Source organism: Enterobacter sp. 61D5, from assembly GCF_034107965.1.
GTDB lineage: Bacteria > Pseudomonadota > Gammaproteobacteria > Enterobacterales > Enterobacteriaceae > Enterobacter > Enterobacter cloacae_M.
Genome location: NZ_JAWNFK010000008.1, coordinates 57672 through 114062, shown reverse-complemented (window position 1 = coordinate 114062; position 56391 = coordinate 57672). Strand labels below are relative to the sequence as shown.

Here is a 56391-nt window from a genome sequence, read left to right as displayed (position 1 = left end):
CGCTGGCTGGCGCGGGAAGATCGCGAGACGACAGGCGCGGCGTCGTTCAGCTCCCGCGTGGCGACGCAAAAAGAGTAACTTCCTCCTTCCGGCCGCAGCTTATCTGCGGCCCGTTCATTCTGGCATCGTTCTTGCTGCGCCTTATCACCCCGCTATGCAAACACTAAGGCAGGAACCATGATGGATTACCAGACAGCGATCCGCGGCGCATTTTTTGATATTGCCCAGGCATGCGACAGCGCAGACGCGATTGCCCAACACGCGCGCTATCTTGAGGACGGGGTGCTGTTTATACAGAACGGGAAAATTCTGGCGCACATGCCGTGGCAGGAGGGCGAGCAGTATCTTGACCCTCACAAAGGCTATACCGACCTGCGCGGCAAGCTACTGCTGCCCGGTTTTGTCGATACCCACGTCCATTATCCGCAAACGGAGATGATCGGCGCCTTTGGCGAGCAGCTGCTGGAGTGGCTGACCACCTACACCTTCCCGGTGGAGAGCCAGTTTGCCGATGAAGCCTACGCGAAAGAGATCGCCGAATTTTTCATTCACCAGCTGATAAGCAACGGCACCACCACCGCGCTGGTGTTTTGCACGCTGCATCCGGAATCGGTCGAGGCGCTGTTTACCGAAGCCCTGCGCCTCAACATGCGCCTTATCGCCGGTAAGGTGATGATGGACAGACACGCGCCGGACTATCTGAGCGAAGACGCGAAACAGAGCTACCGGCAGACGCGGGCGCTGATCCAGCGCTGGCACCACCGGGGACGCCTGGGGTATGCCATTACCCCGCGTTTTGCACCGACGTCTTCACCCGAGCTGCTCGCGGCGGTGAGTTTACTCAGAGAGGAGTTTCCGGATACCTGGATGCAGACCCACCTGAGCGAAAACCCCAACGAAGTGGCCTGGGTGAGCGACCTCTGGCCGGAGCACGAGCGCTATCTGGACGTATATCACCACTACGGCCTGACCGGCGAGCGCAGCGTGTTTGCCCACGCGATTCACCTTCACCACAGCGAGTGGCAGTGCCTGCACGACACCGGTTCGGCGGTCGCGTTTTGCCCCACCTCTAACCTGTTTCTCGGCAGCGGGCTGTTTCGCCTGCCCGCCTGCTGGCAGCACAGGGTGCGGATGGGCATCGGCACCGACGTCGGCGCGGGTACCACCTTCAGCATGCTGCGCACGCTGGGGGAGGCCTACAAGGTCGGCCAGCTTCAGAGCTACCGCCTGCGCGCCAGCGAGGCGTTTTATCACGCCACGCTGGGCGGCGCGCACGCCCTCCGGCTGGACGATAAGATTGGCAACTTCACGCCCGGCAAAGAGGCGGATTTCGTGGTTATCGACCCTGACGTAACGCCGCTGCAGCGCCTGCGCAATCGCCGCTGTCAGGATATCTACGAACAGCTTTTTGTGCTGATGACCCTCGGCGACGAGCGCAACATCAGCGAAACCTGGGTCAACGGCGAGCGGGTGTGGTCAACTTCCCCGGTAGGTTGACCATCCGCCGGGCGCAATCACAAACGGCAGATGGAAGTGTTCGTCTGCCGTTTCTCCCGTCACAAAATCAATTTGCGCGCAGGGGTAGAGCGTGTCGCGACCGGTTTCGCTGAACCACGCGCCGATCTCCGCCACCAGCCGATAGCGGCCTTTTGGCAGGAAAGAGACAAATTCGGTGATGCGACCATTAGCATTGGTCACGCCCGTCGCCATGATTTCGCCCTCCCGTTCGAGATGGACCGTCACGCCCTCTGCGGGTTTGCCCGTCGAGATATCGAGAATATGGGTGCTGAGTGTGCTCATTCGCTAATAACTCCTTCCAGCCGAAGCAGCGTAATTTCCCGCAGCTGTTCCAGCGCGGCACGGACTTCCTGCGCGTCGCTGTTCTCCAACCGCGCGTGCAGCGCCTGTAAAATCTCCTCGCCGCTGCGGCCCTTCGCGCGGATCAGAAAGACGCGTCCGAAGCGGGCCTCGTAGCAGGCATTGCCCTCGCGCAGCGCCTGGGCAAGGTCAGCATCGCGATCGTTCACCGCGCCCTGCTCCTGGCGCGACAGCGCCGCCTCCGCCTGTGAACCTGCGGGTTTTTCCCCGATGCGCGGATGGGCGCTCAGGGCCTGCGCCAGCGCCGCTTCGTCCCAGTTTTGCGTCAGCGCGTTTGCCGTACTGAACAATTCGTCCCGGCTGGCGTAGGGCCGTCCGCGAACCAGAGCATCGGCCCACTCGGGGAGCGCCACGCAGGGATGAATCAGCGCTAAAGCCTTTTCGTGGGGAAGATGATTGAAGTCGTGCAGTGCGATCATAGTATCTCCTTTATTGTCTTCCTCCGGGTTATTGCACAAACCACGCCACTCTGAACGCGGGCATGAAACAGTCGATTCCGTATATCTCAACTGGAAATTTTTGATTCAAAAAAAGGCACGTTCACCGCGTTTGCGCACCTTAGCAGTGCAAACGTCCCCCTCACAACGCCGTTTTCATTACTCTGCAGCCTGGTACGCAAATTGCTGAATGTCTTTACACCCTGCAAAAGGAGATAAGCATGAGAGCAATCGTCATTGGCGCGGGTATTGGCGGCCTGAGCGCCGCCGTCGCGCTGAAGAAAGCGGGCATCGACTGTACCGTGTTTGAAGCCGTCAAAGAGATCAGGCCCGTCGGGGCGGCCATCTCCATCTGGCCTAACGGCGTGAAATGCATGCAGCACCTCGGCATGGGCGACATCATCGAGACCTACGGCGGTCCGATGCGTTTTATGGCCTACAAGGATTACCGGCGCGGCGACACCCTGACCCGCTTCAGCCTTGCACCGCTGGTTGAGCGTACCGGCGGGCGTCCCTGCCCCGTCTCGCGCGCTGAACTTCAGCGCGAAATGCTGGACTTCTGGGGGCGCGACAGGGTGCAGTTCGGCAAGCGCGTCGAACGCGTCCATGAAGACGACGCGGGCGTGAGCGTGACCTTCACCGACGGCACCACGGCAGCCGGCGATTTCCTGATTGCCGCCGACGGCAGCCACTCGGCGGTTCGCCCTTATGTGCTGGGATACACCCCGGAGCGCCGCTACGCCGGGTACGTGAACTGGAACGGGCTGGTGAAGATTGACGAAGAGATCGCCCCGGCGCACCAGTGGACCACCTTCGTTGGCGAAGGCAAACGCGTGTCGCTGATGCCCGTCTCCGGCGGACGCTTCTACTTCTTTTTTGACGTACCGCTGCCCGCGGGCCTGGCGGAGGATCGCACCACCCTGCGCGCCGATCTCACGGGCTACTTCCGCGGCTGGGCGCCGCCGGTGCAGAAGCTTATCGCGGCGCTGGATCCTGAAACGACCAACCGCATTGAAATACACGACATTGAGCCGTTCGACAGCCTGGTGCGCGGCAACGTCGCGCTGCTCGGCGATGCCGCGCACAGCACCACGCCGGATATCGGCCAGGGCGGCTGTGCGGCGATGGAAGACGCCGTTGTGCTGGGAGAATGCCTGCGCGAAAACCACAGCATCACGCTGGCGCTGCGGCAGTACGAAGCGCTGCGCTGCGACCGGGTGCGCGACCTGGTGCTGAAGGCGCGTAAACGCTGCGACGTCACCCACGGTAAAGACATGGCGTTGACGCAGGCCTGGTATCAGGAGCTGAAAGAGGAGACCGGGGAGCGCATCATCAACGGTCTGTGCGAGACCATTCAGGGCGGCCCGTTAGGCTGAACGCAAGAGGGACAACGATGAAAAGAGAACCGACTCCACCCGCCCACTGCACGTTTGAGCCAGAGGACTGGCTGCGCCTGGCGAAATGCTGGCATCCGGTCGCGCGCGCCTGCGACGTCGGCCCGGCGCCGGTCAAAGCGACCCTGCTGGACGAACAGCTGGTGATTTACCGGATCCACGACCAGGTCGTGGTCGCCCGTGACGTCTGCCCGCACCGCGGCGTGCCGCTGACGCTCGGCTTTCACGATGAGCACGGAATTATCTGCCCCTATCATGGCTTACGCTTTGGGGAGGACGGGCGCTGCAACCGTATTCCGTCCAGCCCCGACCAGCCCGTTCCGGCGAAGCTGAACCTGATTAACTACGCCGTGGAGGAGCGCTTCGGCCTGATCTGGACCTGCCTGGCGTTTGACCTGGACAATCCTGTACCGCTGCCCACCATGCCGCACTGGGATGACGACGGATTTCAGCAGATCAACTGCCCGGCGTTTGAAGTGAACGGCTTTGCCGGTCGTCAGGTAGAGGGGTTTCTGGACGTGGCGCACTTTGCCTGGATCCACACCGATACCTTTGCCGACCCCAATAATCAGCTGGTCCCCACCTATCAGCCGCAGGAGACGCCGTTCGGTTTTGTTGCCGATTACTGGAGCTCCGTGAGCAACTATCCCGCCAGTTCACCCGTGCAGGCGCCAGAAGGGTTTCAGTGGCTGCGCCATTTTGAAATGCATCTGCCGTTTACCGCCACCCTGACGATTCATTTTCCGGGAGAATCGCGACTGGTCATCATGAACGCCGCGTCGCCGGTATCATCGCGCGTCACCCGCATGTTCGCCCCTATCGCGCGTAACTTTGACCTGCATATTCCGGTGGAGGATGTGCATGCCTTTAACCTGCGCATTTTTGAAGAGGATCGCCTGATGGTCGAAACCCAGCGTCCGGAAAGTCTGCCGCTGGACCTGACGCTGGAAGCCCATATTCCCGCCGATAAAAGCTCAATTGCCTACCGTCGGGGACTGAAGAAGATGGGCTTTGGCGAATTTTTCCTCGTTTGACGGAGGCCGATATGCTGAGCGTAATTGTTGACGGGCTGTGGCGCGAGGGCGATAAAAGCCTCGCCGTCAGGCTGGTAGCTGAAGACGGTAACGCGCTGCCGGCGTGGCAGCCCGGCGCGCACATTGATGTGCACTTGCCCTGCGGCGCGGTGCGCCAGTATTCCCTTACCGGGGCATGTGGAGACGAGAGCTATCTTATCTGCGTGGGCCGGGAAACCGCCTCGCGCGGCGGATCGCGCTACGTTCACGAGACGCTGCGACCCGGGCAGATATTAGCGATTTCTGCTCCGCGCAATCTGTTTCCGCTGCATCAGTCTGAGCGGGTGTTGCTGCTGGCGGCAGGCATTGGCATTACGCCGCTGTATGCAATGGCCCTGCAGCTGAAGGCGGCCGGAACGCCGTTTACGCTGCACTATTACGTCAAACGCCGCGAAAGCGCGGCGTTTGCGCGCGAACTCTCCCTGTTCGGTGAGTGCCACATTGATACCGCCAGCCCGCGCACGGCTCTGGCAGAACATCTCCCGGCGGCTGAGGCAGGTCTTCACGCCTGGATCTGCGGCCCGGCAGGGTTTATGGAAAAAGTGCGAGACGTGGCGACGGCCAGGGGATGGGATGATGGCCATCTTCACTGCGAGGCGTTTCAGCCTGCGGCCCCTGCCGCACGCGGTGACGCAGGCGAGATCTTTACGGTCAAACTCGCCTCGACCGGGGAGCGCTGGCCGGTGCCCACGGATAAGACCATCGCTCAGGTATTACAGGAAAATGGCGTGGACGTACCGCTGTCATGCGAAATGGGGATCTGCGGGGCGTGCCTGACGCCGGTGATTGACGGCGTGGTGGATCATCGGGATAGCGTGCAGTCGGAGGCGGAAAAAGGCGGGACGGACCAGCAGGTGGCGCTGTGCTGTTCTCGAAGCCATTCCGGGGAACTGGTGATTGCGTTGTAAAACGAAAAAACCCTGCGATATTGCTATCGCAGGGTTTCGAATTTGGCGGAAGCGTAGAGATTCGAACTCTAGAACCCTTTCGGGTCGCCGGTTTTCAAGACCGGTGCCTTCAACCGCTCGGCCACGCTTCCAAAGTGAGGCGCACTATAAACATCTATTAGCACCTTGTAAAGCAGGAATTTTTCTATTTTTACCCACCGGCGTTTGACTGCGCAAAAATCACCCAGACGCTTGCCGCAAATCGGTCACAGCCCCCTTGTACATACCGTTACACAGCAACGCTCATCCTTTTAAATCGCTCTGGTATAGAATGCCACAAAAATAAACGGTCATTTGTTGTGTAATTGTTATAAATCTGAGTCCCCACAGATTTAGAAATTACTGCCATGCAGTGTTACTGGTTGATGATGAAAATCAAAAATACGCTTTGCTTACATATCCTGATGGCGACCCTGGCCATTTTGTTCCTCTGTGTTCACCCGCTGGTGACGAGCTTCAATCCGCCCCTCACCTTCCAGCCGCTGATTAAATCAATGGCGGGCACGCCTAAAGAACAAGCGGAAAAAATTGCGACTATTTCCCATGCCTTAGAAGGGAATGCTATTTTCTTCATTGGCGCATCTGAGGTTGCCACCTCAGAAGATGAACATTACGCTGTATATAATTACTTTAATAAGCAATTGCACAAACCCGTCGTAGCGTATGGCGATGCATTCGTCGATGATGAAACGCAATTTTTACTGTTCTCACGTTTTAAAAATAGCCTTAACGCAAACAGTAAAGTTGTTCTGCTTCTGGCACCTGACAGCTTTTACTCGAAAGGGCTGCCACCGGCTATCTATGCCGATAATTTTCCCGGCTCTATTTTTAATCCACTGATGAAGGATCCGCAGGCGCGCCAGCTGCTGGTTAATTATTTAAAGCATATTGATAGTAAAGAAATAAGCCATTTAACCTTTGGCCAAATGCGCGTCTTTGGCTGGCACCCCGATCTGATGTGGGACGAGCTGAGCTTCCAGTTTGCCAACGTCTGCACCCTGATAAAAAACGACTGGCTGGCGCTGCTCAACGTCACGCCCCAGACGGTACAGCCCTGGCCGCAGCAGCCAGCCGCCCACATTGCCCCCGACTGGGACAAAGAGCTGGCGAATGCGCGCGAGTTAAATAAAAAACGCCAGCAGAGCGCGGCCACCCTGTGGATGGACAAAACGATTTACGAGGAGGACAGTGCGCGGCAGCAGTGGGATGATACGCCGGTCGTGCCTGCGCAAATCGCCGCCTTCAGTAAAACCGTCCAGCTGCTTAAAGAACACCACGTGCAGGTGATTGCTATCGTCGACCCGGTTAACCCCTGGGCGCTTTACAATACCGATACCTTCCGCCCGGTTGATAAACAAATTAAAACCATTCTGGAAAAGAACCAGATCCCTTATTTAGATATGTACGCCATGCCTTATCAGAATGGCTGGAACTGGGATCGTTTGCACCCTTCCGAACTGGCCTGGGTTCCTATGATTCGCTTTATTGCACAGAGTTTTAAATGATGAAAATCGCGCTCCGTCTTTTTTTACTTTATCTCCTGCTGGCGATCACCATCGTCGCGTGGACCTCTGTCGATGACAGCATGAGTATGCAGCTGCATTTTGAATATCAAAAGTTCTGAGGCCGAATGATGTACAGCTCAGGAATGTTCTTTGTTTATTTATTTTCATCCGCGCTGGCGTTTGCGCTGGTTAATCGCGTATTACGCCATCGTCTAACCTGGTTATCTGCGCTCTCTGTTCTGACGGCGCTGGGATGGGGATATATATTTCAGGGTGATTATATTGTCCCCGTCGCCGTTTTTTTCAGCTTTTATGTTTTTGCCACGCTAAAAGAGAAGGGATGGTTAAAAACGTGGCAGGCGGTCGTTCTGACATTATTGCCGCTGCTGCTGGTGAAATTACATTTAAATAACCACTGGGGCATGATCGGCCTCTCTTTTATGACGTTCCGCGCGCTGGACGTGCTGCTCTATCGCAGTAAAAAAGAAGGTCAGAATTTCCTGCACTATTTCTGCTATCTGTTTATGCCCTTTATTATCCTGGCCGGCCCAATGTACCGCTGGCGGACATGGATGAGTGACGTCAGCAAGCCCGTATTTGCCCTTAACCGTGAACAGTTTTTAGTCGCGTTAGAGCAAATCATTACCGGCATTGTCCAGAAGTTCCTGTTTGCCATGCTGATTGATTCGCTTGTCGTGCAGCCCTGGAGCCATAAACCGTTTACGCTGACCGTGGGCGTGGTGATGTCGATTGCCTACAGCACCTACCTGTACTTTGATTTTGCGGGCTACAGCAATATGGCCATCGGCGCAGGCCGCCTGTTTGGACTCAATATTCCGGCAAACTTCAACATGCCGCTTCTGGCAAAGAATCCGCAGGATTTCTGGCGCCGCTTCCACATCAGCCTGTCTGAATGGCTGCGCGATGTGGTCTTTATGCCCGTTTATATGAACCTGATGAAATTCAACTTTTTCCGTCAGAACAAAACGCTGGCGCAAAATATCGGTATTTTTTGCACCTTATTCTGCATGGGGGCATGGAATGGACTGGAACGCCATTACGTCATCAGCGGCGCGCTGTTTGGCGCGATTTCCGTCGCTCACAACATGCTGCTGTGGTCAGCCAAACGCAGCCCGGCATTGCACCGCGGCCTGCAGTATCCGGCCGTTGCGTTTTTAGGGCGAATTCTGACGCTGGGAAGCGCCGCGGGATCCCTTTACATCTTTAGTGGAATGTCACCTCTATGAAAAATCACTCCGATCTTCAGGAATTGCAGGATTTCTTACGTGCGGCATTGTGCGATCCCGCCTCCCCGCAGCAGCTGGCCATCAGCGGCAGCGACGAAGCCTTAAGCTGGCTACAGCTTTCCGCTGCCGTGACGGACTGGGCGCAGCGCTATCAGCGCTGCCAGCCTGTTGCCGGTACGCCGGTCGTATTGTACGGACACCAGCAGGCCGAGTTCGCCGTGGCGATTTATAGCTGCCTGCTGCACAACATTCCGTACATCCCGGTGGACTGCATCTATCCGCAGGAGCGCCTTCGGGAGATCTGCCATCTGGCCAGCGCCCCTTACTATTACGACGTCGCGACCCGGCAGTTCATCGCCACCGGGGAACCGGGCAAGGTACTGGAGGAGCAGGATCTGGCCTACATCATGTTTACTTCAGGCAGCACAGGTAAACCTAAAGGCGTGCAGATTGGACGTGAAAGCGTATGGCACTTCATGAAATGGGTCAGCCAGGACTTTTCACTGCCGGAAAAACCGGTCCTGATGAACCACGCGGTATTCAGCTTTGACCTCTCCTTGATCCCTTTGCTGGCGAATCTGGCGATGGGCGGACACATCGTGCTGAACGCCAAAGAAGACATTCAGAAAGAGAACTGGCTGGAGCGACTGAAAAGCAACGCGGTCTCCGCCTGGGTTTCCACCCCCTCTTTTGCTTACCAGCAGCTGCTTTCCCCGCAGTTCAACAGCGAGTATTTGCCCGCGCTCAACGTCTTTATCTTCATTGGTGAAGTGCTCAATAAGGCGCTGGTTAAACAGCTTCGCCGCCGCTTCCCGCAGGCCAAAATCATTAACTCCTATGGCCCTACGGAAGCGACGATCGCGACGACCGTGGTTGAAATCACGGATGCGATCCTCAACAGCGACAGCGCCGTGCTGCCGGTGGGGGTCATGATGCCTGAGAGCAAAATGGAAATTTCCGCCGACGGCGAGCTGATTATCTGGGGTAAAAACGTCATGCGCGGATATCTCGGCCTGCCGCAGGAGAACGCGGCGAAATTACTCCGTCGGGAAGATGAAGCGTTTCGCGGCTACCGTACCGGCGATCTGGGCTATGAAGCGGGGCTGATCTACTGCCAGGGCCGCAACGACAGCCAGGTCAAACTGAACGGTTACCGTATTGAAATCAACGAGATTGAAAACCGCCTGCTGGCCATGTCCGGCATCAACGAAGCGGTGGTTCTGCCGCTGATGAAATCCTGCGGCAGCGTGCTGCGCATTGCCGCGTTCTGCGTGACGGATATGGCGCCGGACACCATCAAAACGTCGCTGTCGAAGGTGGTTCCGCACTATATGGTGCCTTCACAAATTATCGTAAAAGACGCTTTGCCGCTGAATCCTAACGGCAAAATTGACCGCAAGCTGCTGGACGCTTACGCCCGCACAAATTAATGACTCCAGGAAAAATTATGGAACAAGAAATTCTCGCCCTGTTCGAAAAAGTGTTATCCCGTAAGGTGGGCTTTCACGATGAACTGATTGAATCCGACATTCTCGACTCCATCCTGGCGGTCGATATGGTGCTGGAAGTGCAGGACGTTTACGGTTGCATGATCCCGCCAACTGACGTAGCGACGGTGCTAAAAACCCCGGCGGACCTGGCCCGCTATATTGAAGAAAACCGCTAAACGCCCCTGCTGTTAATGCAGCCCTGAAGGCTCTGTAGGATCGCTCCAGAGCCTTCATTCCTCCCCCTCCCCCTCCCCCTGAACGCTCTCCTGCTCCCTTTCACAGGAATGAAACCGACTGCTTTTATTATTTCTCCTACACTTTAGTAGTACTGTCGGTACGGGAAACAGAAAAAGCCAACTTAATTAAGGCATTAATGATTCGCTGTGCGCTCAGCCCGGGAACGTTTTGCCTTTAACAGAGGAGTCTGCGGTATGGCATTCGTAACAACGAAAGATGGCGTCAATATTTACTACAAAGACTGGGGTCCAAAAGAGGCTCAACCCATTGTTTTCCACCACGGCTGGCCGCTAAGTGCCGATGACTGGGATAACCAGATGCTCTTCTTCCTTGCAGAAGGCTATCGCGTTATCGCTATCGATCGTCGCGGTCACGGGCGTTCGGACCAGGTGAGTGAAGGCCACGATATGGATCATTATGCGGCCGACGCGTCGGCCGTGGTGGAAAGCCTGGATCTGCGCAATGCCGTGCACGTCGGTCACTCCACCGGCGGCGGCCAGGTCGCCCGCTATGTTGCGCAGTACGGACAACCGCAGGGGCGCGTCGCCAAAGCGGTGCTCGTCAGCGCCGTCCCGCCGCTGATGGTCAAAACGGACAGTAACCCCGGAGGAACGCCCATCGAGGTTTTCGACGGCTTCCGCAAAGCGCTGGCGGCTAACCGCGCCCAGTTTTACCTCGACATCGCCAGCGGTCCGTTCTACGGCTTTAATCGGGATGGCGCGGACGTTTCACAGGGCACGATTCAGAACTGGTGGCGTCAGGGCATGATCGGCAGCGCCAAGGCCCACTATGAGGGGATTAAGGCGTTTTCAGAAACCGACCAGACGGAGGATCTAAAAACCATCAAGGTTCCCGTTCTGGTGATGCAGGGCGACGACGATCAGGTCGTGCCGTATAAGAATGCTGCCCTGCTGCAGGACAAGCTGCTGGCGAACAGCGTACTGAAAATTTATCCGGGCTTCCCGCACGGGATGCATACCACGCACGCGGATACCATTAACGCGGACATCCTGGCCTTTATCCGCTCATAAACGTCAGGTTTGAGATTCACGTAAAAAGAAAAACCCCAGGTTAACAAGTAACCTGGGGTTTATATCTGGCGGAAGCGCAGAGATTCGAACTCTGGAACCCTTTCGGGTCGCCGGTTTTCAAGACCGGTGCCTTCAACCGCTCGGCCACACTTCCTAAGTGAGGCGAACTATAAACACCTCACCGCGAGCTGTAAAGAGTGGCTGCACTCGTTCGCTGTAAAAATAGTCAAAACGTGTTTAATCGGTTGAACTGACGACACATCGACGATTTTATCAGCACAGACCTAGTGTTTTTTGATGTACATGTCTTTCGTGAAATAGTACCCCAGCTTATCCGGCGTAAATCCGCCTATCCACGGTTTCACCAGGTGCGTACGGACGTAGTGATAAACCGGAATGGCCGGTACATCACGCCCCAGCAGATCTTCCGCCTGCTGGTAGAACTTACCCCGCTCTTCCGCTGATTTGGCTTTTGCGGCATTGAGCAGCGCGCGATCGTAGTCCGGATTGCTGTACTGGCTGGTGTTTTCGCTGTCTCCCGTGCGGAAGTTGTTCAGGAAGGTCGCCGCGTCGTCGTAATCGGCAATCCACGCGTACCGCACCGCGTCAAAGTTGTGGGTATGCATAGTATCCAGCATGGTTTTCCACTCCTGATTTTGCAGCTTCGCGTCCACCCCGAGGTTTTTCTTCCACATGGAGCTGGCGGCAATCGCGATGCGCTGGTGCGATTCAGAGGTGTTGTAGAGCAGGTTGAAGCTCAGAGGATGGCTGGCGTTATATCCGGCCTCGTTCAGCAGCTTTTTCGCCTCAGCGATACGCTTGTCCAGCGGCCAGCTGGCGTAATCCGGATTCTGTAGCTTCACGCCGCCGATATCCGGCTGGCTGATAAGCCATGCCGGGCGCTGTCCCTGCCCTAATACTTTTCCGGCAATGATGTCTTTATCGAGCGCCATGTTCAGCGCCTTACGCACGCGGGCGTCGTTGAACGGCGGCCGGGTGGTATTGAATTCGTAGTAATAGGTCGCCAGCTGAGGTGAAACGTCCAGCTCGCTGCCCAGGGTTTTCTTGAGCTGGGCAAACTGGTTAATCGGCACCGTGTACACGATGTCAATTTCGCCCGCTTTATAGCGGTTCACGTCCGAGGCCTCGGACGTGATGGGCAGGTAGGTGACTTTGTTAATCACGGTATGCGCGTTATCCCAGTAGCGCGGGTTGCGCTCCGCCACGATGCGTTCGTTGACCACCCACTGCGACAGCTTATACGCCCCGCTGCTGACGAAATGCTCCGGTTTGGTCCACTTATCGCCGAAACGGCCAATCAGCACTTTATCCACCGGCACCAGAGACGGGTGCGCCAGCATCGCGAGGAAGGCCGCGTTTGGCTGCGTGAGCGTCACTTCCAGCGTGGTGTCGTTAATCGCTTTTACGCCCAGCGTATCGGGCGCTTTTTTCCCCTGAGCAATATCGGCCGCGTTGGCGATATGCATATTGCCCGGATAGCTGGCATACGGCGAAGCCGTTTTCGGATCGATCAGGCGCTGCCAGCTCCAGACTACATCCTCTGCGGTAATCGCCGTGCCGTCGCTCCAGGTGATGCCCGGGCGCAAATGGAACGTCCAGACGGTGTTGTCCTTGTTCTCCCATTTTTCCGCCAGTCGGGGTTGGACTTCGCCTGTCGGGGAGACGCTTACCAGTCCTTCGAATAAATCGCTGATAATATTGAATTCGACATCGCTTTCGACTTTATGCGGGTCGAGCGAAGCCGGTTCACTGCCGTTGTTTCTGACCAGTTCCTGCTTATCGGCCAGCGCGGTTCCTGCCGGCACGTTAGCCGCCCAGGCTGCCGTGCTGGCGCACAGGATCCCTGCGGTTAACAAAGAGAGCGTAAAGTGAGTGCGTGTTTGTGGTTTCATTTCCTTCGCCTTATAGTCTGTTTTATGACGATCCGGAAATAACTCTTAGCGTTCGAATGGTAATAACGCAATATTTTTCAGTAACCTATAAGAGCTTGATCTGGTAAATTGTCGCAAACCGCTGTTCATACTGGTGAAACGGATTTCTGCAGAAGAAATAACCACCTCCGGCGCTAACGTGCTGAGTAAAGATGGGTAAAACCACTTTGAGACTGGCGTGTCGTTTCCTATTCTTTCCGCTAATTACATCTGTCATAAGAGAGTGACTCATGGATCGTATAATTACTTCTTCACGCGACCGCACATCGCTACTCAGCACCCACAAGGTGCTGCGCAATACCTATTTCATGCTCAGCCTGACGCTGGCTTTCTCAGCGATCACCGCCACCGCCAGCACCGTGCTGATGCTGCCATCTCCAGGGCTGATCCTGACGCTGGTGGGTATGTATGGTCTGATGTTCCTGACCTACAAAACCGCTGACAAGCCCGTTGGTATTCTGTCCGCGTTTGCCTTCACCGGGTTCCTGGGCTACATCCTGGGGCCGATGCTGAATGCGTATCTGTCTGCCGGTATGGGCGATCTTATCGGCATGGCGCTGGGCGGTACCGCGCTGGTATTCTTCTGCTGCTCGGCCTACGTGCTGACCACCCGTAAGGACATGTCCTTCCTCGGCGGTATGCTGATGGCGGGTGTTGTGGTAGTGCTGGTGGGCATGGTGGCAAACATCTTCCTGCAGCTGCCTGCCCTGCATCTGGCGATCAGCGCCGTGTTTATTCTGATCTCTTCAGGCGCGATCCTGTTTGAAACCAGCAACATCATTCGCGGCGGTGAGACGAACTATATCCGCGCCACCGTGAGCCTGTATGTGTCGCTGTACAACATCTTCGTCAGCCTGCTGAGCATCCTGGGCTTCGCCAGCCGCGATTAAGCTGCAGCGCTGTTAACCTGGCCCCGCTTATGCGGGGCTTTGTTTTTTGGTACACTGCTGCGGTTTTTGACTGACGCGTGAATGACTATGTTGAGTTTTGAAGGCAAAGAGATCGAGACCGATAACGACGGTTATCTGAAAGAGAGTGGCCAGTGGAGCGAGCCGCTGGCGGAGAAAATTGCGGAAAACGAAGGGATTACCCTCTCTCCCGAACACTGGGAAGTGGTGCGTTTTGTTCGCGAGTTCTATCTTGAATTCAACACCTCTCCGGCGATCCGCATGCTGGTTAAAGCCATGGCCAATAAGTTCGGCGAAGAGAAAGGCAACAGCCGCTATCTGTATCGTCTGTTCCCGAAAGGCCCGGCAAAACAAGCCACCAAAATTGCCGGCCTGCCTAAGCCGGTGAAGTGTATTTAATACCGAATCCCGAAGTTTACGTATTCGCGCCCGGGTTGATGCGGTTCCGTTAACACCTTATCAACCCGCGCGCTGCGCGGCCCGCCCGCTTTCAGCCACGCCACCAGCTTGTCGACCTGCTCCGCTTCGCCGCAGGCGACCACCTCAACGCTGCCGTCGTCCATATTTCGCGCGTATCCCGTTATCCCAAGCTCAACCGCTTCGCGCTGGGTGCTGTAGCGGAACCCCACGCCCTGAACAACGCCGTGAACCCAGGCAATGGTGCAGACTTTTGACATTTTTCTTCTCCTTAACGTAGCGTTTTCGGCAAACAGCCATAGTGCTGCCGGAAACGGGCGGTGAAACGAGAGCTGGAAAGATACCCACATTGTAATGCGATTTCGCCAATTGGTAATCGGGTTGACTGTAGCTGTGACAAAGCAACGGCCATCCTCACCTCCTCCACGATCTGGCGAAAACTCTGCGACTCTTCACGCAAGCGTCTGCGCAGCGTCGGCACGCTTAAGGCCAGACGGCTGGCAACCTCCTGGGCGGTCCAGGCTCTGGCGGGCGACAGCATAATGAACTGCCGCACCTGCTCGGTCAGGTTACTGTTGCGCTCAACAAGCAGCGGACCCGCCACGCCATCGTGCAGCAGGGCCAGCAGAAGGCCGAAAGCCTGATGCTTTTGGAGCGCCTCCGGTAAATCCTGACGCACGGCGCGCAGCAGATTGTCCCACATAAATGCCAACCCCTCGCTCAGCGGGGCGCAGAGCGAATGCAGCGTCGTGCGCGGCCAGGACTTCAGGTAATGCGCTTTAAACTCGGCGACAATCTCCGGGGACAACATCAGCAAATCCGAGTGAAACAGACCGTTTACAGGCTGATTGATTATCTCCATCGCCGTATTGGCCGGGATAATGATGAGCTCATCCCGTGTCGCTTCCAGACGGTTATCATCCTGAACTATCACCTTAGTGCCGTGAGTGATATGACAAATAGCCGGAAAAAACAGTTTAACCTGGTGCAGGCGATGCATTTTGCTGGCAGTCACTTCACCCGCGGTAAGATGGTTATGTCGAAAATGAAACTCCTGCACCCTGTCATCCTTATCTGCTGTAGGTTGCCGTTAACTGAGCCTTTGCCAGAGTGTGACTATTGATCATAAAACCGACCAGCGCGCCGCTGGCATTGTTGTCGACGGGCAGTTTATCCACGTCCAGGGCCCAGACGGTAATCTGATAGCGATGAGGCTTGTCCCCTTCGGGTGGACATGCGCCGCCGAATCCAGAATAGCCGAAATCATTACGCCCCTGCACAACGCCGGCAGGTAATTTCTCGCCGTTAGGGTTACCGGCATCAGCGGGAAGCGTCATTGTCTTCGCCGGAATATTGGCTACGGTCCAGTGCCACCAGCCGCTGCCGGTGGGCGCATCCGGGTCATATACCGTGACGGCAAAACTTTTCGTACCGGCGGGCGGATTTTTCCATGCCAGCTGTGGAGAAATATTCCCACCGTGGCAGCCAAATCCTTCAAATGCCTGCTGTTGCGCCAGTCGCCTTTCGCCGGAAATATCCTGGCTGGTGACGTCGAAAGGCGTTGTTGCTAAAACCTGAAAACTCATCGCCGCCAGAGCGGCTATTGCTATCACACTGCGCTTTTTCATGGGTGCACCCTCTGCTGTACCGGAAGCCCCACTCTAAACCCAGCGGCAATATCGTAATGTGCCTAAGCGATTTGATTTTGTGCCGAAACGCTCAACGGCATCCGCAGATGATTGCGCCTTGCTGAATGTGCTACTCTACGCACCGTGAGTATGTACGTGTACAAACAGTAAATGGGATTTTTTGCGTGAAAGGAAAACGATATGAATGTCACTGATGAAGCTCTGTTGCGTTCTGGTTTCACACTGTCTGACTTGCAGAAGATAAAAAATAACGTTGAGAGATACGGTGGAACGCTTGAAGAGGCGATTTACGATCTCGCCCGTCGATTTAATACCTTACTTTGGGTAGCCAGTGTATGCTTCACGATCCTGATTATACTTGTCGTTTTCAGTTCACCTCTCAAAGCATTGGCGTGGGGGCTGGCGATTATCATAGGGGTAAGCATTATGACTCTCGCACAGCCTCCTGTACTGTCGTATAAATCCTGGCGTTACCGAAAAAGCACCAGAGATTAACGGATTCCGTTATCTGTTGTTATCAGATCAAAAATGACCTTGGCTTTAACGCCATATCCGACAATCTTCATCGTGAGTTTAGGCGCGCCCATCGTACTGACTTTGCGATAGTAATCGTGTGGAAGCCATCGAAACAATCTCCACGCTCCCGTTTTTCGGGCTAGTCCAGCGATACTATAGACACTGGCACCAAGAGTAACACCGTTATAAAAAGCCAATCCTGAGTTGGGACTGAACCCCATAAACTGAGCTGTTTCCATAACGGTATCAGCAATCATTCCCTGTGAAGGTTTTTGTCCTGCTGGTAGATCAAAGTTGAGTACTTCCCGGGTCAACCCGTTAATTCCATCAGCAATAAGGACAGCTCCTGCAAACATGCCTATCGGCCCCATAGTGGATAACATCACAAATCCACCAAACAAAACGACGCCTGATAGCACAACATTCACTGCCGAAATGACATATCCGACAATTTTATTATTTTCCCTGACAAACTCGACTTTTGCATAAAGCTGCGCGGCGCGGGTTCTTAGCAGATGCTCTTGCTCACGAAGATTTTCCGTTTCAGCTCGAAGATTCTTGATGCAAACCATACATTCTTCATCTGTTCTGGCACGACGCGCTGTTGCAAACTCCTTTTCAACGACCTGTTTTATTTCTTCTACAAACTTGATACGACAAAGCCCGTCCTGAAGGTAGAAGGCTGATAACTGGTTGGCTGTATCAACGAGCTTACGCGCCTCCAGATTAACCATGGTCTCAGACCATGCCCTGTTTCTTCCCTTATTTAGTAACGCAATATCCATTTTGATTCCCTCCGGCTTTTTAACGGTAACGAGCTTAATTACTCCATCGCTTTGATTATTTTACGTGCGACGCGATCAGGAACAACAGAAAATGATTTCAACAAGCTCTGATCCGTTTTGATGTGCTACTCTACGCGCCATTTCCCTGAAATCGACAGAACAGCAAATTATGAGTGTACGTTTAGTGTTAGCCAAAGGGCGCGAGAAATCATTACTGCGCCGTCATCCCTGGGTCTTTTCCGGCGCGGTTGCCCGTATGGAAGGCAAAGCCAGCCTCGGTGAAACCATTGATATCGTTGACCATCAGGGGAAATGGTTAGCGCGCGGCGCCTACTCGCCAGCGTCCCAGATCCGTGCTCGCGTCTGGACGTTTGATAAAGATGAAACCATCGACATCGACTTCTTCGTTCGCCGTCTGCAGCAGGCGCAGCAGTGGCGCGACTGGCTGGCAAAACGCGACGGGCTGGACAGCTACCGCCTGATTGCCGGGGAGTCCGACGGCCTGCCGGGCGTGACCATCGATCGCTTCGGTAACTTCCTGGTGCTGCAGCTCCTGAGCGCCGGAGCGGAATACCAACGCGCCGCGCTGATCAGCGCGCTGCAAACGCTCTTCCCACAGTGCGCTATTTACGACCGCAGCGATGTGGCGGTGCGCAAAAAAGAGGGCATGGAGCTGACTCAGGGGCCCGTCACGGGCGAACTGCCGCCTGCCCTGCTGCCTATTGAAGAGCACGGCATGAAGCTGCTGGTGGATATTCAGGGCGGGCACAAAACGGGTTACTACCTCGACCAGCGCGACAGCCGTCTGGCTACGCGTCAGTACGTTGCCGACAAACGCGTGCTGAACTGCTTCTCCTATACCGGCGGTTTTGCCGTTTCGGCACTGATGGGCGGCTGTGCTCAGGTGGTGAGCGTGGACACCTCGCAGGAAGCGCTGGACGTGGCAAAACAGAACGTCGAGCTCAACAAGCTGGATTTGAGCAAAGCTGAGTTTGTACGCGATGACGTGTTCAAGCTGCTGCGTAAATATCGCGACCAGGGCGAGAAGTTCGACGTCATCGTGATGGATCCGCCAAAGTTTGTGGAAAACAAAAGCCAGCTGATGGGCGCGTGCCGCGGGTATAAAGATATCAACATGCTGGCTATCCAGCTGCTGAACCCGGGCGGGATTCTGCTCACCTTCTCCTGCTCCGGCCTGATGACCACAGATTTATTTCAGAAAATCATCGCCGATGCCGCAATAGATGCTGGCCGTGATGTACAATTTATAGAGCAGTTCCGTCAGGCAGCCGATCACCCCGTGATTGCTACCTACCCGGAAGGACTGTATCTGAAAGGGTTTGCCTGTCGCGTCATGTAACTTGAAAAGAGAAATATTGCCCGCACATAACGTGTAAGTAGTGTTTCCCGGGAGGTGACTATGATTGCCAGCAAATTCGGTATCGGCCAGCAGGTCCGCCACACTTTGCTAGGGTATTTGGGTGTGGTCGTGGATATCGACCCGGAGTATTCCCTTGATGAACCGTCAGCAGACGAGCTGGCGGTGAACGCAGAGCTTCGCGCCGCGCCCTGGTACCACGTGGTAATGGAAGGTGACGATGGACAACCCGTTCACACCTATCTGGCCGAAGCGCAGCTGAGTAGCGAGCTGCAGGAAGAACATCCGGAGCAACCCACAATGGATGAACTTGCTCAGACTATCCGCAAACAGTTACAGGCTCCGCGCCTGCGGAACTAAGCGTGTAAAAAAAGCCCGATGAACGGGCTTTTTTTATTACTTCGCCAGCCCCAGACGGGGGATGTCGATCGCCGGACAGCGATCCATGACGACCTTCAACCCCGCATCCCGCGCCAGCACGGCGGCCTGCTCGTTAATTACGCCCAGCTGCATCCACAGCGTTTTCGCCCCTACGGCGATAGCGTCCTGCGCCACTTCCCACGCCGCCTCGGAATTGCGGAAGACATCGACCATATCAATTTTTTCCGGCACGTCAGCGAGCGTGGCGTAACCCTGCTGGCCCAGCAATGTTTTCCCCGCCACCTTTGGCGAGACCGGGATAACGTGATAGCCCTGATCGAGAAGGTATTTCATTACCCGATAGCTTGGACGATCGGGTTTATCGCTCGCGCCCACCAGCGCAATGGTATGCGTGGATGTCAGAATCTCGGCAATATCGTTCTCTTTCATGGTTTTTCTCCTGGCTTTTTTAAAAGTGTACGCCAAACCGCACATCTCAACCATCCATCCCATACAGATGCATGAGGGCAAAACGGCGAAATATGTCTATATGTTAGTAAACGTGATTATCGAAAAATTTAGATACATTAATGCGGCGACAGGATTTCTGACGGGAGCCTTCTATGAAAACCGGTATTGCCACTGCTCTGATTGCGTTAGTGATGCCGGTCTGCGTTTTTGCTACCACGCTCCGGCTCTCTACCGACATTGATCTCCTTGTTCTGGACGGAAAAAAGGTCTCCAGCTCGTTATTGCGCGGTGCAGACAGCATCGAGTTAGATAACGGGCCGCATCAGCTGGTCTTCCGGGTAGAAAAGCCGATCGGTCTGGCTAATCACGAGCAACGGATGTACATCTCCCCGCCGCTGATCGTCAGCTTTAATACCCGGCAAATCAGTCAGGTGAATATCACCCTGCCTCGCCTTGAAACGGAGAAGGAATCTGCGGCCTTCGACGCGTCCCCCCGCGTTGAACTGCTGGACGGGGATGCGATGCCGATTCCGGTGAAGCTGGATATTCTGGCTTTAACGACCTCACCGAAAGGCCCGGATTACGAGGCCGCGACCCAAACCTATAACAAAGCGGGGAAACGCGCCTCGCTTCCTCAGTTTGCCACCATGATGGCGGACGACAGTACGCTTTTATCCGGCGTCTCTGAACTGGACGTTATTCCTCCCCAGTCCCAGACCCTGACGGAACAGCGCCTTAAATTCTGGTTCCAGCAGGCCGATCCCGACACGCGGGCCCGTTTTTTACAGTGGGCAAAACAACAACCTTCATCATAAGCCACATTTTTTACGCCTTTCTCTTGCAGCGTCAGACGGTTCCCGTCATCGTGTAGGCAGTTAACCTGATGGATATGATTATGGAACTGACAACACGCACGCTGCCTGAGCGCAAACACATTGCTCTTGTGGCGCACGATCACTGTAAACAAATGCTGCTTAACTGGGTTCGCCGCCATCAGTCTTCGCTGGAAAAGCACGCCCTGTCGGCGACCGGCACCACCGGTAACCTGATCCAGCGCGAAACGGGTCTGCAGGTGAATGCCATGCTGAGCGGCCCGATGGGCGGCGATCAGCAGGTCGGCGCGCAGATTTCCGAAGGGAAAATTGATGTGCTGATCTTCTTCTGGGACCCGCTGAACGCGGTTCCGCACGATCCGGATGTTAAAGCGCTGCTGCGCCTGGCGACGGTGTGGAATATTCCGGTGGCGACGAACCTGTCGACGGCGGATTTCATCATCGAATCGCCGCAGTTTAACTCGCCGGTTGATATCCTTATTCCGGACTATCAGCGTTATCTTTCCGATAGACTGAAGTAGTTTTTTTGCCGGGTGGCGGCTACGCCTTACCCGGCCTGGAAAATCTTTCCTGACATCGTTATGGTTTACGCGCTACCGGCACATCAATACTCTTCAGGATATCGACAAACACGGATGGCTCCTCTTTATTAAACAGCAGCCACACGCGATGCCGCGCGCGGGTGATGGCCACATACAGCAAACGCCGCTCTTCGGCATCCGGGAAGTCTTCCGGCACCGGCAGCAGGGCCTCTTCCATCACCGACTCGCGGGCCGGAGCCGGGAAACCGTCGCTCCCCTCTTTCAGCCCCACCACAATCACATAGTCAGCCTGCTGCCCTTTGCTGGCGTGAATGGTCATAAATTCAAGCTGCAGTTTCGGCCAGCGGGTGGCGGCTTTTTCCAGCGCCGCGGGCTTAAGGTGATGGTAGCGCGCCAGCACCAGAATACGTTCATCGGGCTTCGCGTAGCCGCTGAGCTTGTCCAGCAGCGGCTCCAGCTGGTCATCCGCCAGCAGGGTGACCGCTTTTTTATCCCCTGGGCGCAGGCTATTGAGCGGCTTGGCCAGCTGATGCGGGTTTTGCTGGATAAAGCGGTTGGCTATCTCACCAATGCGTGAATTGAAGCGGTAGGTGGTGTCCAGATCGCTGCGATCCCCTTCGCCAAAATAGTGGTGGAACGCGGTCGTCAGGGAGAGCTGCGCCCCGCTGAAGCGATAGATGGCCTGCCAGTCGTCACCCACCGCAAACAGCGATGTATGTTTATTTTGCGCCCGTAGCGCCGAGAGCAGTGCAGCACGCTGCGGGGAGATGTCCTGGAACTCATCCACCAGAATGTGTTTCCACGGGCTGACAAAACGTCCCTTTTCAAGAATGATGATGGCCTGATGGATTAAACCGGAGAAATCGACGGCATTTTCCTCTTTCAGCGCGGTTTTCCAGGCTTTCAGCAGCGGAGCCATCAGCTTGACCCGCTTCGAAAACAGATCGCGGATCGCCTCCGGCGCGCTTTCAATCATCTCTGCCTGCGTTCCACCGTGCATTCGCATCAGGCTGACCCAGCGGTCAAGTCGCGAACCCAGACGACGCGCCAGTTTGTCATCCTGCCAGAAGCTGCCCTCTGGCACCTCCCAGCCGAGCTCCTCCTCCAGCCACTGACGCCACCCTTTCGCCTGCGCCTTTTTCTCACTGCACTGCTGGCGCCACGTTTTGATGAACAGCGCCTGACGCGCCTGCGCGTCGTTTTCCAGCTTACTGATGGAAGGCACTTTTTTACTGCCCTGATGAATAATATGCAGCGCAAGGGCATGGAAGGTTCTGGCCGTGATATCCCGCGTGTGAAGTCGTTCCTGGATGCGTTCGTCCATCTCCTGGGCAGCCTTGCGGCCAAAGGCCAGAAGCAGAATTTGATCGGCTACCGCTTCTCCGGTCGTCAGCAGCCAGCCGGCACGCGCCACCAGTACCGACGTTTTACCGCTACCGGCCCCCGCCAGCACCAGCAGCGACTGCTCGCCGTTGACCACTGCGCGCGCCTGGGCCGGATTGAGCGGTGAAGATTCCACCGTACTGAAAAAGTCGGCGTATTGGGTAAGCATGGCGTCCGTCCACGCCTGATTGTGAGCGAGACGGCTTTTATCCTTATCATTCAGCCAGGCCTGACACTGGCGCCAGGCGTCGCGACAGTTGTCAAACTCGTCGAGACGCGTCACGGAGAGCGGCAGCGCCGAGAGTGCCTGTCGGATCTTTTGCTGCAGCCCGGCGGTCTGCTGACGGGTCAGCCATGCGTGCTGTGCGTTGCTCTGCGCGATATCGTCCAGCACCTGCTGCAGCACCTGGGCGGCAATTACGCTCATATCCTGGCTCCACTGCTGCCAGAGTGCGTTCAGGTGATGATGAAAACGCTGGGTTTCCGCCCACTCGGTGCCGTGAAGACGCACGACTTTATCGTCAGGCAGAACGAACTCCAGCTCGCCCCACACCAGCCCGCGTTTACAGTGGATAGCCAGAAGCTGGTTAAACGGAATAAGGTATTCGTGGCGTTCCCCGGAGACTTTCACCCCGGCATTAAGGAGAACCACCCTGTCGTAAGGGTGTTGCGCCAGGCGTTTGCCTAACGACGTTGCTTTCAGTTCCATGTTCCGCCAAATCCACGAAGAGATAATTTACCAGACAGTTTAACTGCCAGTTTTAAGGTGCTCCAGCCTAAAAAAACGTTACAATCATTGGGCGTTAATTTTATCGAAAGGAAGTGAGGGTTTATGCGTACCGTTCTGAATGTGTTGAATTTTGTGCTGGGCGGTTTTGCCACCACCCTTTCCTGGCTTTGTGCCACGCTGGTGAGCATCGTCCTGATTTTCACGCTTCCCCTGACCCGTTCCTGCTGGGAAATCACAAAACTCTCCTTAATCCCCTACGGGAATGAAGCTATTCACGTTGACGAGCTCAATCCGGAGAGCAAAAACGCCCTGATGAATACGGGCGGAACCCTGCTGAACATTTTGTGGCTGATTTTCTTCGGCTGGTGGCTGTGCATCATGCATATTTTTGCCGGTATTGCACAGTGCATCACGATTATTGGTATTCCGGTGGGGATCGCAAACTTTAAGATCGCCGCTATCGCCCTTTGGCCCGTCGGTCGCAGGGTTGTTCCGGTAGAAGTGGCCCAGGCGGCGCGTGAAGCAAACGCGCGTCGTCGTTTTCAGTAAATAAGGACCGGCCGCGTTTATGCTAAGCCCACTGCTTCGCCGTTATACCTGGAACAGCACCTGGCTATACAACGTCAGGATATTTATCGCGCTTTGCGGCACGGCTGCCCTGCCCTGGTGGCTGAATGATGTCAAACTCACCATTCCGCTCACGCTGGGGGTGGTGGCCGGGGCGCTTGCGGACCTGGACGATCGTCTGGCCGGGCGTTTACGTAACCTGGTCATTACGCTTGTCTGCTTTTTCATTGCGTCAGCGTCCGTTGAGCTGCTTTTCCCGTGGCCCTGGCTGTTTGCCCTGGGCCTTACGCTCTCAACCAGCGGGTTTATTTTGTTGGGCGGCCTCGGGCAGCGCTATGCCACCATCGCGTTTGGTGCATTGCTGATCGCTATCTACACCATGCTGGGCGTATCCCTGTACGACCAGTGGTATCAGCAGCCGGTTCTCCTTCTGCTGGGTGCCATATGGTATAATCTGCTGACGCTAACCGGTCATCTGATCTTCCCGGTTCGCCCGCTGCAGGATAACCTTGCCCGCAGCTTTGAGCAGCTAGCCCACTACCTGGAACTGAAATCCCGGCTGTTCGACCCGGATATTGAGGAAGAAAGCCAGGCTCCGCTCTACGATCTGGCGCTGGCAAACGGCCAGCTGGTCGCCACCCTTAACCAGACAAAAGCCTCTCTGCTTACCCGTCTGCGCGGCGATCGCGGTCAGCGCGGAACGCGAAGGACCTTACACTACTATTTTGCCGCCCAGGACATTCACGAACGTGCCAGCTCCTCGCACGTTCAATACGCGGCCCTGCGCGAGAAGTTCCGCTACAGCGACGTGATGTTCCGCTTCCAGCGCCTGCTGTCCATGCAGTCTCAGGCGTGCCAGCAGCTCTCGCGGTCTATTCTGCTGCGCACGCCCTATCAGCATGACCCCCGCTTTGAACGCGTATTCAGCCATCTTGATGCGGCGCTCGACCGCGTTCAGGCCAGCGGAACGTCACCGGAACACATCAAAGCGCTGGGCTTTCTGCTGAACAACCTGCGGGCGATTGATGCCCAGCTGGCGACCATTGAATCCGAACAGGCGATGGCAGTGCCGGGTAGTGAGGTGGAAAATCAGCTTGCTGATGACAGCGTGCACAGCGTTAGCGATATGTGGCTGCGTCTGAGCCGTAACTTTACGCCGGAGTCGGCACTCTTTCGCCACGCGGTAAGAATGTCGCTGGTGCTGTGCGTGGGGTATGCCTTTATCCAGATAACCGGGCTGCACCACGGCTACTGGATCCTGCTGACCAGCCTGTTCGTCTGCCAGCCGAACTATAACGCCACCCGACACCGTCTTGCGCTGCGTATTATCGGCACGCTGGTCGGCGTCGCGATTGGCCTTCCGGTGCTCTATTTCGTGCCCTCGGTTGAAGGTCAACTGATCCTGATTGTGATCACCGGCGTGCTGTTCTTCGCGTTTCGCAACGTGCAGTATGCTCACGCCACCATGTTCATTACGCTGCTGGTGCTGCTCTGCTTTAACCTGCTGGGTGAAGGGTTTGAAGTTGCCCTGCCCCGCGTGATCGATACCCTGATTGGCTGTGCGATTGCCTGGGCCGCGGTCAGCTTTATCTGGCCGGACTGGCGCTTCCGTAATTTGCCGCGCGTGGTGGACAGGGCGATGAACGCCAACTGTCGATACCTTGACGCAATCCTGGAGCAGTACCACCAGGGGCGCGATAACCGCCTGGCTTACCGGATAGCCCGTCGCGACGCGCATAACAGCGACGCAGAACTGGCCTCCGTTGTCTCTAACATGTCAACGGAGCCTCGCGCCACGGCGGAGATTCGTGAGACTGCGTTCCGCCTGCTCTGCCTGAACCATACGTTCACCAGCTATATTTCGACGCTCGGTGCCCACCGTGAGAAACTCACCAACCCGGGCATTCTCAACCTGCTCGATGACGCCGTCTGTTATGTCGATGACGCACTTCATCACCGACCGGCCGATGAGCCGCGCGTTCAACAGGCGCTGGATGAACTGGCTCAACGCATTGCGCATCTTGACCCTGGAAACGACAGCAAAGCGCCGCTGGTACTTCAGCAGATAGGCCTGCTTATCGCTCTGCTGCCTGAAATTTGCCGGCTGCAACAGCAAATCGCTACCTGGAGGAGTGATTCTACTGTGGCTCAGGCAGCGCATTAAACCACTCCGTTAGCTCCCGGCGAATGCCTGCCGGGAGTGCCGCCTCATGCAGCCCCTCGATAGCCCCTTCCAGCGCGAAGAGAACTTTAATGCTTAGCGCTTTGTTTTTTGCCCGCATCTTTAGCCAGCTCGCTCTTGCACCCAGCGCCCGCAGCGTTTCCTCATTGGTGATGCCAGCTTCAAAAAGCAAGACTTCAAGCTGAAAGGTCAGGTTTGGCAGATCCTTAAGTCGGTTTCGTTGATGGCGCTGATAGCGTTCTTTTCTTGCCGCACTGAGCGCAAACGAGGAGAGCTGAAGCAACCGCTCCCTGTCCTGCCATAATCCATCATCCACACGATAATAGTTGAGCAGCACCGGGCGGCCTCGCTTCATCAACGTTAAAAAAGAGGAGGCATTTTTTACACAGTATTTCGCACTCTCTTCACAGGCGCGGAGGTAAAGCTCGCCGTCTGACACCATGGCAAAAACCGCATCATCCACGGCCAGGGTATAGCCTCCAAACAGCGCGCGATGATGAATCTCGCCCAACGGGGAGAGGTATTCCTGGGATTTATAAATCCGTTCATAAGATATCTTTTTCATGATATTTCCCTTCAAAATCATAAAGTAACAACGAAATTTCTTACTAGCGGATCCGTTAGCAGGAAAATAGGCAACTTATCGCCGATGAGCAAGATGATTTTTCGAGGGACATCAACATTGAATGAATTTTGCGAGTCGCTTTCCGAAAATGAGGTTGATCTTTATGCATACAGGAGTTACTGTACATCCATACAGTAACTACAGGGCTGGAATGAATATGCACACTTCAGGCTATGCAAATCGCTCAACCTCTCTCTCTTCTACCGCAGGCAATGTCGCGCAGAATTCCGTCGAGCGTGTTTCCACGGGGCTAATCAGTGAAGTGGTTTATCGTGAAGACCAGCCCCTGTTGACGCAACTTCTGCTGTTGCCGTTATTGCAACAGCTTGGTCAGCAATCGCGCTGGCAGCTTTGGCTCACGCCTCAGCAAAAACTGAGCCGTGAGTGGGTTCAGTCCGCAGGCCTTCCGCTTACCAAGGTCATGCAAATTAATCAGCTCCCGCCGTGCGATACCGTTGAGTCGATGATCCGCGCGTTACGCACCGGAAATTACAGCGTGGTGATTGGATGGCTACCAGAAGAATTGACGGAAGAGGAACATTTCCGTCTGACGGAAGCAGCCGAAGAAGGGAGTGCGATCGGGTTCATTATGCGTCCGGTTCGATCGGATTCTTACCGCAGAGGACAACTTTCTGGGCTAAAAATTCACTCGAATTTGTATCATTGAGTGAAATTAAGATTTTTCCTGGAATTTTTTTTGACTACAAGATGGCATTAAAGTTCCCTGACTGAAAATTGCGGCAAGGCTTGTCTGGTGCGGTTCTCCTTAATTTTATTGCACAAAATTCGTTCGAAAAATGTTAAATAATCGGTATACGGAACTTTTTTTTTCATATGCCTGACGGACTTCACACTTGTAAGTTTTCAGCTACGTTGTAGACTTTACATCGCCAGGGGTGCTCGGCCTAAGCCGAAGATATCGGTAGATTTATATTTGACCACGCCCCCCGGTGAAGGATTTAACCGTGATTCTCTCCTGAGACTTTCATGGCGAATTTTGGATGATAACGAGGCGCAAAAAATGAAAAAGACAGCTATCGCGATTGCAGTGGCACTGGCTGGCTTCGCTACCGTAGCGCAGGCCGCTCCGAAAGATAATACCTGGTATGCAGGTGGTAAACTGGGCTGGTCTCAGTTCCATGACACCGGCTGGTACAACAGCAGCCTGAACAATGATGGCCCAACTCACGAGAGCCAGCTTGGTGCAGGTGCGTTCGGTGGCTATCAGGTTAACCCGTATGTTGGTTTTGAAATGGGTTACGACTGGTTAGGTCGTATGCCATACAAAGGCGACACCATCAACGGCGCTTTCAAAGCACAGGGCGTTCAGCTGACCGCTAAACTGGGCTACCCAATCACTGACGATCTGGACGTGTACACCCGTCTGGGCGGCATGGTATGGCGCGCAGATTCCAGCAACAACATCTCTGGTGACAACCATGACACCGGTGTTTCCCCAGTATTCGCTGGTGGCGTTGAGTGGGCTATGACCCGTGACATTGCTACCCGTCTGGAATACCAGTGGGTTAACAACATCGGCGACGGCAACACCGTTGGTGTTCGTCCAGACAACGGCATGCTGAGCGTAGGTGTTTCCTACCGTTTCGGCCAGCAGGAAGAAGCAGCTCCAGTTGTTGCTCCAGCGCCGGCTCCAGCTCCAGAAGTACAGACCAAGCACTTCACTCTGAAGTCTGACGTTCTGTTCAACTTCAACAAAGCGACTCTGAAACCAGAAGGCCAGCAGGCACTGGATCAGCTGTACTCTCAGCTGAGCAACCTGGATCCTAAAGACGGTTCCGTAGTGGTTCTGGGCTTCACCGACCGTATCGGTTCTGACGCTTACAACCAGAAACTGTCTGAGAAACGTGCTCAGTCTGTTGTTGATTACCTGATCTCTAAAGGTATCCCAGCTAACAAGATCTCCCCACGTGGTATGGGCGAATCTAACCCAGTTACTGGCAACACCTGTGATAACGTGAAAGCTCGCGCTGCACTGATCGACTGCCTGGCTCCAGATCGTCGCGTAGAGATCGAAGTTAAAGGCATCAAAGACGTTGTAACTCAGCCAGCGGCATAAGTTATCGTCTTATAAAAAAACCCCGCCATGCGGGGTTTTTTATTGTCTGAAGAAAACTAAAATCTACTTTTTACCCAACAGAGCCTGAAGGTCGTTCTTCAGCGTCGACATCTGATTGGCGTACTTCTCTTTATGTTCGGCATCCTCAATCAGCTGCACGATGGTTTCCGAAAGCGTTTTACCCCGTCGTTGTGCCAGCCCAGCCAGGCGTTGCCAGACAACGAACTCCAGATCGATTGATTTTTTGCGAGTGTGCTGATGCTCAGCATTAAAATGCCGTTTGCGTCGGGCACGGATAGTTTGCTTCATCCGGTTTAACAGCGCAGGATTGATGTGTTTCTCAATCCAGCCGTTAACCTGTACCGGTTCATTTTCGAGGGTCAGCAAAATATCCACGGCTTCTTGCGCAGCGCTGGCTTCGACGTAGCAGGTGATCAGCTCCCCTTCACGGTGCTTTTTGACCAGGTACTTCCATTTCCAGCCGCTTTCGAGATTTTCCAGTTGTTGATATTTCATTGCGATCTCAGTGTTACCACGTAACTCTGTTCAGAATATCAGTTTTTCGGCAATCTGCTGAAAAGAAATCATATCCTGTGAGTTAATGCAGCCAATCACCCTGTCGAAATCCCCAATCCTGCTTGGGTACAGCCCCCCGCTTACGGTATACTCCACGCTTTTACATCTGACTAAAAAACATCAACTTTGACCATTACGAAACTTGCATGGCGTGACCTTGTTCCGGATACCGAAAGTTACCAGGAACTGTTTGCACAGCCCGAACTCGCAAAAGAACACGAATTCATCCTTAGCGATACGCAGCCTCGTTTGCATTATGCGCTGGAGCAGGTGTTAAGCCCATGGGCAACAGCGCCCTTCATGCTGCTTAAGGCCCCGGAAGAAGCGGAATACCTGACGCTGCTCGGAGATGCCGTGCGCCAGCTGAAGCCGGAAGCGAACGCAGTTTTTGGCGGCCAGTATCGTATTGCAGGACATGATGTCACTTTCGAACCAACGGCGCAGGCCGATGGCCGTTTTGCCGTTAAAGGCGAAGTGATTACCGCTAACTGGGTCGAGGCGGAACAACTCTTTGGTTGTCTGCGCCAGTTTAATGGCGAACTTTCGCTGCAGCCGGGGCTGGTACATCGCGCAAATGGCGGTGTTCTCATCATCTCACTGCGCACCCTGCTCTCGCAGCCGCTGCTATGGATGCGTCTGAAAACTATCGTGCACCAGCAGCGTTTCGACTGGGTCGGCTACGATGAGTCTCGTCCTCTGCCTGTCTCTGTTCCGTCTATGCCGCTATCGCTGACCGTCGTGCTGACGGGCGACCGTGAATCGCTGGCGGACTTCCAGGAAATGGAGCCAGAACTCGCTGAGCAGGCGGTGTATAGCGAATACGAAGACCACGTCCAGATTGCTGACGCCGACGATATGGCGCAGTGGTGCCAGTGGGTGATGGACGTTGCTGAACGTTTTGCGCTGCCAACCCCTGCGGCTGACGCGTGGGCGGGCTTAATCCGCGAAGCGGTACGCTACACCGGTGACCAGGAAACGCTGCCGCTTTGCCCACTCTGGATCGGCAAACAGCTCCGTGAAGTGGGTGTGATCAGCGGTAACGGGGCGTTCACCGGAGAACAGCTCACTCAGATGCTGGCTCAGCGTGAGTGGCGAGAAGGCTATCTTGCCGACCGTATGCAGGATGAAATTCTGCTGGAACAAATTCTGGTTGAAACCGAAGGCGAACGCGTCGGGCAAATCAACGCCCTGTCGGTGATTGAATTTCCCGGACATCCGCGCGCATTCGGGGAACCGTCCCGTATCAGCTGCGTTGTGCACATTGGCGATGGCGAGTTTACCGATATTGAACGGAAAGCCGAGCTGGGCGGCAACATTCACGCGAAAGGCATGATGATCATGCAGGCGTTTTTGATGTCAGAGCTGCAGCTTGAGCAACAGATCCCCTTCTCCGCCTCGCTGACGTTTGAGCAGTCCTACAGCGAAGTGGATGGCGATAGCGCCTCTATGGCCGAGCTGTGCGCCTTAATCAGCGCCCTGGCGGAAGTGCCCATCAATCAGAACATCGCGATCACCGGTTCGGTGGACCAGTTCGGTCGTGCCCAGCCAGTGGGAGGCCTCAACGAAAAAATTGAAGGCTTCTTCTCCATCTGTCAGCAGCGCGGTTTAAACGGTAAACAGGGTGTGATTATTCCTGCTCCCAACGCACGCCATTTGAGCCTCAGTCAGGATATTCTGGATGCGGTTGAGCAAGAGCAATTCGCCATCTGGGCCATCGAAGGGATTGAGGATGCGCTCCCCTTACTGACAAATCTGATTTGGGATGGCGAAGGGCAAACTACCCTGATGCAGACTATCCAGGAGCGCATAGCTCAGGCGACACAGCAGGATGCTCGTCATCGTTATCCATGGCCGTTACGCTGGCTGGGCTGGTTTAGTTCGAACTGATCGGACTTGTTCAGCGTACACGTGTTAGCTATCCTGCGTCCTTCACTAAAATAAGGCTTACTGAGAACATGGTAGATAAACGCGAATCCTATACAAAAGAAGATCTTCTTGCCTCTGGTCGCGGTGAACTGTTTGGCGCTAAAGGCCCACAGTTACCGGCCCCGAACATGCTGATGATGGACCGTGTCGTGAAAATGACCGAAACCGGCGGCAACTTCGATAAGGGTTACGTAGAAGCAGAACTCGATATCAACCCGGACCTGTGGTTCTTCGGTTGCCACTTTATTGGCGATCCGGTAATGCCTGGCTGTCTGGGCCTGGATGCCATGTGGCAGCTGGTTGGCTTCTATCTGGGCTGGCTGGGCGGCGAAGGTAAAGGCCGCGCGCTGGGCGTGGGCGAAGTAAAATTCACTGGCCAGGTTCTGCCTACAGCGAAAAAAGTGACCTATCGTATTCACTTCAAGCGCATCGTTAATCGCCGCCTGATTATGGGCCTGGCAGATGGCGAAGTGCTGGTCGACGGACGTCTGATCTATAGCGCAAGCGACCTGAAAGTTGGCCTGTTCCAGGACACTTCAGCTTTCTGATCGTGCTTTTCGCACCTCCAGAAAGGCGAAACCTCCGCAATGCGGAGGTTTCTTTTTTGAAAGAGACGTTATCAGGCTATGAGTGCCCTGTCGCCGATGGCTTCTCGCCAGCCTCCAAGCCATTGTGACCTTTGATTTATGGTCTGATAAGGACACATTTCTTTAGAACGTCCAGCGATGCCGGCCTGATAACCACGTTGATGAGCCCGTTCCAGGCGATCTCGTTTCTGTCTCTTCATGCCTCGTTTCCCTCATTCTTTTGTCTGGTGGAAAGAAAACAGTGTCTGCACTAAATGCACAGGCACAGATAACGAATACCCCGAATTAGTCGCATCGTCAATGTTCAAAATTCATACGGGTGTCATATTTGTGAGCTAGCTGGAAGTTCATTTGTACAAAAATTGTGACGTAGCACAAGTAACAAACTGAACTGAAAACGAAAAAAAAACCGCAATCAGCAACAGGCCAACTGCGGTTTTTGATGATGAATTTTACTTATGGCAGCCGGGAAATTTCTCTCGCGATGCTGGCCGACTCCTGTGCCCAACCCTGAGCCAGAACTTTCACCATTTCGTCATAGCCATCTTTCTGCTGCTTCAGCTCCAGATGGAAAGGACGCTTAATCAGCTGCCCCTGATGGTTCAGCAACCACTCCCCGCTAATCACCACCGCACCGTCATAACGGCCGTGGAAGCCCGTTACCGTGACGTTAAGCGTATCCTGGTCGTTACCCAGCGGCTGCGACGCAACAACCCAGCCCGGAAGCTGACTGCCCAGATTGGCCACCAGCGTGTTGCGCAGCTGCTGATCCAGCGGGCTGGCCCACAGGTTGTTCGTCGCAATCACGTATTTAACGTCGCTGGTCTGATAGACCACCCCGTTTCCTGCCAGATAATCCGGCACGGCAACCTGCTCAACCCACAGCTGACGGTTTCCCTGGCTGGCCGTGCTTTGCCCACCGCTGTGGGTAGCCACAGGCAGCTGATAGTAGCTTTTATTATCTACCCCTGAACTGCACGCCGTTAACAGCAGAGCGCCAACCATCAATAGCCACTTTTTCATTCTTTTGCCCTCTTCGGCTCAGGATCCTTTTTATCTTTCGCTTCGAACACCAGCGCGTTGCTCTTCTCGTTGAGCGTTTTCAGCACCGGCTGCAGTTCACGTAAGACCTGATCAAGACGCTGCATATCTGCCACCATCTTGTTGTAGGCCGCTGAACCCGGCTGGAAGCCCTGCATACTGCGGTTCAGCTCACGCAGCGTTTTCTGCATGTCCTGAGGCAGCTGCTGCATGCTCTGGCTCGCAGTAATTTTGTTGATATTATCCAGCGTGGTTTGCAGACGCTGCATTGTCGCCTGGCTCTGATGTAACGACCCGGTCGCCGCTTCAATCATCGGGTTGAGTGGCAGATTGTTGATCTTATCCAGCGTTTCCATCAGACGCTGCTGGATCTGAGCCAGACCGCTACTCACCGTTGGGATGATCTTATAGCCACCGAATTCACGAATACCGCTAATCGGCGGTGCTTTCGGGTAGAAGTCCATATCCACATACAGCGCACCGGTCACCAGATTACCCGTCTTCAAGGATCCACGCAGACCGCGTTCCATAAGTTGACTGATATGGCTTGCAATATCCTGATTCTCGCCAATCTGGTTAAGCAAACGCTCCGGTTCAATGCGGATCAGCACCGGAATACGGTAATCGTCATCCAGCATCTGCTGAAGACCCGGCACGAAGAACGGAACCTGTCCAACAGTCCCGAGTCGAATGCCGCGGAATTCGACCGGTGCACCCGGCTGAAGGCCACGGACCGAGTCCTTAAAGAACATCAGGAAGTCAACGTGATCGGTATAGAGCGCATCCTGAATACTTTTTTGATCGTCAAAGAGTCTGAACGCCGTTTTCTCTGCAACCGGCTGGCCCAAATCCTGCCCTTCCGGCACATCAAAACTGACGCCACCGCCAAACAGCGTGGTCAGGGAGCCCATTTCGACACGCATACCCGCCGAGGTCAGATCTACCGCGATCCCACTATCTTTCCAGAAGCGGACGTTGCTGGTGACCAGACGATCGTTTGGCGCGTTGATGAAGAGCTGATAGCTAATGGTGCGTTTTTGCGGGTCAAACGTACTGGTTTCAACTGAACCCACGCGATAGCCGCGGAACAGTACGGGATCGCCAGGCGAGAGCTGGCCCGCTTTTTTACTGTCCAGGATCACGCGAATGCCTTTCGCATCCGGTGGCGCAAGCGGCGGAGAGTCCAGCAGCTCGTATTGTCCCGGCTGGCTCCCTTTCTTACCCGGCTGCAGCTCAATATAGGCGCCGGACAGTAGCGTCCCCAACCCGCTGATCCCCTCACGCCCCACCTGCGGTTTAACGACCCAGAAAACCGAGTCGCCGTGCAGCAGTTTCTCCATGCCGGCATTAAGGCGCGCCTTAATCTCCACATGGGTTAAATCGTCGGTCAGGGTTGCGCTTTCGACCATGCCCACATCCACGCTACGGCTTTTGATGGTCGTTTTACCGCCTTCAATCCCCTCGGCATTGGTGGTTATCAGCGTGACTTCCGGTCCCTGATGGCTGTAATGATAAAACAGGATCCATGCACCGATCAGCGCGGTCACGATGGGGAAAATCCACACCGGCGACCAGTTTTTGACCTTCTGCACTTTCGCCTTTCCACTCTTATTTTCCATGCTCTTACTCTTCCTCATGGCTTAATTCAGGCTCACGATCCCACGATAAACGAGGGTCGAAGGTCATGGCCGCAAACATGGTCATAATAACGACCAGTGCAAACATTAAAGCCCCCATCGCAGGATAAATACTCATCAAACCGCCCATCCGCACCAGCGCAGAGAGAACGGCGATGACAAACACGTCTATCATTGACCAGCGTCCGACAAACTCGACCACTTCATAAATCAGATGCATACGTTCGCTGTCGCGTTTTCCATGACCCTTCGCGTCCCAACAGAGCCAGGCAATGGCGATCATTTTTAAGGTTGGCACCATAATACTGGCGATAAAGATGACGCCGGCGACCGGATAGGACCCTTCCCCCCACAGCAGTATCACCCCGGCCAGGATCGTCGAGGGCATTTTGTCGCCGAGCAGATCGGTGATCATAATCGGCAGAATATTAGCTGGCAGATACAGCATGATGGACGTGACCAGCAGCGCCATCGTCCACTGCAGGCTATTTTTACGGCGTACGTACCCTTTCGTTTCACAGCGTGGGCAAACGTCGAGATCGGCGGGAAGAACGGCGGTACAGCACGGGCACGAACGCAACCCTTGACGGATACCCGGCACACCGACTTTTACCGTCTGCGCAAGCGTCGGTGCCGGGGCGATATCGTCCCACGCCCAGCGCCTGTCCACACACTGGAAGGCGCGAAGCTGCAGGACACAGTACAGGCACCACGGAATAAAGCTGCTGCCGATCCCCACATCGCCGTACGCCATGAGCTTCACGAAACTGACCAGAATACCCGCCAGAAAGATCTCGGCCATGCCCCAGCTTTTGAGCTGAAAAAGGATACGCGCGAGCCGGATTTTCAGTGATGAGGGCATCCTGACGCGGTTGACCAGCAAAAGGATAACGACCAGGCAAAAAGCCGGGACTATCTGGACAAACAGGAGAAAAAAGGTGCCGAGGCTGGCGTAATCTTCCGAGAACATCACGCCCGGGATTTCAAGCAGATCCACCTGGCTGGTTATCCCTCCCACCTTCATATAGATGAAGGGGAAGAGATTAGAGAGCAGCAGCATGAATAATGCTGCCAGAGCGTAAGCAGTGGGACGCTGCCGCGGCGCGTCCCACTCGGTTGTCAACGTTGCGCCGCAACGTGGACACAGGGCTTTATGTCCGTGACCAAGCTCTGGCAACGCCACGAGCATATCGCATTGCGAGCATAAAATATGCCTGTCGGCATGGTGCTGGTCACACATATGTTATCCCTGTTTATGCGCCGTTTTTCAGAGACTCAAGGTACTCCCAGCGCTCAAATGCTTCTTCCAGGGCTTTTTCAGCCGCGGACAGTTCTGACAGTACTTTCTGAGTATAGTCGTGCGGCTGCGTAAAGAATGACGCATCAGCGACCTGCATCTGCAACGTTTCCAGAGCTGCCTCCAGCTCTTCAAGACGCTGAGGCAGCCCCTCGAGTTCGCGCTGCAGGTTATAACTCATTTTAGCAGGAGATTTTTTAACAGTTTCTGCTTTTGTTACAGCAGGTTCCGGTACATTTCTGGATTTAGCCTGTTTCTGCGCCAGAGACTGCGATTGCTGCCCTTTTGCATCGTGATAACCGCCTACGTATTGTCCAATTCGCCCTTCACCTTCGAAGATCCAGCACTCGGTTACGGTGTTATCCACGAACTGACGATCGTGGCTGACCAGCATTACGGTCCCCTGATAACCGTCAATCAGTTCTTCGAGTAATTCCAGCGTTTCGACATCAAGGTCGTTCGTTGGTTCATCGAGAATCAACAGGTTACTTGGTTTCAGGAACAGACGTGCCAGTAGCAGACGATTACGCTCTCCGCCAGATAACGCACGGACTGGGGTCATCGCACGTTTCGGATGGAACAGGAAGTCCTGCAGATAGCCCAGCACGTGGCGCGGCTTGCCGTTTACCATTACCTCTTGCTTGCCTTCGGCGAGGTTATCCATCACCGTGCGGTCCGGGTCCAGCTCCGCACGGTGCTGATCGAAGTAAGCCACTTCGAGTTTCGTGCCGCAGTGAATGCGCCCGCTGTCGGCCTGAAGCTGGCCGAGCATCAGCTTCAACAGCGTGGTTTTACCGCAGCCGTTCGGGCCAATCAGGGCGATTTTGTCTCCGCGCTGGACCTGTGCCGAGAAGTCTTGCACCAGCACTTTGCCATCAACCTGATAGTTGACGTTTTCCATTTCGAAGACAATCTTGCCGGAACGGGACGCTTCTTCCACCTGCATTTTGGCGCTGCCCATCACTTCACGGCGTTCGCTACGCTCGCGGCGCATTGCCTTCAGAGCGCGCACGCGGCCTTCGTTACGGGTACGGCGGGCCTTGATACCCTGGCGGATCCACACCTCTTCCTGCGCCAGCTTGCGGTCGAACTCCGCATTCTGCAGCTCTTCCACGCGCAGGTTTTCTTCTTTCTCAAGCAGATAGGTGTCGTAATCGCCAGGATAGGTGACCAGCTTGCCGCGGTCGAGATCGACAATACGCGTCGCCATGTTGCGAATAAACGAACGGTCGTGCGAGATAAAGATGATGGTGCCGCTGAAGGTTTTCAGGAAGCCTTCCAGCCAGTCAATCGCTTCGATATCCAGGTGGTTCGTCGGTTCGTCCAGCAGCAGCACCTTTGGCCCGCTGACCAGCGCGCGGCCCAGGGCCGCTTTACGCAACCAGCCGCCGGAGAGCGCGGACAGTTCCATATCCGGTTCCAGACCGAGCTGCGCCAGCACTTCATTAATGCGGTTTTCAAGCTGCCACAGACCGTGGTGATCGAGCATCTCCTGCACTTTCGCCAGTTCGTTGAGGTTCTTGTCGCTCGGGTCGGTCATCACCAGATGCGAAATCTCGTGATAGCGCTTCAGGTATTCGGCCTGCTCAGAGATCCCTTCCGCCACGAAATCGTACACGCTGCCGGTCACGTGACGCGGAGGATCCTGCTGCAAACGGGAGACAATCAGATCCTGCTCGTAAACAATACGCCCGTCATCCAGGCCCTGTTCGCGGTTGAGGATCTTCATCAGCGTCGATTTACCCGCGCCATTACGGCCTACCAGACAAACGCGCTCGTTATCTTCGATATGCAGCTCTGCATTATCGAGAAGCGGTGAGTCGCTGAAAGAGAGCCACGCGCCGTGCATACTAATTAAAGACATTTATTTTTCCTTTCAGACCGCGGTAATCAACCAGCAGTTATGAATTTGACGGTTGCGGGCAAAGTCCTGAGACAGCGTTTTTTGGCTGATTTCTTGTGCTTTCAGTCCCAGGGCTGCTAAGCCGTCATGATCCATACGGAAGCCGCGTTTGTTGTTCGAGAACATAATGGTGCCGCCCTTACGCAGCAGGCGCTTCAGGTCGGTCATCAGGCGCAGGTGATCGCGTTGAACGTCAAAGCTATCCTCCATGCGCTTGGAGTTGGAGAAGGTCGGCGGATCGATAAAGATCAGGTCGAACTGCTCGTCGGTATCACGAAGCCAGCCCAGCACGTCGGCCTGCATCAGTCGGTGCTGACGTCCGGTTAAACCGTTAAGACGCAGGTTGCGCTCCGCCCACTCCAGATAGGTGCGGGACATGTCCACCGTCGTAGTGCTCCGCGCCCCGCCCAGACCCGCATGCACGCTCGCGCTGCCGGTATAGGAGAACAGGTTGAGGAAATCTTTGCCCTTGCTCATCTGACCCAGCATGCGACGGGCGATACGGTGGTCGAGGAACAGGCCGGTATCCAGATAGTCGGTCAGGTTCACCCACAGGCGAGCGTTGTATTCGCCCACTTCAATGAAGTCACCCTTCTCATTCATCTTCTGATACTGATTTTTCCCTTTCTGACGCTCGCGGGTTTTCAGCACCAGCTTGTTTGGCGTGATGCCGAGCACGGCGATGGTCGCCGCAATGACGTCCAGCATGCGCTGACGCGCTTTTTGCGCATCGATGGTTTTCGGTGGAGCATATTCCTGAATCACCACCCAGTCCGCATAGCGGTCAACCGCCACGTTATATTCCGGCAGGTCGGCGTCGTACAGGCGGTAGCATTCAATCCCTTCCTGCCTGGCCCACTTCTCATATTTCTTCAGGTTCTTGCGCAGGCGGTTGGCGTAATCTTCCGCCACGCCGGACGGCTTGCTGTCCGCCGCTTTCTCCGCCAGATGGTAGTTTTTCTGCACGCAGTCCAGCGGGCCGTTTTTCGCCTTAAACTGGCGATCGGCACGCAGCTGCAGGCAGCTCAGCAGTTCCGGCGAGGCGCTAAACAGCGACAGGTTCCAGCCGCCGAAGTAGTCCTTCATATTGCGCCCCAGCAGGCTGTGCAGGGCAATCAGCGCCGGTTCGCTGTCCAGACGCTCGCCGTATGGCGGGTTACTGATCACGGTACCGTACGGACCTTTTGGCAGCGGGTTGGTCAGATTCGCCACGTCTTTCACCTCAAAGGTGACCAGCTCGCCGATACCGGCGCGACGGGCGTTGCTGCGCGCGCGTTCGATTACGCGCGGGTCGCTGTCCGAACCGTAGAAGTGGGAGGTGTACTCCGCCAGACCTTTACGCGCGCGGGTCTGCGCGTCGTCTTTGACCTCTTTCCAGAGCGCTTCGTCGTGCTGCGCCCAGCCTTTAAAACCCCAGTGACCGCGATGCAGGCCCGGCGCGCGGTCGGTTGCCAGCATGGCCGCTTCAATCAGCAACGTACCGGAACCACACATCGGATCGAGCAGCGGCGTGCCCGGCTGCCAGCCGGAGCGCATTACAATGGCGGCGGCCAGCGTTTCTTTAATTGGCGCCATACCGGTACGATCGCGGTAGCCGCGCAGGTGCAGGCCTGCGCCGCTCAGATCGAGAGAAATACTCGCCGTGTCACCGTTGAGCCAGACGTGAATACGCAGATCCGGATTTTCGCGATCGACGTTTGGACGTTCCTTATTTTTACGCGTGAAGCAGTCCACAATGGCGTCTTTTACGCGCAGGGAACCGTACTGGCTGTTGCGGATCTCGTCGTTCACGCCGTTGAAATGCACCGCAAAGGTGGCATTGGGCGTGAAGATCTCTGTCCAGTCGATCATCTGTACGCCGGTATAGAGATCCAGGTCGCTATAGACCTTGCACTCCTTCATCGGCAGCATGATGCGCGACGCCAGACGGCTCCACATCAGGCTCTGGTAAATAAGCCGCGTGTCGCCCTCAAAATGGACACCACCCTGAACCACCTGGCACTCTTGCGCGCCCAGGCTTTCCAGTTCAGTTTTTAACAGCTCTTCCAGCCCACGGGCCGTACTGGCAAACAGAGAATTCATATCGTCACTTTTACTCTTAGAAAATTGTCGCGCATTATAGCTAATATGGCGTGTATGTCATAAAGTTGAAGGCTTATTTTCATTTGTGGGAGTGTGCAGTGGCGACGTTATCCAGGCTTTTTATTCATCCGGTGAAATCCATGCGCGGCATCGGCGTCTCTCACGCGCTGGCCGACATGAGCGGATTCGCCTTCGATCGTATTTTTATGGTCACCGAGCCTGACGGCACGTTCATTACCGCACGCCAGTTCCCGCAGATGGTTCGCTTTACCCCTTCCCCGCTTCATGACGGTTTACACCTTACCGCGCCGGACGGTTCCAGCGCGGTAATTCGCTTTGCTGATTTTGCGCCTGTCGATGCGCCAACGGAAGTGTGGGGCAATCATTTTACCTCGCGCATCGCCCCGGATGAGATTAACCGCTGGCTGAGCGGTTTCTTCTCTCGTGACGTGCAGCTGCGCTGGGTAGGTCCTGAACTGACGCGTCGCGTGAAGCGCCATGACGCCGTTCCCCTCTCCTTCGCCGATGGTTTCCCGTTCCTGCTGACTAACGAAGCCTCGCTGCGTGATTTACAAGGCCGCTGCAAGGCCAGCGTTCAGATGGAACAGTTCCGTCCTAACCTGGTGGTCACGGGCGCCGACGCCTGGGAAGAAGACACCTGGAAAGTGATCCGCATCGGCAGCGTCATCTTTGATGTCGTAAAACCCTGCAGCCGCTGCATTTTCACCACGGTGAGCCCTGAGAAAGGCCAGAAGCACCCTTCCGGCGAACCGCTGAAGACGCTGCAGTCGTTCCGCACTGCGCAGGACAACGGCGATGTAGATTTCGGCCAGAACCTGATCCCGCGCTCCAGCGGCGCAATCCGCGTCGGTGATGAGGTAGAAATTCTTGCCCGAGGGCCTGCAAAAGCATACGGCTCAGGTCAGGAAGAAGAAATGGTCGACGTTGTGACGAATGTCGCCTCTGCGGTAGATATTCACTGGCAGGGCAACGTCATCCGTGGCAACAACCAGCAGGTATTACTTGAACAACTGGAGCAGGCAGGTATTCGCGTACCCTATTCCTGTCGCGCAGGCATTTGCGGATGCTGCCGCATCAGGCTGGTGGATGGAGAGGTCAGTGCGCTGAAAAAATCGGCAATTGGAAATGACGGCACAATTCTGTGCTGTAGCTGCATACCGAAAACGTCCGTACAGCTGGAAGCTTAAACCGCCTGTTCAAGGCTGAAGGAATCTACGCGCAGCTGTGGCTTAAGCCTGTCGTTCATCACTTTAATGGCATCGCCAAGCTGCATCGTCCGCCCGGCAATGGTTACGCCGGGCTGTGCCAGCAGGCAGAGCGCAGCATTTTCGCCTGGCTCAACCACCAGCAGGCTCACCTCTTCAGCGGTATCGCTCAGATTGACGCTGGCCGCGTCACCCGTTGCCGGAGTCCAGCTCATACCATGCGCAAGAAAATGCCAGCTTTTTGGCATTTGCGGTTTCAGGAAGCGGATAGCCACCAGCGCGTTTAATACCAGCTCGGCACGCTGCTCTTTAGAGAGCACCAGATCGCGACATTTTTCTTCAAAGGAGAAATAAAGCGCCGCATCGTCAACGCAAAAGCCCGACGGGGAAAATGCATCCGGGGTTAACATTCGGCGGGCAAAACGAGAACGAAACAACATGCCATTGGCTAAATCGAGCATCATTCGGTCATGCTCGTCGCAAAAATACCAGCGCCAGTTATCGTCAGGTTTAATTCGCATGTGTCTCTCCCGTCCCCAAACGTCCTGTACTAAAAATGTCCTGTTTGCCGCCTCGTTTATAACACCATTAATAAAAGACTATAATGACTAAATAAGCAACAGTGACGGAATATAAAACAACCAGGGCTGGAAATAAAGCCCTGGTTGTCTGATTAAGAGAAAAGATTAGATATGAGTAACGATTTCTTTAATCAGCGGCGGTCCTTTAAAAATAAAGCCGGAATAAATCTGCACCAGTGACGCACCTGCCGCCATCTTCTCGCGCGCAGCAATCACTGAGTCAATGCCGCCGACGCCAATAATCGGCAGACGTCCTTTTAATTCCGCGGACAGCGCGCGAATAATTTCGGTGCTTTTTAATTGCACCGGACGTCCACTTAACCCACCCGCTTCGTCACAGTTTTTCATTCCCTGCACGAGGGAACGATCGAGAGTGGTATTGGTCGCAATAACACCATCAATATTATGGCGAACCAAACTGTCGGCAACCTGGATCAATTCTTCAGGAGAAAGATCCGGGGCGATCTTAACCGCGACCGGAACATATTTATGGTGGATCGTCTGGAGTTCATTTTGTTTATTTTTAATGGCACTCAGAAGATCGTCCAGCGCTTCGCCATATTGTAAGGAACGCAGACCCGGAGTATTGGGTGAAGAAATATTCACCGCGATATAACCGGCATAGGCGTAGACTTTTTCCATACAAATCAGATAGTCATCTTTACCCTGCTCTACCGGCGTGTCTTTATTTTTGCCGATATTGATGCCTAATATCCCGTCAAAATGGGCTTTTTTTACGTTCTCAACCAGGTGATCAACACCGAGGTTATTAAAGCCCATGCGGTTGATCAGCCCTTCGGCTTCAACCAGGCGGAACAGGCGCGGCTTGTCATTTCCCGGCTGCGGACGCGGCGTGACGGTACCGATTTCAATGGAGCCAAAGCCCATCGCGCCCAGGGCATCAATGCACTCGCCATTTTTGTCCAGACCGGCCGCCAGACCCAGCGGATTTTTAAAGGTCAGACCCATGCACTGCACAGGTTTTTCCGGCACATTCTGACGCACCAGAGCGGCCAGCGGCGTTCCGGTAATACGACGTAATTGCTGGAATGTAAATTCATGAGCGCGCTCAGGGTCGAGCTGGAAAAGGGCTTTACGAACGAAGGGGTAGTACATGAACTCTCCTGGATTCCCGGTGTGCAAACCGGGAGGGGATTATGGGCGATCCACGCGCGAAAGGGAATTGACCTGCGGCAAAAAATCAGCGCAAAACGCAATCGTTTACCTTCGAGTCTATTTCTTATGCACTTTTTCGCATTTTAATTGCAGATAAATCATTTAGTGGAATAACCGCGCGGTGTCACACTCCTGAAAATTGTTATGAATGTTAGATAAAAGCAAACAATTGGTTATAAGGAGGAAGTATGCGCGTCATTACCCTGGCCGGAAGTCCACGATTCCCTTCGCGCTCCAGCGCCCTGCTGGAATATGCCCGCGAAAAACTCAATGCCCTGGATGTGGAAGTGTGCCACTGGAACCTGCATAACTTCGAACCTGAAGATCTGCTCTATGCCCGTTTCGACAGCCCTGCGCTTAAAACGCTCATCGAGCAGCTTAACGGCGCTGACGGCTTAATTGTGGCAACGCCCATTTATAAAGCCTCCTTTTCCGGGGCGCTGAAAACCCTGCTCGATCTGCTTCCGGAGCGCGCCCTGGACGGCAAAGTTGTGCTGCCGCTGGCAACGGGCGGTACGGTTGCCCATTTATTGGCCGTGGATTATGCCCTCAAGCCGGTGCTGAACGCGTTGAAAGCGCAGGAGATCCTCCACGGCGTTTTCGCAGATGACTCCCAGGTTATCGATTATCAACATAAACCTCATTTTACGCCCAACCTGCAAACCCGCCTCGATAACGCACTGGAAACCTTCTGGCACGCTCTGCACCGCAGGGATATCCAGGCCCCGGCGTTTGGTCAGCCTCAAGGAGTCGCACATGTTTAAAACGTTAACCCGTATCGGACTGGCAGGTCTGATGGCACTTACCTCGCTGGCCCATGCCGCAGAAGCGGCTCCGGAAAGTTTGCGCATTGGCTATCAGAAAGGCAGCGTCAGCATGGTGCTGGCGAAAAGCCACCATCTGCTGGAAAAACGCTTCCCGGACACCAAATTCTCCTGGGTGGAGTTCCCTGCTGGCCCGCAGATGCTGGAGGCCCTGAACGTCGGCAGTATCGATCTCGGCAGCACGGGCGATATTCCGCCGATATTTGCCCAGGCGGCGGGAGCGGACCTCGTCTATGTTGGCGTTGAGCCGCCCAAACCGAAGGCCGAAGTGATTCTGGTGCCTGAAAACAGCGACATTAAAAGCGTCGCCGACCTCAAAGGGCATAAAGTGGCTTTCCAGAAAGGTTCCAGCTCACACAACCTGCTGTTGCGTGCCCTGCAGGAAGCCGGGCTGAAGTTCACTGACATTCAGCCTGTTTACCTGACGCCTGCCGACGCCCGCGCCGCGTTCCAGCAGAAGAACGTTGATGCCTGGGCCATCTGGGATCCCTACTACTCCGCCGCATTGCTGCAGGGCGGCGTTCGCGTGCTGAAAGACGGTACCACGCTGAAGCAGACCGGCTCGTTCTATCTGGCCGCGCGTCCTTATGCTGAAAAGAACGGCGCATTTATTCAGGGCGTACTGGATACCTTTACCCAGGCCGATGCGCTGACCCAGACCCAGCGTCAGGAGAGCATTACCCTGCTGGCGAAAACCATGGGCTTACCTGAGCCGGTGATCGCGAGCTATCTCAACCACCGTCCGCCGACCACCATTACGCCCGTGGACGCGCACGTCGCCGCGCTTCAGCAACAAACGGCTGACCTTTTCTATCAAAACCACCTGGTGCCAAAACAGGTCACTATCCGCGAACGCATCTGGCAGCCCGCAGGCAAAGAAGGAGCTAAATCATGAGTCTGAATCTTTTCTGGTTTTTACCCACCCACGGTGATGGACACTATCTTGGTACAGAAGAGGGCTCGCGCCCGGTTGACCACGGCTACCTGCAGCAGATTGCGCAGGCGGCGGACCGAATCGGTTTCACCGGGGTGCTGATCCCGACCGGACGTTCATGTGAAGATGCCTGGCTGGTGGCCGCATCGATGATCCCGGTCACCCAGCGTCTGAAGTTCCTGGTTGCGTTACGCCCGAGCGTTGTCTCCCCTACCGTGGCGGCGCGTCAGGCGGCAACGCTGGACAGGCTGTCCAACGGTCGCGCCCTGTTTAACCTGGTGACGGGCAGCGACCCGCAGGAGCTGGCAGGCGATGGGGTGTTCCTCGACCATACCGAGCGCTATGAAGCCTCCGCCGAGTTCACCCGCGTCTGGCGACGTCTGCTGGAAGGGGAAACCGTCACCTTTGAAGGCAAGCATATTCACGTTCGTGACGCGAAGCTCTACTTCCCGCCGGTGCAGCAGCCGCGCCCGCCGCTCTATTTTGGCGGATCGTCGGATGTGGCCCAGGATCTGGCGGCAGAGCAGGTCGATCTCTATCTTACCTGGGGCGAACCGCCTGAGCTGGTGAAAGAAAAAATTGCCCAGGTACGCGCTAAGGCGGCCGCCCATGGCCGCAAGGTGCGCTTCGGTATTCGCCTGCACGTAATCGTGCGCGAAACCAATGAAGAAGCCTGGCAGGCCGCCGACCGTCTGATTTCCCATCTGGACGATGAGACCATCGCCAGGGCGCAGGCCGCGTTTGCCAAAACCGACTCCGTCGGACAGCACCGAATGGCGTCCCTGCACAACGGCAAGCGCGAGAATCTGGAGATCAGCCCGAACCTGTGGGCGGGCGTCGGCCTGGTGCGCGGCGGTGCGGGCACGGCGCTGGTCGGCGACGGCCAGACCGTAGCAGCACGTATCAATGAATACGCCGAACTGGGTATCGACAGCTTTATTCTCTCCGGTTATCCGCATCTGGAAGAGGCGTACAAGGTGGGCGAGCTGTTATTCCCGCATCTGGATGTTGCCATTCCGGAAATTCCGCAGCCGCAGCGGCTTCAGCTTCAGGGCGAAGCCGTGGCGAACGAGTTTATCCCACGCAAAGCCGCCCAGAGCTAAGGAGCGACCATGTCTGCCACCTCCCAAAAATGGCTGCTGCGCGCCGCGCCGTGGTTTTTACCCGTCGGCATTGTTGTTCTCTGGCAGCTCGCGTCATCCACCGGCTGGCTGTCGAGCCGCATTCTGCCCTCTCCGGAGGGCGTCGTAGAAGCGTTCTGGTCGCTGAGCGTGAGCGGTGAGCTATGGCAGCATCTGGCGATCAGCTCCTGGCGCGCCTTGATTGGGTTTTCCATCGGCGGCAGCATCGGTCTGACACTGGGCTTGATCAGCGGCCTTTCCCGCTGGGGCGAGCGGCTGCTGGATACTTCCATTCAGATGCTGCGCAACGTGCCGCATCTGGCGCTGATCCCGCTGGTTATCCTGTGGTTTGGGATTGATGAGAGCGCCAAGATCTTCCTCGTGGCGCTGGGCACACTGTTCCCGATCTACATCAACACCTGGCACGGCATCCGCAACATCGATCGCGGTCTGGTGGAGATGGCGCGCAGCTACGGCTTATCGGGTTTTTCCCTCTTTATTCACGTGATCCTGCCGGGTGCCCTGCCCTCCATCATGGTCGGGGTGCGTTTTGCGCTCGGCCTGATGTGGCTGACGCTGATTGTGGCGGAGACTATCTCGGCCAACTCAGGCATTGGCTACCTGGCGATGAACGCCCGCGAATTCCTGCAAACGGACGTGGTGGTGGTTGCCATCATTCTGTATGCCCTGCTCGGCAAGCTCGCCGACGTCAGCGCCCAGTGGCTGGAGCGCAGCTGGCTGCGCTGGAACCCGGCCTATACCCTTCAGGAGGCGAAAGCATGAATACTGCACGACTGAACCAGGGAACGCCGTTACTGCTGAACGGCGTGACCAAACGCTACGGCGAAAACACCATTCTTAACGGGCTGGATCTGCACATTCCCGCAGGACAATTTGTGGCCGTTGTTGGTCGCAGCGGCGGCGGCAAGAGTACCCTGCTACGCCTTCTGGCCGGGCTGGAAGCCCCCAACAGCGGTGACATTCTGGCAGGAACGACGCCGCTTTCGAATATTCAGGACGATACCCGCATGATGTTTCAGGATGCACGCCTGCTGCCGTGGAAAACGGTTATTGACAACGTCGGGCTCGGTCTTAAGGGCAGCTGGCGGGATGAAGCCCGCCAGGCGCTGGCCGCCGTTGGGCTGGAAAATCGTGCGGGCGAATGGCCTGCCGCCCTCTCGGGTGGGCAGAAGCAGCGCGTGGCGCTGGCGCGTGCGCTAATTCACCGTCCGGGCCTGCTGTTGCTTGATGAACCGCTCGGCGCGCTCGACGCCCTGACGCGGATCGAAATGCAGGATTTGATTGGATCCCTGTGGCAGGCGCACGGCTTTACGGTACTGCTGGTGACGCATGACGTGAGCGAGGCCGTCGCGATGGCTGACCGGGTGCTGTTAATAGAGGACGGGAAAATAGGCCTGGATCTGACGGTGGATCTTCCGCGCCCTCGCCGCGTGGGCTCTGCAAGGCTGGCGGAGCTGGAAGCTGAGGTATTGGATCGGGTGATGAAGCGCGGGGGGACGGAGTTACAGCGAGCCAAGGCTAATGCCTGATGCCCTCACCCCGGCCCTCTCCCGCGGGGAGAAAACACAAAAAACGGCAACCGAGGTTGCCGTTTTGCGTTTACCTGCCCACCGGCATTTTTTACATCAGGCGAGCGCCTTAGCAATCTTCTCGTATAGATCGCCAGACAGGTTCTCCAGCCCTTTCAGCTGCTCAAGCGCGGCACGCATCTTCGCCTGACGCTTCGCGTCGTAGCGTTTCAAACGGATCAGCGGCTCTATCAGGCGAGACGCCACCTGCGGGTTACGGCTGTTCAGCTCGGTCAGCATTTCCACCATGAACTGATAACCGCTGCCGTCTTCGGCGTGGAACGCCGCCGGGTTGCTGCTGGCAAACGCGCCAATCAGCGAGCGCACGCGGTTTGGGTTGCTCAGGGTAAAGGAACGATGCTTCAGCAGGCTGCGCACGTTGCTGAGCGCATCGGCCGCCGGGCTGGTCGCCTGCAGGATGAACCACTTGTCCATCACCAGGCCATCCTGATGCCACTTGTCGTCGTACTCCTGCATCAGCGCATCGCGGCACGGCAGTTCGGCGGCAACGCTTGCGCCCAGCGCGGCCAGCGCGTCGGTCATGTTATCCGCTTCGTGATACTGCTTGCTCACCAGGGTGTTCGCCAGTTCGGTTTCACCAAACGCCAGATAGCGCAGGCAGGTATTACGCAGAGATCGTTTACCAATGTCCGCGTGCTCAACGCGATAAGCGTCAAGCTTGTTGGCGTTATAAATGGCGAGGAACTCGTCCGCCAGTTCAGCAGCCAGCGTACGGGTCAGCGCTTCACGCACCGCCACGATCGCGATCGGGTCGATGATGTCAAACAGCTCGGCGATTTCAGTCGCTGACGGCAGGGTCAGAATTTCAGCGGCCAGGGCCGGGTCAATCTTCTCATCCAGCAGGATCGCGCGGAACGCGTCAGCCACATGGACAGGCAGCGACAGCGGCTGGCCCTGCTGATGGCGGTTTACGTTGAGCTTGATGTAGGTCGCCAGCAGGCTTTGCGCCGCATCCCAGCGGGAGAAGTCGTTACGCGCGTGACGCATCAGGAACGTCAGCTGCTGATCGCTCCACTTATACTCCAGCTTCACCGGCGCGGAGAATTCACACAGCAGCGCAGGTACCGGCTGGAAGTAGACGTTATCGAAGATAAAGGTCTGCTCGGCCTGAGTCACGTTCAGCACGTGGTGTATCGGGTGGCCGCCCTTCTGGAGCGGGATGACTTTGCCTTCGTTATCGTACAGCTCAATGCTGAACGGAATATGCAGCGGATATTTCTCTTCCTGCTCCGCCGTCGGCGGCGTGCGCTGGCTGATGGTCAGGGTATACTGCTCGGTTTCCGGATTGTAGTCGTCTTTGACGGTGACAACTGGCGTCCCGGCCTGGCTGTACCAGCGGCGGAAGTGAGAGAGATCGACATTAGAGGCATCCTCCATCGCCTGCACAAAATCGTCGCAGGTGGCCGCGCTGCCGTCATGACGCTCGAAGTACAGCTGCATCCCTTTCTGGAAGTTCTCCTCGCCAAGAAGGGTGTGGATCATGCGGATAATTTCAGCGCCCTTCTCGTACACCGTCAGAGTGTAGAAGTTGTTCATCTCGATGACTTTATCCGGGCGGATCGGGTGCGCCATTGGGCTGGCATCTTCCGCAAACTGCAGGCCACGCATGGTACGCACGTTGTTGATGCGGTTCACCGCGCGTGAACCCAGATCGGAGCTGAACTCCTGATCGCGGAAGACGGTCAGGCCCTCTTTCAGGCTCAGCTGGAACCAGTCGCGGCAGGTGACGCGGTTACCGGTCCAGTTGTGGAAATATTCATGGCCGATAACGCGTTCGATATCAAGGTAGTCTTTGTCCGTTGCGGTATCTGTACGCGCCAGCACGTATTTGGAGTTAAAGACGTTAAGGCCCTTGTTCTCCATTGCGCCCATGTTGAAGAAATCGACGGCGACGATCATATAGATGTCGAGGTCATATTCGAGGCCGAAGCGCTCCTCGTCCCACTTCATGGAGTTGATGAGTGAGGTCATCGCCCACGGCGCGCGGTCAAGGTTGCCGCGGTCAACAAACAGCTCCAGCGCCACTTCGCGGCCTGAGCGCGTTTTGAAGGTGTCGCGCAGCACGTCGAAGTCCCCCGCCACCAGCGCAAACAGGTAGCACGGTTTCGGGAAGGGATCCTGCCACTGCACCCAATGACGGCCATTCTCCAGCTCGCCTTCGCCTACGCGGTTACCATTGGAGAGCAGGAAGGGATACAGGGTTTTATCGGCGATGATTTTGGTAGTGAAGCGCGCCAGGACGTCCGGACGGTCGAGATACCACGTAATGTGGCGGAACCCTTCCGCTTCACACTGGGTACACAGCGCCACGCCCGACTGGTAAAGCCCTTCCAGCGCGGTGTTGGCGGCCGGGCTGATTTCATTCACGATGCGCAGCGTAAACTGTTCCGGCAGGTTGTCGATGACCAGCTGGTTGTTTTCTTCTTTATAGTCCGACCAGGCTTCATCATTAATATGCAGGGAGACCAGCGTCAGGTCTTCACCATCCAGACGCAGCGGGACCGCAGTTGCGCTATGGCGCGTCACCTGGCTCACCGCCGTGACAACGGTTTTTGTGGCATCCAGGTCAAAAGTCAGATCGATTTCGCTAATCAGGTAATCCGGCGCACGGTAGTCGTGGCGGTATTTGGCTTGTGGCTGTTGTGTCATAGAAAACCTTATGCATCGTTTGTCGAGTAACGTTTCAATATATTCCTGTTGCGCAAATCGCGCTATGCAGAATGTTCATCTTTTCAGGGTCAAAACCCTTTTTTGCTACATTTGTATAACACGGGGCACAAAATGCCCTCGACCATAAAACGCGCTTATGTTGTGATCGGGGTTCAATAAATCACTAAACAAGGTATACTCCGGAGTTGTTTATTGTACTAAACGCTCCTGTGAGAGGATGCTACTGCGCACCTATGACTCAATTCGCTTCTCCAGTTCTGCATACGTTGCTGGATACCGACGCGTATAAACTGCATATGCAGCAAGCCGTTTTCCACCACTACTATGACGTTCACGTCGCGGCGGAATTCCGCTGTCGTGGCGACGACTTGCTCGGTATCTACGCAGACGCCATTCGTGAACAGGTCGATGCTATGCAGCATTTGACGCTGCAGGACGAGGAATATCAGTGGCTTTCTGGCCTGCCTTTCTTCAAAGCCGACTACCTGAACTGGCTGCGCGATTTCCGCTATAAGCCGGAGCAGGTCACCGTGCTTAACGATAACGGCAAGCTGGATATTCGCCTTGAAGGTCCGTGGCGGGAAGTGATCATGTGGGAAGTGCCGCTTCTGGCGGTGATCAGTGAACTGGCTCACCGCTACCGTTCGCCGGAAAAAGGCGTCGAGCAGGCGGTCGCCGCGCTGGAAAATAAACTCGCAGCCTTCTCCACGCTGACCGAAGGGCTGGACATGTCCCGCTTCCGCCTGATGGACTTTGGCACGCGTCGCCGTTTCTCGCGTGACGTTCAGGAGGCCATCGTTAAACGTCTGCAGCAGGAGCCGTGGTTCGTTGGCACCAGCAACTACGATCTGGCGCGCCGCCTCAGCCTGACGCCAATGGGCACCCAGGCACACGAGTGGTTCCAGGCGCATCAGCAGATCAGCCCCGATCTGGCTAACAGCCAGCGCGCGGCACTGGCCGCATGGCTTGAGGAGTACCCGAATCAGCTCGGGATTGCCCTCACCGACTGTATTACGATGGATGCCTTCCTGCGCGACTTTGGTCCCGAGTTCGCTGAACGTTACCAGGGATTACGCCACGACTCCGGGGATCCGGTTGAATGGGGCGAGAAAGCCATTGCCCATTACGAGAAACTCGGCATTGATCCGATGAGCAAGGTGCTGGTCTTCTCGGATAATCTCGACCTGGCGAAAGCGGTCGACCTCTATCGCCATTTCAATACCCGTGTGAACCTGAGCTTCGGGATTGGTACCCGTCTGACCTGCGATATTCCTCAGGTAAAACCTCTGAATATCGTCATCAAACTGGTGGAATGTAATGGCAAGCCGGTGGCGAAACTCTCCGACAGCCCGGGTAAAACCATCTGCCATGACAAAGCGTTTGTCCGCGCATTGCGTAAAGCGTTCGACCTCCCCTTGATCAAAAAAGCCAGTTAAGCGCTTACGGGAGCCTTTATGGCTCCCTTCTTCTTATTTATTTCTCAATTCTTCTCTTTTGACTGCGAAATTTACTTGTCTGATAGCGGATGGCAGGTAACATAGATATCCCCCCATAAGGGTGGACAAGTGTTTATTTTTTCCGACTATTAACAGAGAGAATATTATGAGCGTTGTGCCTGTAGCCGACGTACTCCAGGGCCGTGTCGCCGTTGACCAGGAAGTCACCGTGCGCGGATGGGTGCGTACCCGCCGAGATTCTAAAGCTGGCATCTCCTTCCTTGCCGTCTATGACGGTTCCTGCTTTGATCCTGTACAGGCCGTCATTAATAATTCTCTGCCCAATTACAATGATGACGTTCTGCGCCTGACAACCGGTTGCTCCGTCATTGTTACCGGCGTGGTTGTGGCGTCACCGGGCCAGGGCCAGAGCTTCGAAATTCAGGCCACTGCGATTGAAGTCACCGGCTGGGTTGAAGATCCGGACACCTATCCGATGGCGGCAAAACGCCACAGCATCGAATATCTGCGTGAAGTCGCCCACCTGCGCCCGCGTACCAACCTGATTGGTGCGGTGGCGCGCGTTCGTCATACACTGGCGCAGGCGCTGCATCGTTTCTTCGATGAACAGGGTTATTTCTGGGTGTCTACCCCGCTGATCACCGCGTCCGATACGGAAGGTGCGGGTGAGATGTTCCGCGTCTCGACGCTGGACATGGAAAACCTGCCGCGTACGCCTGAAGGTAAAGTGGACTATGACAAAGACTTCTTTGGTAAAGAAGCCTTCCTGACGGTATCTGGTCAGCTCAACGGCGAAACGTACGCCTGTGCGCTGTCTAAGATCTACACCTTTGGCCCAACCTTCCGCGCCGAAAACTCCAACACCAGCCGTCACCTGGCGGAGTTCTGGATGCTGGAGCCTGAAGTGGCCTTCGCCGACCTGGACGATGTTGCGGGTCTGGCGGAAGCGATGCTGAAGTATGTGTTCAAAGCGGTGCTGGAAGAGCGTCCTGACGACATGAAATTCTTCGCAGAACGCGTAGACAGCGATGCTGTGGCGCGTCTGGAGCGTTTCGTCTCTGCCGACTTTGCGCAGGTGGACTATACCGACGCGGTGGCGATCCTCGAGAAATGCGGTGAGACGTTCGAGAACCCGGTTTACTGGGGCGTTGACCTGGCGTCTGAGCACGAACGCTATCTGGCCGAGAAGCATTTCAAAGCGCCGGTTGTCGTTAAAAACTACCCGAAAGACATTAAGGCCTTCTATATGCGCCTTAACGAAGACGGTAAAACCGTGGCAGCGATGGACGTTCTGGCGCCAGGCATTGGTGAAATCATCGGTGGCTCTCAGCGTGAAGAGCGTCTCGACGTGCTGGACGCGCGTATGGAAGAGATGGGGCTCAACCCGGCTGACTACAGCTGGTACCGCGATCTGCGTCGTTACGGTACCGTACCGCACGCCGGTTTTGGTCTGGGCTTCGAGCGTCTGATTGCCTATGTTACCGGTGTTCAGAACGTACGCGACGTGATCCCGTTCCCACGTACTCCACGTAACGCCAGCTTCTAATCGATAAAAGACTGAAATGGCCAGCAGATGCTGGCCATTATTTTATTCTGCATTGTCAGTTTTCGTCAGCGCAAAGTCAGCGTCTTTAAACCTTCATCCCGTCACAACCACTACCTGTTACGTTTTGTTTCCGCGAAATATCCAGCCACAAAAAATAAACCCCATTCTTATTGCGATTATTACACCCTTAGGCGATAGCACAAATTTCAACCAATTTTACAGCCATCCGGAAGGCCTTTTACAGTCATAAGAAAAAACGAGCCGTTTAGCGTCTGTTTATATGAATCGCCTTTATCTCAATTAATCATAAGGAATTCATATATATAGGATAGTGCTTGTTGTTTAATTCGCCAGGGCGTTCTGAAGTTTGAGGTGGTTCACAAAGTTCCCAAAAATACACATTTAGTTACACATATTTTATTTCGGTTACTTAATCTTGAGAATTGTAGCACTTTCAGGCTAGCGAAACGCTTCGCCGAATGGAAAGATGCCTGTCAGATACATAAAGACACCAAACTCTCATCAATAGTTCCGGAAATATTTATTGACAGAATTTATTGACGGCAGTGGCGAGTGTCATAAAAAAACCAATGAGGGTAATAAATAATGATGAAGCGCAATATTCTGGCAGTGGTAATCCCTGCCCTGCTGGTAGCCGGTGCAGCTAACGCTGCAGAAATCTATAACAAGAACGGCAACAAACTGGACTTCTACGGTAAAGTTAACGCCGAGCACGATTTCGTGACTTCCGGTGATAACACCAACAATAACGACGCTACCTACGCGCAGATCGGTTTCAAAGGCGAAACTCAGATCAACGACCAGCTGACCGGTTACGGCCAGTGGGAATACCGTTTCCTGGCCAACCAGGCTGAAAATGGTACTCAGACTAACAAAAACCGTCTGGCATTCGCTGGCCTGAAAGCGGGCGATGCTGGCAGCATCGACTACGGTCGTAACTACGGTATCGTTTACGACGTAGAATCATACACCGATATGGCGCCGTCCTTCTCAGGTATGACCTGGGGCGGTAACTATGTTGATAACTTTATGACCAGCCGCAGCACCGGTCTGCTGACCTACCGTAACAGCAACTTCTTCGGTCTGGTTGACGGTCTGAGCCTGGGCGTTCAGTACCAGGGCAAAAACGACCGTACTGACGTTAAAACCTCTAACGGTGACGGCGTAGGCTACTCTCTGGGTTACGACTTCGGCGAAGGCTTCGGTGCAATCGCATCTTACAGCAACGCTAACCGTACTCTGAACCAGAAAGCTGATGGGGAAGGTGATAAAGCTGAAGCATGGGGTGTTGGTCTGAAATACGACGCTAACAACATCTACCTGGCAACCACCTATGCAGAAACCCGTAACACCACTCGTACCGGTTCTAACGGTGACGCTGGCTTCGCTAACAAAACGCAGAACTTCGAAGTGGTTGCTCAGTACCAGTTCGACTTCGGCCTGCGCCCAGCAATCTCCTACGTGCAGACCAAAGGTAAAGACCTGGCTGCCGTCAATGGCTTCAGCGGTGGCGATGCAGACCTGGCTAAATTCATCCAGGTTGGTACCACTTATTACTTCAACAAGAACTTCAACGTGTGGGCTGACTACTACATCAACCTGCTGGACAAAGACTCCGACTACGCGAAAGCTGTTGGCGGTCTGAACGGCAACGACGATATGGCTGCTGTGGGCGTAACCTACCAGTTCTAATCAGTACACCACTTTGTTATATGCTTAATGAACAGGGCTTCGGCCCTGTTTTTTTATGCGTGACAGAAAATAATGGCGACTTTTGAAAAGCCGCACGCTTTTCGTCGCAAACGGTTGGCATTTTGTAAATCTACCGTTAACCTGATAGCGGATTTCACTTCTGTAATCACAATGGAACTTCGTCATGTTTGAGAACATTACCGCCGCTCCTGCCGACCCTATTCTGGGCCTGGCCGATCTGTTTCGTGCCGACGACCGCCCTGGCAAAATCAACCTGGGTATTGGTGTATATAAAGATGAAACCGGCAAAACTCCGGTACTGACCAGCGTTAAGAAAGCTGAGCAGTATCTGCTGGAAAACGAAACCACCAAAAACTACCTCGGTATTGATGGTATCCCTGAATTTGGTCGCTGCACTCAGGAACTGCTGTTCGGTAAAGGCAGCGAAATTGTGAGCAGCAAACGCGCTCGCACAGCACAAACCCCTGGCGGTACCGGCGCGCTGCGCGTGGCGGCGGATTTCCTGGCGAAAAACACCTCTGTTAAGCGCGTATGGGTAAGTAACCCAAGCTGGCCGAACCACAAAAGCGTGTTTAACTCTGCGGGTCTGGAAGTGCGTGAATATGCCTACTACGACGCGGCAAACCACTCTCTCGACTTTGACGGCCTGCTGGCGAGCCTGAGCGAAGCGCAGGCAGGTGACGTGGTGCTGTTCCACGGCTGCTGCCACAACCCAACCGGTATCGATCCGACACTTGAGCAGTGGGAACACCTGGCGAAGCTGTCCGTAGAAAAAGGCTGGCTGCCGCTGTTTGACTTCGCCTATCAGGGCTTTGCCCGTGGTCTGGAAGAAGATGCCGAAGGCCTGCGCGCGTTCGCAGCCGCGCATCAGGAGCTGATTGTCGCAAGCTCGTATTCCAAGAACTTCGGTCTGTACAATGAGCGCGTGGGTGCCTGTACGCTGGTTGCCGCTAACGAAGAGACCGTCGATCGCGCGTTCAGCCAGATGAAATCGGTTATCCGCGCTAACTATTCTAACCCACCGGCACACGGTGCGTCTGTTGTTGCCACTATCCTCAGCAACGATGCGTTACGCGCTATCTGGGAACAAGAGCTGAACGATATGCGCCAGCGCATTCAGCGCATGCGCCTGCTGTTTGTGAATACCCTGGCTGAGAAAGGCGCGGACCGCGACTTCAGCTTCATCATCAAACAGAACGGCATGTTCTCATTCAGCGGCCTGACCAAAGAGCAGGTTCTGCGTCTGCGTGAAGAGTTTGGCGTGTACGCCGTGGCCTCTGGCCGCGTGAACGTTGCTGGCATGACGCCTGACAACATGGCGCCACTGTGCGAAGCGATTGTCGCCGTACTGTAATTTGCGCCCATAAAAAAGCCTGCGTTATGCAGGCTTTTTTTATTCTGGTTACCAGACAGGCATCTCATCCTGAAGGAACGGATTATGGAGCCGTTCATAGCCCAGCGTCGACATCGGACCGTGTCCTGGGATAAAAGTAACGTCATCACCCAGCGGCAATAACTTTTGTTTAATCGACTGGATCAGCTGCCCGTGATCGCCGCGCGGAAAATCGCTGCGTCCTACACCACCTTTGAAGATCACATCGCCGGAAATCAGCAGACGGGACTGGTCATCAAAGAAGACGATATGGCCTGGCGTATGCCCAGGACAATGCAACACCTGTAAAGTCACATTCCCTACGTTAACGCGCTCTCCCTCGTTCAGCCAGCGATCGGGCGTCAGGGGCTGACACTCATCAAGGCCAAACATGCGGCTTTGGGCGGGTAACCCCTGCAGCCAGAACTCATCTTCTTTTTCCGGGCCGATCACCGGCACACCATAGTGTACAGCCAG

55 protein-coding genes and 2 tRNA genes (2 of these 57 running past the window's edge) are annotated in these 56391 nt (G+C 55.2%); 34 read left to right on the top strand and 23 right to left on the bottom strand.

Annotation, left to right across the window (positions count from 1 at the left end; translation table 11 throughout):
• Together UTM25_RS09465 and guaD are read left to right on the top strand one after the other, a co-directional pair.
• Window positions 1-78 carry the 3' end of an NCS1 family nucleobase:cation symporter-1 gene (locus UTM25_RS09465; RefSeq protein ID WP_194400013.1) on the top strand. 1419 nt of this gene lie to the left of the window's left edge, so only the last 78 of its 1497 coding nucleotides appear in the window; the start codon falls outside the window, past its left edge; the stop codon is at window positions 76-78.
• Between the two features lie 99 nt (window positions 79-177).
• Window positions 178-1497, top strand: a complete 1320-nt coding sequence (guaD, locus tag UTM25_RS09460) for a guanine deaminase (RefSeq protein WP_194400012.1) — start codon at window positions 178-180, stop codon at window positions 1495-1497.
• Here guaD and uraH read toward each other — a convergent pair.
• Window positions 1477-1800: a hydroxyisourate hydrolase gene (gene uraH, locus UTM25_RS09455; protein WP_194400011.1), complete on the bottom strand. Its 324-nt coding sequence runs from the start codon at window positions 1798-1800 to the stop codon at window positions 1477-1479. The genes guaD and uraH overlap by 21 nt on opposite strands.
• Window positions 1797-2297 (bottom strand): 2-oxo-4-hydroxy-4-carboxy-5-ureidoimidazoline decarboxylase, encoded by a 501-nt coding sequence (gene uraD, locus UTM25_RS09450; RefSeq protein ID WP_194400010.1) that lies wholly within the window; start codon window positions 2295-2297, stop codon window positions 1797-1799. The genes uraH and uraD overlap by 4 nt, the downstream gene beginning before the upstream one ends.
• A 239-nt stretch (window positions 2298-2536) precedes the next feature.
• Here uraD and hpxO point away from each other — a divergent pair, with 239 nt between their 5' ends.
• Genes hpxO through UTM25_RS09435 form a run of 3 tightly spaced genes read left to right on the top strand, consistent with a single transcriptional unit; the run spans window position 2537 to window position 5690 of the window.
• Window positions 2537-3691 (top strand): FAD-dependent urate hydroxylase HpxO, encoded by a 1155-nt coding sequence (gene hpxO, locus UTM25_RS09445; protein ID WP_194400009.1) that lies wholly within the window; start codon window positions 2537-2539, stop codon window positions 3689-3691.
• Window positions 3692-3708: 17 nt separating this feature from the next.
• Window positions 3709-4743, top strand: coding sequence for a molybdenum cofactor-independent xanthine hydroxylase subunit HpxD (hpxD, locus tag UTM25_RS09440; protein WP_194400008.1), 1035 nt, complete (start codon window positions 3709-3711; stop codon window positions 4741-4743).
• An 11-nt stretch (window positions 4744-4754) separates the two neighbouring features.
• Window positions 4755-5690 (top strand): PDR/VanB family oxidoreductase, encoded by a 936-nt coding sequence (locus UTM25_RS09435; RefSeq protein ID WP_194400007.1) that lies wholly within the window; start codon window positions 4755-4757, stop codon window positions 5688-5690.
• Window positions 5691-5733: 43 nt separating this feature from the next.
• Here UTM25_RS09435 and UTM25_RS09430 read toward each other — a convergent pair.
• Window positions 5734-5821 (bottom strand) — tRNA-Ser (locus tag UTM25_RS09430).
• A gap of 276 nt (window positions 5822-6097) precedes the next feature.
• Here UTM25_RS09430 and UTM25_RS09425 point away from each other — a divergent pair.
• The 6 genes from UTM25_RS09425 to UTM25_RS09400 all read left to right on the top strand — a co-directional run bounded on the left by UTM25_RS09425 (window position 6098) and on the right by UTM25_RS09400 (window position 11239).
• The gene (locus UTM25_RS09425; RefSeq protein ID WP_194400006.1) at window positions 6098-7234 is read left to right on the top strand and encodes a D-alanyl-lipoteichoic acid biosynthesis protein DltD; all 1137 of its coding nucleotides are present in this window, start codon (window positions 6098-6100) and stop codon (window positions 7232-7234) included.
• Entirely contained in the window at window positions 7231-7353 is a 123-nt protein-coding gene (locus UTM25_RS09420; RefSeq protein ID WP_265095227.1) for a hypothetical protein, read from the top strand. The genes UTM25_RS09425 and UTM25_RS09420 overlap by 4 nt, the downstream gene beginning before the upstream one ends.
• A 9-nt stretch (window positions 7354-7362) precedes the next feature.
• A complete protein-coding gene (locus tag UTM25_RS09415) occupies window positions 7363-8481 on the top strand; it encodes an MBOAT family O-acyltransferase (RefSeq protein ID WP_029739922.1) in 1119 nt (372 codons plus the stop codon).
• Window positions 8478-9911 (top strand): AMP-binding protein, encoded by a 1434-nt coding sequence (locus UTM25_RS09410; RefSeq protein ID WP_047061520.1) that lies wholly within the window; start codon window positions 8478-8480, stop codon window positions 9909-9911. The genes UTM25_RS09415 and UTM25_RS09410 overlap by 4 nt, the downstream gene beginning before the upstream one ends.
• A 17-nt stretch (window positions 9912-9928) precedes the next feature.
• Window positions 9929-10147 (top strand): acyl carrier protein, encoded by a 219-nt coding sequence (locus tag UTM25_RS09405; RefSeq protein ID WP_008499867.1) that lies wholly within the window; start codon window positions 9929-9931, stop codon window positions 10145-10147.
• 255 nt (window positions 10148-10402) lie between these two features.
• On the top strand, window positions 10403-11239 hold the full coding sequence (locus UTM25_RS09400) for an alpha/beta fold hydrolase (RefSeq protein WP_194400005.1): 837 nt from the start codon (window positions 10403-10405) through the stop codon (window positions 11237-11239).
• Between the two features lie 66 nt (window positions 11240-11305).
• On the opposite strand, the gene UTM25_RS09395 is transcribed toward UTM25_RS09400, so the two are convergent.
• Window positions 11306-11393, bottom strand: a tRNA-Ser gene (locus UTM25_RS09395).
• A gap of 130 nt (window positions 11394-11523) precedes the next feature.
• Complete coding sequence (locus UTM25_RS09390; RefSeq protein WP_194400004.1) at window positions 11524-13152, bottom strand: ABC transporter substrate-binding protein; 1629 nt, start codon at window positions 13150-13152, stop codon at window positions 11524-11526.
• Between the two features lie 269 nt (window positions 13153-13421).
• On the opposite strand from UTM25_RS09390, the gene yccA reads away from it, so the two are divergent.
• Window positions 13422-14081, top strand: coding sequence for an FtsH protease modulator YccA (gene yccA / locus UTM25_RS09385; protein WP_023335168.1), 660 nt, complete (start codon window positions 13422-13424; stop codon window positions 14079-14081).
• An 87-nt stretch (window positions 14082-14168) separates the two neighbouring features.
• Entirely contained in the window at window positions 14169-14498 is a 330-nt protein-coding gene (gene tusE, locus UTM25_RS09380) for a sulfurtransferase TusE (protein ID WP_032658335.1), read from the top strand.
• Here tusE and yccX read toward each other — a convergent pair.
• From yccX to UTM25_RS09365, 3 genes are read right to left on the bottom strand one after another with little or no spacing between them, the layout of a single operon-like run.
• Window positions 14495-14776: an acylphosphatase gene (gene yccX, locus UTM25_RS09375; RefSeq protein ID WP_194400003.1), complete on the bottom strand. Its 282-nt coding sequence runs from the start codon at window positions 14774-14776 to the stop codon at window positions 14495-14497. The genes tusE and yccX overlap by 4 nt on opposite strands.
• Before the next feature lie 11 nt (window positions 14777-14787).
• On the bottom strand, window positions 14788-15576 hold the full coding sequence (locus UTM25_RS09370) for a helix-turn-helix domain-containing protein (RefSeq protein ID WP_194400002.1): 789 nt from the start codon (window positions 15574-15576) through the stop codon (window positions 14788-14790).
• Between the two features lie 10 nt (window positions 15577-15586).
• Complete coding sequence (locus UTM25_RS09365; RefSeq protein ID WP_194400001.1) at window positions 15587-16144, bottom strand: kinase inhibitor; 558 nt, start codon at window positions 16142-16144, stop codon at window positions 15587-15589.
• Between the two features lie 201 nt (window positions 16145-16345).
• Between UTM25_RS09365 and UTM25_RS09360 the strand changes: the two genes are divergently transcribed.
• A complete protein-coding gene (locus UTM25_RS09360) occupies window positions 16346-16660 on the top strand; it encodes a hypothetical protein (RefSeq protein WP_047071946.1) in 315 nt (104 codons plus the stop codon).
• Here the strand turns inward: UTM25_RS09360 and UTM25_RS09355 are convergent.
• Complete coding sequence (locus UTM25_RS09355; protein WP_048222367.1) at window positions 16657-17466, bottom strand: DUF4225 domain-containing protein; 810 nt, start codon at window positions 17464-17466, stop codon at window positions 16657-16659. The genes UTM25_RS09360 and UTM25_RS09355 overlap by 4 nt on opposite strands.
• 169 nt (window positions 17467-17635) lie before the next feature.
• On the opposite strand from UTM25_RS09355, the gene rlmI reads away from it, so the two are divergent.
• Entirely contained in the window at window positions 17636-18826 is a 1191-nt protein-coding gene (rlmI, locus tag UTM25_RS09350) for a 23S rRNA (cytosine(1962)-C(5))-methyltransferase RlmI (RefSeq protein WP_194400000.1), read from the top strand.
• A gap of 60 nt (window positions 18827-18886) precedes the next feature.
• Window positions 18887-19204: a heat shock protein HspQ gene (hspQ, locus tag UTM25_RS09345; RefSeq protein WP_008499919.1), complete on the top strand. Its 318-nt coding sequence runs from the start codon at window positions 18887-18889 to the stop codon at window positions 19202-19204.
• A gap of 36 nt (window positions 19205-19240) precedes the next feature.
• On the opposite strand, the gene UTM25_RS09340 is transcribed toward hspQ, so the two are convergent.
• On the bottom strand, window positions 19241-19654 hold the full coding sequence (locus UTM25_RS09340; protein ID WP_194399999.1) for a CoA-binding protein: 414 nt from the start codon (window positions 19652-19654) through the stop codon (window positions 19241-19243).
• Window positions 19655-19827: 173 nt separating this feature from the next.
• Between UTM25_RS09340 and csgI the strand changes: the two genes are divergently transcribed.
• Both csgI and mgsA read left to right on the top strand, forming a co-directional pair.
• Window positions 19828-20490, top strand: a complete 663-nt coding sequence (csgI, locus tag UTM25_RS09335; protein WP_023311035.1) for a curli synthesis inhibitor — start codon at window positions 19828-19830, stop codon at window positions 20488-20490.
• 80 nt (window positions 20491-20570) lie between these two features.
• Window positions 20571-21029 (top strand): methylglyoxal synthase, encoded by a 459-nt coding sequence (gene mgsA / locus UTM25_RS09330; RefSeq protein WP_023311034.1) that lies wholly within the window; start codon window positions 20571-20573, stop codon window positions 21027-21029.
• A 58-nt stretch (window positions 21030-21087) separates the two neighbouring features.
• Here mgsA and helD read toward each other — a convergent pair whose 3' ends face one another.
• On the bottom strand, window positions 21088-23142 hold the full coding sequence (helD, locus tag UTM25_RS09325) for a DNA helicase IV (RefSeq protein ID WP_194399998.1): 2055 nt from the start codon (window positions 23140-23142) through the stop codon (window positions 21088-21090).
• A 123-nt stretch (window positions 23143-23265) separates the two neighbouring features.
• On the opposite strand from helD, the gene UTM25_RS09320 reads away from it, so the two are divergent.
• Both UTM25_RS09320 and yccS read left to right on the top strand, forming a co-directional pair.
• Complete coding sequence (locus UTM25_RS09320; RefSeq protein ID WP_194399997.1) at window positions 23266-23712, top strand: YccF domain-containing protein; 447 nt, start codon at window positions 23266-23268, stop codon at window positions 23710-23712.
• Between the two features lie 19 nt (window positions 23713-23731).
• Window positions 23732-25894 carry a YccS family putative transporter gene (gene yccS, locus UTM25_RS09315; RefSeq protein WP_194399996.1) on the top strand — a complete coding sequence of 721 codons (2163 nt, stop codon included), beginning with the start codon at window positions 23732-23734 and terminating at the stop codon, window positions 25892-25894.
• Here yccS and UTM25_RS09310 read toward each other — a convergent pair.
• The gene (locus UTM25_RS09310) at window positions 25869-26477 is read right to left on the bottom strand and encodes a TfoX/Sxy family DNA transformation protein (RefSeq protein WP_194399995.1); all 609 of its coding nucleotides are present in this window, start codon (window positions 26475-26477) and stop codon (window positions 25869-25871) included. The two genes, yccS and UTM25_RS09310, sit on opposite strands and share 26 nt — an antisense overlap.
• Before the next feature lie 217 nt (window positions 26478-26694).
• On the opposite strand from UTM25_RS09310, the gene sulA reads away from it, so the two are divergent.
• Window positions 26695-27204, top strand: coding sequence for an SOS-induced cell division inhibitor SulA (gene sulA / locus UTM25_RS09305; RefSeq protein ID WP_038417560.1), 510 nt, complete (start codon window positions 26695-26697; stop codon window positions 27202-27204).
• A 354-nt stretch (window positions 27205-27558) separates the two neighbouring features.
• The gene (ompA, locus tag UTM25_RS09300; protein ID WP_115504044.1) at window positions 27559-28614 is read left to right on the top strand and encodes a porin OmpA; all 1056 of its coding nucleotides are present in this window, start codon (window positions 27559-27561) and stop codon (window positions 28612-28614) included.
• A 63-nt stretch (window positions 28615-28677) separates the two neighbouring features.
• Here the strand turns inward: ompA and matP are convergent, their stop codons facing one another.
• A complete protein-coding gene (gene matP, locus UTM25_RS09295; RefSeq protein WP_032658161.1) occupies window positions 28678-29130 on the bottom strand; it encodes a macrodomain Ter protein MatP in 453 nt (150 codons plus the stop codon).
• Window positions 29131-29316: 186 nt separating this feature from the next.
• On the opposite strand from matP, the gene UTM25_RS09290 reads away from it, so the two are divergent.
• On the top strand, window positions 29317-31077 hold the full coding sequence (locus UTM25_RS09290) for an AAA family ATPase (RefSeq protein WP_194399994.1): 1761 nt from the start codon (window positions 29317-29319) through the stop codon (window positions 31075-31077).
• Window positions 31078-31145: 68 nt separating this feature from the next.
• Entirely contained in the window at window positions 31146-31664 is a 519-nt protein-coding gene (gene fabA, locus UTM25_RS09285; RefSeq protein WP_008499931.1) for a 3-hydroxyacyl-[acyl-carrier-protein] dehydratase FabA, read from the top strand.
• A gap of 71 nt (window positions 31665-31735) precedes the next feature.
• Here fabA and rmf read toward each other — a convergent pair whose 3' ends face one another.
• From rmf to rlmKL, 6 genes are all read right to left on the bottom strand, one after another.
• Window positions 31736-31903, bottom strand: coding sequence for a ribosome modulation factor (gene rmf / locus UTM25_RS09280; RefSeq protein ID WP_013097261.1), 168 nt, complete (start codon window positions 31901-31903; stop codon window positions 31736-31738).
• A gap of 256 nt (window positions 31904-32159) precedes the next feature.
• A complete protein-coding gene (gene pqiC, locus UTM25_RS09275; protein ID WP_024907767.1) occupies window positions 32160-32726 on the bottom strand; it encodes a membrane integrity-associated transporter subunit PqiC in 567 nt (188 codons plus the stop codon).
• A complete protein-coding gene (gene pqiB / locus UTM25_RS09270) occupies window positions 32723-34363 on the bottom strand; it encodes an intermembrane transport protein PqiB (RefSeq protein WP_194399993.1) in 1641 nt (546 codons plus the stop codon). Before pqiB ends, pqiC begins: the two co-directional genes overlap by 4 nt.
• Before the next feature lie 4 nt (window positions 34364-34367).
• On the bottom strand, window positions 34368-35621 hold the full coding sequence (gene pqiA / locus UTM25_RS09265; RefSeq protein ID WP_194399992.1) for a membrane integrity-associated transporter subunit PqiA: 1254 nt from the start codon (window positions 35619-35621) through the stop codon (window positions 34368-34370).
• A 13-nt stretch (window positions 35622-35634) separates the two neighbouring features.
• Complete coding sequence (locus tag UTM25_RS09260; protein ID WP_194399991.1) at window positions 35635-37542, bottom strand: ABC transporter ATP-binding protein; 1908 nt, start codon at window positions 37540-37542, stop codon at window positions 35635-35637.
• Between the two features lie 12 nt (window positions 37543-37554).
• Window positions 37555-39663, bottom strand: coding sequence for a bifunctional 23S rRNA (guanine(2069)-N(7))-methyltransferase RlmK/23S rRNA (guanine(2445)-N(2))-methyltransferase RlmL (gene rlmKL / locus UTM25_RS09255; protein ID WP_194399990.1), 2109 nt, complete (start codon window positions 39661-39663; stop codon window positions 37555-37557).
• 98 nt (window positions 39664-39761) lie between these two features.
• Between rlmKL and UTM25_RS09250 the strand changes: the two genes are divergently transcribed.
• Window positions 39762-40871 (top strand): MOSC N-terminal beta barrel domain-containing protein, encoded by a 1110-nt coding sequence (locus tag UTM25_RS09250; RefSeq protein ID WP_194399989.1) that lies wholly within the window; start codon window positions 39762-39764, stop codon window positions 40869-40871.
• Here the strand turns inward: UTM25_RS09250 and zapC are convergent.
• Both zapC and pyrD read right to left on the bottom strand, forming a co-directional pair.
• Window positions 40868-41410: a cell division protein ZapC gene (zapC, locus tag UTM25_RS09245; RefSeq protein WP_023311020.1), complete on the bottom strand. Its 543-nt coding sequence runs from the start codon at window positions 41408-41410 to the stop codon at window positions 40868-40870. The genes UTM25_RS09250 and zapC overlap by 4 nt on opposite strands.
• Window positions 41411-41575: 165 nt before the next feature.
• Complete coding sequence (gene pyrD, locus UTM25_RS09240) at window positions 41576-42586, bottom strand: quinone-dependent dihydroorotate dehydrogenase (protein ID WP_023311019.1); 1011 nt, start codon at window positions 42584-42586, stop codon at window positions 41576-41578.
• A 248-nt stretch (window positions 42587-42834) separates the two neighbouring features.
• On the opposite strand from pyrD, the gene ssuE reads away from it, so the two are divergent.
• From ssuE to ssuB, 5 genes are read left to right on the top strand one after another with little or no spacing between them, the layout of a single operon-like run.
• Window positions 42835-43410: an NADPH-dependent FMN reductase gene (ssuE, locus tag UTM25_RS09235; protein WP_008499940.1), complete on the top strand. Its 576-nt coding sequence runs from the start codon at window positions 42835-42837 to the stop codon at window positions 43408-43410.
• Complete coding sequence (locus UTM25_RS09230) at window positions 43403-44365, top strand: sulfonate ABC transporter substrate-binding protein (protein ID WP_194399988.1); 963 nt, start codon at window positions 43403-43405, stop codon at window positions 44363-44365. The genes ssuE and UTM25_RS09230 overlap by 8 nt, the downstream gene beginning before the upstream one ends.
• Window positions 44362-45507, top strand: coding sequence for an FMNH2-dependent alkanesulfonate monooxygenase (ssuD, locus tag UTM25_RS09225; protein ID WP_194399987.1), 1146 nt, complete (start codon window positions 44362-44364; stop codon window positions 45505-45507). Before UTM25_RS09230 ends, ssuD begins: the two co-directional genes overlap by 4 nt.
• 9 nt (window positions 45508-45516) lie before the next feature.
• Window positions 45517-46308: an aliphatic sulfonate ABC transporter permease SsuC gene (gene ssuC / locus UTM25_RS09220; RefSeq protein ID WP_194399986.1), complete on the top strand. Its 792-nt coding sequence runs from the start codon at window positions 45517-45519 to the stop codon at window positions 46306-46308.
• A complete protein-coding gene (gene ssuB / locus UTM25_RS09215; protein ID WP_194399985.1) occupies window positions 46305-47075 on the top strand; it encodes an aliphatic sulfonates ABC transporter ATP-binding protein in 771 nt (256 codons plus the stop codon). The genes ssuC and ssuB overlap by 4 nt, the downstream gene beginning before the upstream one ends.
• Window positions 47076-47171: 96 nt before the next feature.
• Here ssuB and pepN read toward each other — a convergent pair whose 3' ends face one another.
• On the bottom strand, window positions 47172-49784 hold the full coding sequence (gene pepN / locus UTM25_RS09210; protein WP_194399984.1) for an aminopeptidase N: 2613 nt from the start codon (window positions 49782-49784) through the stop codon (window positions 47172-47174).
• A 254-nt stretch (window positions 49785-50038) separates the two neighbouring features.
• Here pepN and pncB point away from each other — a divergent pair, with 254 nt between their 5' ends.
• From pncB to UTM25_RS09190, 4 genes are all read left to right on the top strand, one after another.
• Window positions 50039-51241, top strand: a complete 1203-nt coding sequence (pncB, locus tag UTM25_RS09205) for a nicotinate phosphoribosyltransferase (RefSeq protein WP_047174498.1) — start codon at window positions 50039-50041, stop codon at window positions 51239-51241.
• A gap of 166 nt (window positions 51242-51407) precedes the next feature.
• On the top strand, window positions 51408-52808 hold the full coding sequence (gene asnS / locus UTM25_RS09200) for an asparagine--tRNA ligase (RefSeq protein ID WP_032658183.1): 1401 nt from the start codon (window positions 51408-51410) through the stop codon (window positions 52806-52808).
• A gap of 606 nt (window positions 52809-53414) precedes the next feature.
• The gene (locus tag UTM25_RS09195) at window positions 53415-54521 is read left to right on the top strand and encodes a porin (protein ID WP_032658185.1); all 1107 of its coding nucleotides are present in this window, start codon (window positions 53415-53417) and stop codon (window positions 54519-54521) included.
• Window positions 54522-54705: 184 nt separating this feature from the next.
• Entirely contained in the window at window positions 54706-55896 is a 1191-nt protein-coding gene (locus tag UTM25_RS09190; RefSeq protein ID WP_194399983.1) for an amino acid aminotransferase, read from the top strand.
• Between the two features lie 48 nt (window positions 55897-55944).
• Here UTM25_RS09190 and UTM25_RS09185 read toward each other — a convergent pair whose 3' ends face one another.
• Window positions 55945-56391, bottom strand: partial view of an MBL fold metallo-hydrolase gene (locus tag UTM25_RS09185; protein WP_194399982.1) — the 3' portion only. Its footprint extends 201 nt past the window's final position; the window shows 447 of its 648 coding nt (coding positions 202-648); its start codon lies off the right edge, out of view; it ends in the stop codon at window positions 55945-55947.

What these genes read in the sequence shown, in the direction of transcription:
- sulA (WP_038417560.1), top strand. Translation starts at nt 26,695, where the DNA reads ATGCACACTTCAGGCTATGCAAATCGCTCAACCTCTCTCTCTTCTACC.
- pqiB (WP_194399993.1), bottom strand. Translation starts at nt 34,363, where the DNA reads ATGGAAAATAAGAGTGGAAAGGCGAAAGTGCAGAAGGTCAAAAACTGG.
- UTM25_RS09390 (WP_194400004.1), bottom strand. Translation starts at nt 13,152, where the DNA reads ATGAAACCACAAACACGCACTCACTTTACGCTCTCTTTGTTAACCGCA.
- UTM25_RS09420 (WP_265095227.1), top strand. Translation starts at nt 7,231, where the DNA reads ATGATGAAAATCGCGCTCCGTCTTTTTTTACTTTATCTCCTGCTGGCG.
- pyrD (WP_023311019.1), bottom strand. Translation starts at nt 42,586, where the DNA reads ATGTACTACCCCTTCGTTCGTAAAGCCCTTTTCCAGCTCGACCCTGAG.
- pepN (WP_194399984.1), bottom strand. Translation starts at nt 49,784, where the DNA reads ATGACACAACAGCCACAAGCCAAATACCGCCACGACTACCGTGCGCCG.
- ssuC (WP_194399986.1), top strand. Translation starts at nt 45,517, where the DNA reads ATGTCTGCCACCTCCCAAAAATGGCTGCTGCGCGCCGCGCCGTGGTTT.
- UTM25_RS09260 (WP_194399991.1), bottom strand. Translation starts at nt 37,542, where the DNA reads ATGTCTTTAATTAGTATGCACGGCGCGTGGCTCTCTTTCAGCGACTCA.
- rlmI (WP_194400000.1), top strand. Translation starts at nt 17,636, where the DNA reads ATGAGTGTACGTTTAGTGTTAGCCAAAGGGCGCGAGAAATCATTACTG.
- ssuE (WP_008499940.1), top strand. Translation starts at nt 42,835, where the DNA reads ATGCGCGTCATTACCCTGGCCGGAAGTCCACGATTCCCTTCGCGCTCC.
- hpxD (WP_194400008.1), top strand. Translation starts at nt 3,709, where the DNA reads ATGAAAAGAGAACCGACTCCACCCGCCCACTGCACGTTTGAGCCAGAG.
- mgsA (WP_023311034.1), top strand. Translation starts at nt 20,571, where the DNA reads ATGGAACTGACAACACGCACGCTGCCTGAGCGCAAACACATTGCTCTT.
- UTM25_RS09425 (WP_194400006.1), top strand. Translation starts at nt 6,098, where the DNA reads ATGAAAATCAAAAATACGCTTTGCTTACATATCCTGATGGCGACCCTG.
- UTM25_RS09190 (WP_194399983.1), top strand. Translation starts at nt 54,706, where the DNA reads ATGTTTGAGAACATTACCGCCGCTCCTGCCGACCCTATTCTGGGCCTG.
- ompA (WP_115504044.1), top strand. Translation starts at nt 27,559, where the DNA reads ATGAAAAAGACAGCTATCGCGATTGCAGTGGCACTGGCTGGCTTCGCT.
- UTM25_RS09400 (WP_194400005.1), top strand. Translation starts at nt 10,403, where the DNA reads ATGGCATTCGTAACAACGAAAGATGGCGTCAATATTTACTACAAAGAC.
- tusE (WP_032658335.1), top strand. Translation starts at nt 14,169, where the DNA reads ATGTTGAGTTTTGAAGGCAAAGAGATCGAGACCGATAACGACGGTTAT.
- UTM25_RS09340 (WP_194399999.1), bottom strand. Translation starts at nt 19,654, where the DNA reads ATGAAAGAGAACGATATTGCCGAGATTCTGACATCCACGCATACCATT.
- fabA (WP_008499931.1), top strand. Translation starts at nt 31,146, where the DNA reads ATGGTAGATAAACGCGAATCCTATACAAAAGAAGATCTTCTTGCCTCT.
- matP (WP_032658161.1), bottom strand. Translation starts at nt 29,130, where the DNA reads ATGAAATATCAACAACTGGAAAATCTCGAAAGCGGCTGGAAATGGAAG.
- csgI (WP_023311035.1), top strand. Translation starts at nt 19,828, where the DNA reads ATGAAAACCGGTATTGCCACTGCTCTGATTGCGTTAGTGATGCCGGTC.
- ssuB (WP_194399985.1), top strand. Translation starts at nt 46,305, where the DNA reads ATGAATACTGCACGACTGAACCAGGGAACGCCGTTACTGCTGAACGGC.
- guaD (WP_194400012.1), top strand. Translation starts at nt 178, where the DNA reads ATGATGGATTACCAGACAGCGATCCGCGGCGCATTTTTTGATATTGCC.
- UTM25_RS09415 (WP_029739922.1), top strand. Translation starts at nt 7,363, where the DNA reads ATGTACAGCTCAGGAATGTTCTTTGTTTATTTATTTTCATCCGCGCTG.
- yccA (WP_023335168.1), top strand. Translation starts at nt 13,422, where the DNA reads ATGGATCGTATAATTACTTCTTCACGCGACCGCACATCGCTACTCAGC.
- UTM25_RS09355 (WP_048222367.1), bottom strand. Translation starts at nt 17,466, where the DNA reads ATGGATATTGCGTTACTAAATAAGGGAAGAAACAGGGCATGGTCTGAG.
- uraD (WP_194400010.1), bottom strand. Translation starts at nt 2,297, where the DNA reads ATGATCGCACTGCACGACTTCAATCATCTTCCCCACGAAAAGGCTTTA.
- rmf (WP_013097261.1), bottom strand. Translation starts at nt 31,903, where the DNA reads ATGAAGAGACAGAAACGAGATCGCCTGGAACGGGCTCATCAACGTGGT.
- UTM25_RS09435 (WP_194400007.1), top strand. Translation starts at nt 4,755, where the DNA reads ATGCTGAGCGTAATTGTTGACGGGCTGTGGCGCGAGGGCGATAAAAGC.
- yccS (WP_194399996.1), top strand. Translation starts at nt 23,732, where the DNA reads ATGCTAAGCCCACTGCTTCGCCGTTATACCTGGAACAGCACCTGGCTA.
- pqiA (WP_194399992.1), bottom strand. Translation starts at nt 35,621, where the DNA reads ATGTGTGACCAGCACCATGCCGACAGGCATATTTTATGCTCGCAATGC.
- rlmKL (WP_194399990.1), bottom strand. Translation starts at nt 39,663, where the DNA reads ATGAATTCTCTGTTTGCCAGTACGGCCCGTGGGCTGGAAGAGCTGTTA.
- yccX (WP_194400003.1), bottom strand. Translation starts at nt 14,776, where the DNA reads ATGTCAAAAGTCTGCACCATTGCCTGGGTTCACGGCGTTGTTCAGGGC.
- pncB (WP_047174498.1), top strand. Translation starts at nt 50,039, where the DNA reads ATGACTCAATTCGCTTCTCCAGTTCTGCATACGTTGCTGGATACCGAC.
- pqiC (WP_024907767.1), bottom strand. Translation starts at nt 32,726, where the DNA reads ATGAAAAAGTGGCTATTGATGGTTGGCGCTCTGCTGTTAACGGCGTGC.
- UTM25_RS09195 (WP_032658185.1), top strand. Translation starts at nt 53,415, where the DNA reads ATGATGAAGCGCAATATTCTGGCAGTGGTAATCCCTGCCCTGCTGGTA.
- helD (WP_194399998.1), bottom strand. Translation starts at nt 23,142, where the DNA reads ATGGAACTGAAAGCAACGTCGTTAGGCAAACGCCTGGCGCAACACCCT.
- UTM25_RS09410 (WP_047061520.1), top strand. Translation starts at nt 8,478, where the DNA reads ATGAAAAATCACTCCGATCTTCAGGAATTGCAGGATTTCTTACGTGCG.
- asnS (WP_032658183.1), top strand. Translation starts at nt 51,408, where the DNA reads ATGAGCGTTGTGCCTGTAGCCGACGTACTCCAGGGCCGTGTCGCCGTT.
- hpxO (WP_194400009.1), top strand. Translation starts at nt 2,537, where the DNA reads ATGAGAGCAATCGTCATTGGCGCGGGTATTGGCGGCCTGAGCGCCGCC.
- zapC (WP_023311020.1), bottom strand. Translation starts at nt 41,410, where the DNA reads ATGCGAATTAAACCTGACGATAACTGGCGCTGGTATTTTTGCGACGAG.
- ssuD (WP_194399987.1), top strand. Translation starts at nt 44,362, where the DNA reads ATGAGTCTGAATCTTTTCTGGTTTTTACCCACCCACGGTGATGGACAC.
- hspQ (WP_008499919.1), top strand. Translation starts at nt 18,887, where the DNA reads ATGATTGCCAGCAAATTCGGTATCGGCCAGCAGGTCCGCCACACTTTG.
- UTM25_RS09230 (WP_194399988.1), top strand. Translation starts at nt 43,403, where the DNA reads ATGTTTAAAACGTTAACCCGTATCGGACTGGCAGGTCTGATGGCACTT.
- UTM25_RS09310 (WP_194399995.1), bottom strand. Translation starts at nt 26,477, where the DNA reads ATGAAAAAGATATCTTATGAACGGATTTATAAATCCCAGGAATACCTC.
- uraH (WP_194400011.1), bottom strand. Translation starts at nt 1,800, where the DNA reads ATGAGCACACTCAGCACCCATATTCTCGATATCTCGACGGGCAAACCC.
- UTM25_RS09365 (WP_194400001.1), bottom strand. Translation starts at nt 16,144, where the DNA reads ATGAAAAAGCGCAGTGTGATAGCAATAGCCGCTCTGGCGGCGATGAGT.
- UTM25_RS09405 (WP_008499867.1), top strand. Translation starts at nt 9,929, where the DNA reads ATGGAACAAGAAATTCTCGCCCTGTTCGAAAAAGTGTTATCCCGTAAG.
- UTM25_RS09320 (WP_194399997.1), top strand. Translation starts at nt 23,266, where the DNA reads ATGCGTACCGTTCTGAATGTGTTGAATTTTGTGCTGGGCGGTTTTGCC.
- UTM25_RS09360 (WP_047071946.1), top strand. Translation starts at nt 16,346, where the DNA reads ATGAATGTCACTGATGAAGCTCTGTTGCGTTCTGGTTTCACACTGTCT.